The 56,903-nt window shown below is 61.2% G+C and carries 54 protein-coding genes, 1 tRNA gene, 1 other RNA gene and 1 pseudogene (1 of these 57 running past the window's edge); 34 read left to right on the top strand and 23 right to left on the bottom strand.

Translation table 11 applies throughout. The features are described from left to right. The 4 genes from polC to ACMGFM_RS09445 all read left to right on the top strand — a co-directional run. Positions 1-4,403: the 3' portion of a DNA polymerase II large subunit gene (gene polC / locus ACMGFM_RS09460; protein WP_436902288.1), read on the top strand. 1,246 nt of this gene lie to the left of the window's left edge; 4,403 of the gene's 5,649 nt are visible here — the last part of the coding sequence; the start codon falls outside the window, past its left edge; it ends in the stop codon at positions 4,401-4,403. 49 nt (positions 4,404-4,452) lie between these two features. Then, complete coding sequence (locus tag ACMGFM_RS09455) at positions 4,453-4,728, top strand: amphi-Trp domain-containing protein (RefSeq protein ID WP_436902287.1); 276 nt, start codon at positions 4,453-4,455, stop codon at positions 4,726-4,728. 62 nt (positions 4,729-4,790) lie between these two features. Next, complete coding sequence (locus ACMGFM_RS09450; RefSeq protein WP_436902285.1) at positions 4,791-5,477, top strand: hypothetical protein; 687 nt, start codon at positions 4,791-4,793, stop codon at positions 5,475-5,477. Between the two features lie 244 nt (positions 5,478-5,721). Next, the gene (locus ACMGFM_RS09445) at positions 5,722-6,552 is read left to right on the top strand and encodes a hypothetical protein (RefSeq protein ID WP_436902284.1); all 831 of its coding nucleotides are present in this window, start codon (positions 5,722-5,724) and stop codon (positions 6,550-6,552) included. Here the strand turns inward: ACMGFM_RS09445 and ACMGFM_RS09440 are convergent, their stop codons facing one another. Beyond that, positions 6,553-7,116, bottom strand: coding sequence for an NUDIX hydrolase (locus ACMGFM_RS09440; RefSeq protein ID WP_436902283.1), 564 nt, complete (start codon positions 7,114-7,116; stop codon positions 6,553-6,555). It lies immediately after the preceding gene. Between the two features lie 152 nt (positions 7,117-7,268). On the opposite strand from ACMGFM_RS09440, the gene ACMGFM_RS09435 reads away from it, so the two are divergent. Together ACMGFM_RS09435 and ACMGFM_RS09430 are read left to right on the top strand one after the other, a co-directional pair. Beyond that, positions 7,269-7,490 (top strand): hypothetical protein, encoded by a 222-nt coding sequence (locus ACMGFM_RS09435; RefSeq protein WP_436902282.1) that lies wholly within the window; start codon positions 7,269-7,271, stop codon positions 7,488-7,490. Positions 7,491-7,547: 57 nt separating this feature from the next. After that, positions 7,548-7,805, top strand: coding sequence for a DUF7577 domain-containing protein (locus tag ACMGFM_RS09430; RefSeq protein WP_436902281.1), 258 nt, complete (start codon positions 7,548-7,550; stop codon positions 7,803-7,805). A gap of 39 nt (positions 7,806-7,844) precedes the next feature. Here the strand turns inward: ACMGFM_RS09430 and ACMGFM_RS09425 are convergent, their stop codons facing one another. Together ACMGFM_RS09425 and ACMGFM_RS09420 are read right to left on the bottom strand one after the other, a co-directional pair. Continuing rightward, positions 7,845-8,018 (bottom strand): DUF5786 family protein, encoded by a 174-nt coding sequence (locus ACMGFM_RS09425; protein WP_436902280.1) that lies wholly within the window; start codon positions 8,016-8,018, stop codon positions 7,845-7,847. A gap of 83 nt (positions 8,019-8,101) precedes the next feature. Beyond that, complete coding sequence (locus ACMGFM_RS09420) at positions 8,102-8,224, bottom strand: hypothetical protein (RefSeq protein WP_436902279.1); 123 nt, start codon at positions 8,222-8,224, stop codon at positions 8,102-8,104. Between ACMGFM_RS09420 and ACMGFM_RS09415 the strand changes: the two genes are divergently transcribed. Together ACMGFM_RS09415 and ACMGFM_RS09410 are read left to right on the top strand one after the other, a co-directional pair. Then, positions 8,217-10,883 carry an AAA domain-containing protein gene (locus ACMGFM_RS09415; protein ID WP_436902278.1) on the top strand — a complete coding sequence of 889 codons (2,667 nt, stop codon included), beginning with the start codon at positions 8,217-8,219 and terminating at the stop codon, positions 10,881-10,883. The two genes, ACMGFM_RS09420 and ACMGFM_RS09415, sit on opposite strands and share 8 nt — an antisense overlap. Positions 10,884-10,935: 52 nt before the next feature. Next, positions 10,936-11,334 (top strand): universal stress protein, encoded by a 399-nt coding sequence (locus ACMGFM_RS09410; protein ID WP_436902277.1) that lies wholly within the window; start codon positions 10,936-10,938, stop codon positions 11,332-11,334. A gap of 1 nt (position 11,335) precedes the next feature. On the opposite strand, the gene ACMGFM_RS09405 is transcribed toward ACMGFM_RS09410, so the two are convergent. Next, positions 11,336-11,545, bottom strand: a complete 210-nt coding sequence (locus ACMGFM_RS09405) for a hypothetical protein (RefSeq protein ID WP_436902276.1) — start codon at positions 11,543-11,545, stop codon at positions 11,336-11,338. 81 nt (positions 11,546-11,626) lie between these two features. Between ACMGFM_RS09405 and ACMGFM_RS09400 the strand changes: the two genes are divergently transcribed. Further along, positions 11,627-11,893: a DUF7577 domain-containing protein gene (locus ACMGFM_RS09400; protein ID WP_436902275.1), complete on the top strand. Its 267-nt coding sequence runs from the start codon at positions 11,627-11,629 to the stop codon at positions 11,891-11,893. Position 11,894: 1 nt separating this feature from the next. Here ACMGFM_RS09400 and ACMGFM_RS09395 read toward each other — a convergent pair whose 3' ends face one another. Further along, positions 11,895-16,355, bottom strand: coding sequence for an ATP-dependent helicase (locus tag ACMGFM_RS09395; protein WP_436902274.1), 4,461 nt, complete (start codon positions 16,353-16,355; stop codon positions 11,895-11,897). Positions 16,356-16,867: 512 nt separating this feature from the next. Here ACMGFM_RS09395 and hisA point away from each other — a divergent pair. Further along, positions 16,868-17,587, top strand: a complete 720-nt coding sequence (hisA, locus tag ACMGFM_RS09390; protein WP_436902272.1) for a 1-(5-phosphoribosyl)-5-[(5-phosphoribosylamino)methylideneamino]imidazole-4-carboxamide isomerase — start codon at positions 16,868-16,870, stop codon at positions 17,585-17,587. On the opposite strand, the gene ACMGFM_RS09385 is transcribed toward hisA, so the two are convergent. The 4 genes from ACMGFM_RS09385 to glnA (ACMGFM_RS09370) all read right to left on the bottom strand — a co-directional run bounded on the left by ACMGFM_RS09385 (position 17,588) and on the right by glnA (ACMGFM_RS09370) (position 21,242). Next, complete coding sequence (locus ACMGFM_RS09385; RefSeq protein WP_436902271.1) at positions 17,588-18,097, bottom strand: 2'-5' RNA ligase family protein; 510 nt, start codon at positions 18,095-18,097, stop codon at positions 17,588-17,590. It lies immediately after the preceding gene. Between the two features lie 108 nt (positions 18,098-18,205). After that, complete coding sequence (locus ACMGFM_RS09380; RefSeq protein ID WP_436902270.1) at positions 18,206-18,382, bottom strand: DUF7554 family protein; 177 nt, start codon at positions 18,380-18,382, stop codon at positions 18,206-18,208. A gap of 65 nt (positions 18,383-18,447) precedes the next feature. After that, a complete protein-coding gene (glnA, locus tag ACMGFM_RS09375) occupies positions 18,448-19,797 on the bottom strand; it encodes a type I glutamate--ammonia ligase (protein WP_436902269.1) in 1,350 nt (449 codons plus the stop codon). An 89-nt stretch (positions 19,798-19,886) separates the two neighbouring features. Next, positions 19,887-21,242, bottom strand: coding sequence for a type I glutamate--ammonia ligase (gene glnA / locus ACMGFM_RS09370; RefSeq protein ID WP_436902268.1), 1,356 nt, complete (start codon positions 21,240-21,242; stop codon positions 19,887-19,889). Positions 21,243-21,367: 125 nt separating this feature from the next. Here glnA (ACMGFM_RS09370) and lrp point away from each other — a divergent pair, with 125 nt between their 5' ends. Together lrp and ACMGFM_RS09360 are read left to right on the top strand one after the other, a co-directional pair. Further along, positions 21,368-21,823 (top strand): HTH-type transcriptional regulator Lrp, encoded by a 456-nt coding sequence (gene lrp, locus ACMGFM_RS09365; protein ID WP_436902267.1) that lies wholly within the window; start codon positions 21,368-21,370, stop codon positions 21,821-21,823. Between the two features lie 31 nt (positions 21,824-21,854). Then, positions 21,855-23,318, top strand: coding sequence for a protein kinase domain-containing protein (locus ACMGFM_RS09360; RefSeq protein ID WP_436902266.1), 1,464 nt, complete (start codon positions 21,855-21,857; stop codon positions 23,316-23,318). A gap of 263 nt (positions 23,319-23,581) precedes the next feature. On the opposite strand, the gene thsA is transcribed toward ACMGFM_RS09360, so the two are convergent. The 4 genes from thsA to pheA all read right to left on the bottom strand — a co-directional run bounded on the left by thsA (position 23,582) and on the right by pheA (position 28,914). After that, positions 23,582-25,252, bottom strand: coding sequence for a thermosome subunit alpha (gene thsA, locus ACMGFM_RS09355; protein WP_436902265.1), 1,671 nt, complete (start codon positions 25,250-25,252; stop codon positions 23,582-23,584). Between the two features lie 149 nt (positions 25,253-25,401). Then, complete coding sequence (locus ACMGFM_RS09350) at positions 25,402-26,385, bottom strand: hypothetical protein (protein ID WP_436902263.1); 984 nt, start codon at positions 26,383-26,385, stop codon at positions 25,402-25,404. Positions 26,386-26,462: 77 nt separating this feature from the next. Then, complete coding sequence (locus ACMGFM_RS09345) at positions 26,463-28,055, bottom strand: acyl-CoA carboxylase subunit beta (protein WP_436902262.1); 1,593 nt, start codon at positions 28,053-28,055, stop codon at positions 26,463-26,465. A 40-nt stretch (positions 28,056-28,095) separates the two neighbouring features. Beyond that, a complete protein-coding gene (pheA, locus tag ACMGFM_RS09340) occupies positions 28,096-28,914 on the bottom strand; it encodes a prephenate dehydratase (protein WP_436902260.1) in 819 nt (272 codons plus the stop codon). 96 nt (positions 28,915-29,010) lie between these two features. Between pheA and ACMGFM_RS09335 the strand changes: the two genes are divergently transcribed. From ACMGFM_RS09335 to ACMGFM_RS09320, 4 genes are read left to right on the top strand one after another with little or no spacing between them, the layout of a single operon-like run. After that, positions 29,011-30,078, top strand: a complete 1,068-nt coding sequence (locus tag ACMGFM_RS09335; RefSeq protein ID WP_436902259.1) for an SPFH domain-containing protein — start codon at positions 29,011-29,013, stop codon at positions 30,076-30,078. Positions 30,079-30,120: 42 nt separating this feature from the next. Further along, positions 30,121-32,361, top strand: coding sequence for an ATP-dependent DNA helicase (locus tag ACMGFM_RS09330; RefSeq protein WP_436902258.1), 2,241 nt, complete (start codon positions 30,121-30,123; stop codon positions 32,359-32,361). After that, complete coding sequence (cgi121, locus tag ACMGFM_RS09325; RefSeq protein ID WP_436902257.1) at positions 32,361-32,906, top strand: KEOPS complex subunit Cgi121; 546 nt, start codon at positions 32,361-32,363, stop codon at positions 32,904-32,906. Before ACMGFM_RS09330 ends, cgi121 begins: the two co-directional genes overlap by 1 nt. 5 nt (positions 32,907-32,911) lie before the next feature. Beyond that, entirely contained in the window at positions 32,912-34,216 is a 1,305-nt protein-coding gene (locus tag ACMGFM_RS09320) for an oxidoreductase (protein WP_436902256.1), read from the top strand. Between the two features lie 40 nt (positions 34,217-34,256). On the opposite strand, the gene ACMGFM_RS09315 is transcribed toward ACMGFM_RS09320, so the two are convergent. Next, positions 34,257-35,666, bottom strand: a complete 1,410-nt coding sequence (locus tag ACMGFM_RS09315) for a zinc ribbon domain-containing protein (RefSeq protein WP_436902254.1) — start codon at positions 35,664-35,666, stop codon at positions 34,257-34,259. Further along, the gene (locus ACMGFM_RS09310; protein ID WP_436902253.1) at positions 35,663-36,835 is read right to left on the bottom strand and encodes a thiolase domain-containing protein; all 1,173 of its coding nucleotides are present in this window, start codon (positions 36,833-36,835) and stop codon (positions 35,663-35,665) included. The genes ACMGFM_RS09315 and ACMGFM_RS09310 overlap by 4 nt, the downstream gene beginning before the upstream one ends. Before the next feature lie 267 nt (positions 36,836-37,102). On the opposite strand from ACMGFM_RS09310, the gene ACMGFM_RS09305 reads away from it, so the two are divergent. Beyond that, the gene (locus tag ACMGFM_RS09305) at positions 37,103-37,384 is read left to right on the top strand and encodes a hypothetical protein (RefSeq protein ID WP_436902252.1); all 282 of its coding nucleotides are present in this window, start codon (positions 37,103-37,105) and stop codon (positions 37,382-37,384) included. Positions 37,385-37,434: 50 nt separating this feature from the next. Here the strand turns inward: ACMGFM_RS09305 and ACMGFM_RS09300 are convergent, their stop codons facing one another. The 3 genes from ACMGFM_RS09300 to ACMGFM_RS09290 form a co-directional block, all read right to left on the bottom strand. Further along, positions 37,435-38,433, bottom strand: a complete 999-nt coding sequence (locus ACMGFM_RS09300) for a DUF5784 family protein (RefSeq protein WP_436902251.1) — start codon at positions 38,431-38,433, stop codon at positions 37,435-37,437. A gap of 487 nt (positions 38,434-38,920) precedes the next feature. Then, a complete protein-coding gene (locus ACMGFM_RS09295) occupies positions 38,921-39,307 on the bottom strand; it encodes a helix-turn-helix domain-containing protein (RefSeq protein WP_436902250.1) in 387 nt (128 codons plus the stop codon). Positions 39,308-39,356: 49 nt separating this feature from the next. Continuing rightward, positions 39,357-39,599, bottom strand: coding sequence for a DUF8001 family protein (locus tag ACMGFM_RS09290; RefSeq protein ID WP_436902249.1), 243 nt, complete (start codon positions 39,597-39,599; stop codon positions 39,357-39,359). 82 nt (positions 39,600-39,681) lie between these two features. On the opposite strand from ACMGFM_RS09290, the gene ACMGFM_RS09285 reads away from it, so the two are divergent. Further along, a complete protein-coding gene (locus ACMGFM_RS09285) occupies positions 39,682-40,308 on the top strand; it encodes a histidine phosphatase family protein (RefSeq protein ID WP_436902248.1) in 627 nt (208 codons plus the stop codon). Here ACMGFM_RS09285 and larE read toward each other — a convergent pair. Continuing rightward, positions 40,305-41,144, bottom strand: a complete 840-nt coding sequence (gene larE, locus ACMGFM_RS09280) for an ATP-dependent sacrificial sulfur transferase LarE (RefSeq protein ID WP_436902247.1) — start codon at positions 41,142-41,144, stop codon at positions 40,305-40,307. The two genes, ACMGFM_RS09285 and larE, sit on opposite strands and share 4 nt — an antisense overlap. 42 nt (positions 41,145-41,186) lie before the next feature. Further along, positions 41,187-41,786: an IMP cyclohydrolase gene (locus tag ACMGFM_RS09275; RefSeq protein WP_436902245.1), complete on the bottom strand. Its 600-nt coding sequence runs from the start codon at positions 41,784-41,786 to the stop codon at positions 41,187-41,189. A 150-nt stretch (positions 41,787-41,936) separates the two neighbouring features. Here ACMGFM_RS09275 and ACMGFM_RS09270 point away from each other — a divergent pair, with 150 nt between their 5' ends. Continuing rightward, positions 41,937-42,740 (top strand): homing endonuclease associated repeat-containing protein, encoded by an 804-nt coding sequence (locus ACMGFM_RS09270; RefSeq protein ID WP_436902244.1) that lies wholly within the window; start codon positions 41,937-41,939, stop codon positions 42,738-42,740. A 29-nt stretch (positions 42,741-42,769) separates the two neighbouring features. Continuing rightward, positions 42,770-42,842 (top strand) — tRNA-Gln (locus ACMGFM_RS09265). Between the two features lie 141 nt (positions 42,843-42,983). Here the strand turns inward: ACMGFM_RS09265 and ACMGFM_RS09260 are convergent. Further along, positions 42,984-43,394, bottom strand: a pseudogene (locus tag ACMGFM_RS09260) (zinc-binding dehydrogenase); the annotation flags it as partial. 359 nt (positions 43,395-43,753) lie between these two features. Between ACMGFM_RS09260 and ACMGFM_RS09255 the strand changes: the two are divergent. The 12 genes from ACMGFM_RS09255 to ACMGFM_RS09200 all read left to right on the top strand — a co-directional run bounded on the left by ACMGFM_RS09255 (position 43,754) and on the right by ACMGFM_RS09200 (position 52,070). Continuing rightward, positions 43,754-44,350, top strand: a complete 597-nt coding sequence (locus ACMGFM_RS09255; RefSeq protein WP_436902243.1) for a class I SAM-dependent methyltransferase — start codon at positions 43,754-43,756, stop codon at positions 44,348-44,350. Between the two features lie 41 nt (positions 44,351-44,391). Continuing rightward, an RNA gene (gene ffs / locus ACMGFM_RS09250) (signal recognition particle sRNA) lies at positions 44,392-44,701 on the top strand. Between the two features lie 600 nt (positions 44,702-45,301). Beyond that, a complete protein-coding gene (locus ACMGFM_RS09245) occupies positions 45,302-45,778 on the top strand; it encodes a ferritin-like domain-containing protein (RefSeq protein WP_436902242.1) in 477 nt (158 codons plus the stop codon). Between the two features lie 46 nt (positions 45,779-45,824). Then, positions 45,825-46,250, top strand: coding sequence for a metal-dependent transcriptional regulator (locus ACMGFM_RS09240; RefSeq protein WP_436902241.1), 426 nt, complete (start codon positions 45,825-45,827; stop codon positions 46,248-46,250). Further along, positions 46,250-46,372: a hypothetical protein gene (locus ACMGFM_RS09235; RefSeq protein WP_436902239.1), complete on the top strand. Its 123-nt coding sequence runs from the start codon at positions 46,250-46,252 to the stop codon at positions 46,370-46,372. Before ACMGFM_RS09240 ends, ACMGFM_RS09235 begins: the two co-directional genes overlap by 1 nt. A gap of 88 nt (positions 46,373-46,460) precedes the next feature. Beyond that, complete coding sequence (locus ACMGFM_RS09230) at positions 46,461-46,625, top strand: hypothetical protein (protein ID WP_436902238.1); 165 nt, start codon at positions 46,461-46,463, stop codon at positions 46,623-46,625. A 68-nt stretch (positions 46,626-46,693) separates the two neighbouring features. Further along, entirely contained in the window at positions 46,694-47,923 is a 1,230-nt protein-coding gene (gene lysA, locus ACMGFM_RS09225) for a diaminopimelate decarboxylase (protein WP_436902237.1), read from the top strand. Between the two features lie 44 nt (positions 47,924-47,967). Continuing rightward, entirely contained in the window at positions 47,968-48,105 is a 138-nt protein-coding gene (locus ACMGFM_RS09220; protein ID WP_436902234.1) for a hypothetical protein, read from the top strand. Between the two features lie 7 nt (positions 48,106-48,112). After that, complete coding sequence (locus tag ACMGFM_RS09215) at positions 48,113-49,177, top strand: M20 family metallopeptidase (protein ID WP_436902233.1); 1,065 nt, start codon at positions 48,113-48,115, stop codon at positions 49,175-49,177. A gap of 47 nt (positions 49,178-49,224) precedes the next feature. Beyond that, the gene (locus ACMGFM_RS09210; protein ID WP_436902232.1) at positions 49,225-49,584 is read left to right on the top strand and encodes a hypothetical protein; all 360 of its coding nucleotides are present in this window, start codon (positions 49,225-49,227) and stop codon (positions 49,582-49,584) included. Positions 49,585-49,638: 54 nt separating this feature from the next. After that, entirely contained in the window at positions 49,639-51,783 is a 2,145-nt protein-coding gene (metG, locus tag ACMGFM_RS09205) for a methionine--tRNA ligase (RefSeq protein ID WP_436902229.1), read from the top strand. A 47-nt stretch (positions 51,784-51,830) separates the two neighbouring features. Beyond that, a complete protein-coding gene (locus ACMGFM_RS09200; protein WP_436902227.1) occupies positions 51,831-52,070 on the top strand; it encodes a DUF7312 domain-containing protein in 240 nt (79 codons plus the stop codon). On the opposite strand, the gene ACMGFM_RS09195 is transcribed toward ACMGFM_RS09200, so the two are convergent. Then, positions 52,067-52,597, bottom strand: coding sequence for a type II toxin-antitoxin system RatA family toxin (locus ACMGFM_RS09195; RefSeq protein WP_436902226.1), 531 nt, complete (start codon positions 52,595-52,597; stop codon positions 52,067-52,069). The genes ACMGFM_RS09200 and ACMGFM_RS09195 overlap by 4 nt on opposite strands. Before the next feature lie 66 nt (positions 52,598-52,663). Between ACMGFM_RS09195 and ACMGFM_RS09190 the strand changes: the two genes are divergently transcribed. Then, complete coding sequence (locus ACMGFM_RS09190) at positions 52,664-53,398, top strand: NAD(P)/FAD-dependent oxidoreductase (RefSeq protein WP_436902225.1); 735 nt, start codon at positions 52,664-52,666, stop codon at positions 53,396-53,398. Positions 53,399-53,470: 72 nt separating this feature from the next. Beyond that, the gene (locus ACMGFM_RS09185) at positions 53,471-54,358 is read left to right on the top strand and encodes a hypothetical protein (protein ID WP_436902224.1); all 888 of its coding nucleotides are present in this window, start codon (positions 53,471-53,473) and stop codon (positions 54,356-54,358) included. Positions 54,359-54,604: 246 nt separating this feature from the next. Here ACMGFM_RS09185 and ACMGFM_RS09180 read toward each other — a convergent pair whose 3' ends face one another. Further along, a complete protein-coding gene (locus tag ACMGFM_RS09180) occupies positions 54,605-56,794 on the bottom strand; it encodes an elongation factor EF-2 (protein WP_436902223.1) in 2,190 nt (729 codons plus the stop codon). Positions 56,795-56,903 lie beyond the last annotated feature (109 nt).

The raw sequence follows: 56,903 nt of genomic DNA, 5'->3' as shown, positions 1-56,903 counted from the left end.
TCAGAAATGGCGTCGAGAAAATCCTCGACCTCGGCGAGTATCTTGTCAACTACGGCGAGTTCGTCGAGAACAATCACTCACTCGCGCCCGCGGGCTACGCCGTCGAGTGGTGGATTCAGGAGTTCGAGGACGCTGGCGCGCCGGTCCAGGCGATGCGTGACGACGTGGCCGTCGACCTCGACCATCCGAGCCCAGACCACGCGCTGGAGTGGACCGAGAGCTACGACGCGCCGCTACACCCGGAGTACACCTACCTCTGGCACGACCTGAGCGTCACGGCACTCGACGGACTCGCCGACGCGATTGCCGAGGGCGAGATTGCGGCAACGGACGGGGCTACTCGCCAACCAGCCCCGAACGCATCCGGCCAGAACGACACCTTGGTCGTCGAGAACACGCTCGACGTGCGCGACGCACTCGAAGCGCTGCTTGTCGAACACTCACAGCGAGGTGACACCATCGAGATTCCCGTCTGGCGACCGATGCTCCGAACGCTGGGACTCGATGACGACCTCCAGCGAACGTGGTCGCTGTCCGACCTCTCCGCCGAGGCGCGAAACTACGCTGACGGCGAGAACGCAATTCGTGCGGTCAACGAACTCGCGCCGTTCACTGTCCGCGAACGCGCACCGACCCGCATCGGCAACCGGATGGGCCGACCGGAGAAATCCGAGGAACGAGAACTCTCGCCGGCCGTCCACACGCTCTTCCCGATTGGCGAGGCTGGTGGCAACCAGCGCGATGTCGCCGCCGCTGCGACCCACGGCGATTCCGTCGAGGGCACACAGGGCGATGTCGAGGTGCAGGTCGGCCGCCGGGAGTGTGTCGACTGCGGGACCGAGACCCACCGCCCGCGCTGTCCCGACTGTGGCGGTATCGCTGCGCCAGTCTACGTCTGTCCCGACTGTGATAGCCGAATCGACCCCGACGAGTCGGGCCGCGCCGAGTGTAGCCGCTGTGAGACGCTTGCCTCTCCGACACAGACGAAGACCCTCGATATCCACGAGGAACTGCAATCAGCACTGGCGAACGTCGGCGAGCGACCCGCAGCCTACGACACGCTCAAAGCAGTCAAGGGACTTTCCTCGAAGGAAAAAACACCCGAACCGCTAGAGAAAGGCATTCTCCGGGCGAAACACGACGTGTCGGCGTTCAAAGACGGGACGGTTCGCTACGATATGACCGACCTGCCGGTGACTTCGGTCCGACCTGCCGAACTCGACGTGACCGTCGAGGACCTGCAGGAGTTGGGCTACACCGAGGACATCCGCGGCGACCCGCTGCACCACGAGGAGCAGCTGGTCGAACTCAACGTACAGGACGTGGTACTCTCTGACGGCGCGGCCGAACACATGCTCAAGACGGCTGATTTCGTCGATGACCTGCTGGAGCAGTACTACGGACTGGACCCGTACTACGAGTTCGAGGACCGCCAGGACCTGGTCGGCGAACTCGTCTTCGGGATGGCACCGCACACGAGCGCCGCAACTGTCGGACGAGTAATTGGGTTTACCTCGGCAGCCGTCGGATACGCGCATCCGTACTTTCACGCCGCGAAACGACGGAATTGCTTCCACCCGGAGACAGAACTCAGATATGTCGATGACGGTGACATCCGAGAAGTAAGTATCGAGGCGTTCGTTGAACGGCGACTCGATAACCCCGAAGAAGACGAGTTTGGAGTGCTTGTCGAAGAACTCGATGGAGACGAAGAGGTCAGAACGCTGACTGACGACGGACGCTGGACGACCAGACCAGTTGAAGCAGTCTCAAAACACCCCGCGCCGGACCACCTCGTTCGACTCGAAACCGAGGCCGGCCGGACACTCACGGTTACGCCTGACCACGAACTCTGTCGGTGGCGTGGACGGGCAGAGTCTGTCGAAGCACACCGGATTTCGGTCGGTGACCAGATACCGGAAGCCACCGGTCCAGATTCACCGCGAACGGAGACTAATCTGTCAGCATCTGCCGACGGTGGACAGCCAGAACTCGATACAGTCTCACAGGTAGAATTCGTTTCGACCGATATCGACTATACCTACTGTCTCACCGTCGCTGACACCAACCGGGTCGTCGTAAATGGTCTTGCGTCGGCTCAGTGCGACGGTGACGAAGATTGCGTCATGCTGTTGCTCGACGGCTTGCTCAACTTCAGCAAACAGTACCTCCCGGACCAGCGTGGGGGAAGCGTCGCCGAAGACTCCCGACTCGTCGCTGTCGACCCCGACGGCGACGTTCGGTTCATGACCTTCGGGGAGTTTTGGAACGAACTCGACGCCCCGACGGAAACAGATGGCAAGTTCCGCAAGCGAACCTGTGCGTCTGAAGGGTGGCAGACGTACGCCTTCGACGAGGAACACGCTGCCAGTCTCCAGCCAATCGAGAAGGCAATCCGGTACGAGGCTACGGACGACGACACGCTCCTGCGAATCGAGACGCAGTTCGGGCGGACCCTCGATATCACCGACGACCACAGTCTCTTCAGATACGACGACGGTATCGAAGAGGTCTCTGGAGCAGCTCTGACGGAAGGGGACTTGGTCGTCGCGCCTCGTGAACTTCCGGTCGACGAACGCACGACGACAATTGACGTCCCGGCGTGTCTCGACGATCCGTACGTCATCATCGACGACCATGTCGAAGACATACTCACGACGGCATGGGAGACAACCCAGACTGGTAGTCCGACACATCAGGCGTTCCGCTCCGGGCTCGCGTACAGACTCGACCGCTCGAAAATCGGACTTGGCCGGTTCGAGACGATTCTCGACCACTCCGACTTCGAGCCTCCCCGTGAGATTCGCATTGGACTCCCGGGCTCCGAAGATGGCATCGCCCGACAGATCGAAGTCGACGAGGACTTCGCTTGGTTACTCGGGCTGTTCGTCGCCGAAGGATCTCTGTCGAGCGTCTGTCCGGCGATTCACAACAGCGACGAGGAAATCGTCGACGAGGCCGTTCGGAGAGGTGAGCAGGCGCTCGGGTTTGAGCCCCGGACCCGATGGTCGAACCAGGCCTACGAGGTTCGATTCCCGGCGGTCTTTCGCGAAGTGCTCTACGAACTCGGCTTCGAGAACCGTGACACGTACAGTGCCAGTGAGAAAGTCGTCCCCGAGTGTATCCTCGACGCGCCGCGCGAGGTTGTGCTCTCGTTTCTTCGTGGATTTCTGGCGGGCGACGGGAGTACGCCAAGTGACGACAACGTGACGACATTTGCGTTCCACACGACGAGCGAAGACGTCAAGGACGGCCTCGTGTACCTCCTCCATCGCCTCGGACTCGTCGCCAATATCTCCCTGCGGGAACGCGGCGAGCGGCGGCAACCGATATACAGCGTGACCGTCTCTGGCGGTGCCGACGACAACCCGCTTCGCCGAATACTGAACGGAGAGTCACCGTACCAGCCGAAGAGTCTGGTTATCTCGGTTCCAGACGCGCTGTGGGACCTCCGTGAGATGGCTATTCCGGGTATCAAGCAGCTGATTCCAAAGTATCTGAAACGCAGAGAGAACATCTCACTCGAAAAACTCGGCGAGATTGTCGACGAACTCGACACGATGGCGCTCCCGAACGAGGCAACCGAACCGCTCGACCGGCTCCGGACGCTCGTTGACGGTGACCTCTCGTATCTCCGGATTGAAAACATCCAGCGGGTCGATTACGACGGCTATCTGTATGACCTGCAGGTCGGTGGAGAACCGATCTTCACCGCAAACTGGCTGTACGCTCACAACTCGATGGACGCGCCGCTGGTGATGTCCTCCCGAATCGACCCCACCGAAATCGACGACGAGGCGCACAACATCGACATCATGGAGTCCTATCCGCGGGAGTTCTACGAAGCCACTCGGGAGATGGCCGACCCCGAGGATGTCGAAGACATCATGAAAATTGCCGAGGAGACGCTCGGCACCGACCGGGAGTACACCGAATTCGCGCACAGTCACGACACCACAAACATCGCCGCCGGACCTGACCTGTCGGCCTACAAGACGCTGGGGTCGATGCAAGACAAGATGGACGCCCAGCTGGCGCTGTCGCGCAAACTCCGTGCAGTCGACGAATCTGACGTGGCCGAGCGAATTATCGAGTTCCACTTCCTGCCGGACCTGCTCGGCAACCTCAAGGCATTCTCCAGCCAGGAGTTCCGCTGTCTGGACTGCGGGAAAAAGTACCGCCGTGCGCCGCTCACAGGCGATTGCCGGGAGTGTGGCGGCGGAATCAACCTGACTGTCCACGAAGGCTCGGTTAACAAGTACATGGACACCGCAATTACCGTCGCCGAGGAGTTCGGTGCAGACGAGTACACCAAACAACGTCTCCAGATTCTCGAAACACGGATCGACCGTATTTTCGAGAATGACAACAACAAACAGTCTGGCATCGCGGACTTCATGTAACCGGTTGCCACAGGTAACGCTTATTTCCTCCTCGCACCAACTATCAGTCATGCCAGAAGAAGTTCTGTTCGAGACCGAGCAGTCACAGTCCCGCAGCGAGATTGCCACCTACCTCCGCAGTGTTGCAGACTCACTTGAGACGGGTGGGCCACTCGCGCTTTCCGCCGGCGACCAGTCCGTCGAACTCGACCCCACCGACCCCTCGACCTTCGAGGTGAAAGCCGAACGCGAAGGGCCAGCAGACAGCCTCGGCGAACTGAGCGTCGAGTTCGAAATCGAGTGGGACGAGGGCGACGACGGCGACGGCGAACTCCGCATCGAGTAGGCTCGTTTCCCAGCGAGAAACCGCTCGGGTGGATTTATCATTGCTTCGTATCATGACCAACTATGCACCCGGAGCTGTTGGCTGCGGTTCGCCGGCGTCTCTCACTGCGGACCGGGGTGCTGTGGCTCCTTTCGCTCGCCGTCGTCTACTATTTCACGTCCAATCTGGCGATGGTTGTCGGCATCGCGACGGCGTACTTGTTCGTCGGGACGACGGACCTGCTCGCGGACCTGCCGGGAGTCGACGAGCGGTGGGTGAAAGCCGGGTTTGCGGTCACCCTCGGCGCTGCCAGCACCGCCTGGCTCTGGTACACGCTGTTCGTGACCGGCGGACAGGCGTGGCTCCCGCTCGCCGCCGTCGTCGCGAGCGTGTGGTTCATCTTTGATGTCCGGGCGGATTTCGTCCAGAACCGACGACTCGACACGAGTGAGGGGTTCGAGGACCTGACCAGCACCGAGGCAATGCTGGTCATGCAACACGCACACCTCGTCGTCCAGACACTCCAAGACGAGCCGATGACCGTTCCGGAACTCGCGACGGCCTGTGATCTGACTGCCTCGCGGGTCGAGGATGTGATCGACATCGCCAGCGAGGATGGCACTATTTACCCGGTCGACCCAGACGCCGAGCAGTCACGGTACGCCGTCGACGACCAGCAACTGGGTGTGAGCGGGCTAGGTCGGCAGGCCGTTGGCGGTTTTTCTGGACTACTTGGTCGTGTTGTTCGCCCGTTCACCGACCAGTTCTAACCCACCGTCTCCGCTGTGAAGCAGTTGTGCCGTCGCGGGTCTGGGTTCGTCCGCGCGGCGGAAAGACTATTATCCAGTGTCGCGACAGTTTACACGATGTCTACGAAACTCAAACTCGCTATTGCACTGGTCGCTATCGCCCTGGTCTACAAGCTTGTCAGCAGCGAGTAATCTCAGGGACAGTACCGTTTGCAACCAACAGTCTTCTCGAATCCCTTAGGGGGCTTCACCCCAATTACTGGGTATGTACGGACTCGTCACGCGAAACGAAGAGGAGGTGACCTGGGAGGAGTTCGACCGGACGTTTTTCGAGATGAAAGACGTGACTGGTCGCGCCACCGAACCGGTCGCCGGAGCTGTCAATATGATTTCTGCGTTCGGGGACAACGCCGCCGTCGAGGGCGACCCGACGCTCGCCCCTATCGACGACTTCGGCACGCCAGCGACCCGCGAACGCCCGTACTTCGACTGGGACTACGTCTGTCCCTCGAAGGACACCTACCGCGAGGGCATCCTCGAAATGGTCGAAGACGCCGCCGCAGTCAACGAAGATGTTCGACTCGACGACGTTGGTTTCCCACGCGAGGAGTACTGCCACTGTGAGCACTGCAACCAGGCATTGGCCGAAAGTGACGCCGAGGACCGACAGGAATACCGCAGACAACGCATCACCGACTTTGTCGCCGACGCACGCGAGCGCGTGCCGGGTGACCTCTATCTGACGCTGTATCCCGACCCCTATCCCGGCCATCTCGACGCCCGCAGCGGACTCGACGTAGACGCGCTGTCGGAGTATGTCGACGAGTTCGTCGTTCCAATTTACGACATGGCTTACGAGACGACCTACTGGGTCGAAGTCATCGCCAAGGGATTCCAGGACCGACTCGACACGCCGTTTAGCATCGAACTCTACGCGATCAATATCGACGTGGACAATCTGATCAAAGTGATGGACGTGGCGGACGAGTATGCAAAGTCTGTGCTCTTTGGCTACGAGGCGGGCAACGCCCGCGCCGCAATCCGGCGCAAGCGCGCGGACAACCGCGAGGGCGTAGACCACGACCCCGGAGAGTAATCACTCCAGACAGTGGCGGTCACGCCAGCGTTGTAACTGCTCGCGGTCACGCGTATCTGTCGGCAACTCGGCGAACCACTCGGCCGCGGAGATTTCATCGTCTGGGTCCTGTACTGACGGTTCGCGGTGCTCGTTCACCCGGCGCTCAAAAATCGGCAACACACCCCACGTCGAGTACTCATCGCAGACGAAGGTGACACGCCCAAGTAGTGTGAGGCCGCGGAACTGCCCATCGATGCCCGCTTCTTCCTGCAGTTCGCGCCGTGCTGCCTCGTGAAACTGTTCGTCGCCGTCGGCACGGCCGCCGGGCAACACCCACAGGTTGACCCCCTCGTGGCGAACGAGCAACAGCCGCTCGCCGTGGGCAACCAGCGAGTGCGCTCCGTAGGGCGCGCCGTTGCGCTTGATCCGCTCTGCCACCGTCTCGAAGCGCTCTCTGCGAACTCGTTTTGTCGTCTCAAACTCCTGGTATCCGTCGTACTGTTCACAGAGGCGGTGATACGTCTGTTCGGCCTGCTGTTGGGCCTCGTCGGCCAGATACCACAGGTCGTCGACGACGGTCATCGCCACCTATCAGTCGGGAGATGGTCGCCAACAGCGATCCGGACGGGCCTCCTGTTCATACCCGTCCGTACTTGCGTCACTGCCATAAGTTTTTGATCCGCGCTGGCGGCCAGTGCGTACGTTTTTCATGTTGGACGAGCGATAGCACCCGTATGGACGAACTCCTCGACATTCTCGATCTGTTCGCGGACCTCGGTCTCGATGGGGTCGTCGTCTGGCTCTTTCGCCTGCTTGGATTCGTCACCATTCTCGCTGGGGCTGCCCTCTGGCTGTTCGCTGACGTCGGCATACTCATCCCGGCCGCGCTCATCATTGTCGGCCTCATCCTTCTCGTCGTGCCGGGGTTGCTGTTTGAGCTACTCGAACTGGCATAACGCTTCGTGACTGTCACGAACAAATGAAATTAAATACATTGAGAACCATCTGACGGTATGCAGACACTCGCACTGGCAGTTGGCGCATTTGTCGCTGTCGGGTTTGTCGGTGCGCCACTGCTCCGAGACGAAGCGGAACTGGAACCGCTCCGGCCACCCCTCGCCGCTGAGGAAGCCACGCACTCGGACGATGAGGATTCTGCTGTTGAATACGGCCCGCTACCCGTGGACGGCGGGGTTCGTTGCGGGAACTGTGGCAGCGTCAGCGAGGGGACATACAGCTATTGCGGGCAGTGCCTGACGGCCCTGCCCTGAGTTGGGAGGCCGTGGCCGAGTATTCTGTCGGTCGCAAAATCAACTGTCCTGCAACTGCTCGAACTGGTCAAGGAGCTCCGCTGTCGACTCGCCGCTGTCGAATTCGACTTCGCCGCGATACTCGTGGCGGTCATCATCGAAACTGGCGTCGACACTACTGTTTTTGCGTTCACGACGTTCGTGCTCGTCGTCGTCATATGCTCCCATCGACATTGTGTAACACTCACATGGTATGGTGGTATCGTATATCAATGTAACGGTGAACGTGGTAGTAACAAGCATACGTCCACAGACACTCATCCACAGCCATCTCGCCCAAAATCGTCCGCTTGTGGTTCTGGGCAGTCCGGATTCTCGGTGCCGATTCGGGTGACCGACAGCGTTTTTCGGCCCGCGGCCGTGACTCGTTGCGTGAACATTCGCGGCGTCGTCACCGAGGTCGAACAGCCCCGAACCGTCAACACGCAGTACGGCGAATCCGAACTCTGCGAGCTGACGGTCAGGCCCGACCGTGGCGCTGGTGGGCCGACGACGGTGACGCTGTGGGGCAAGTGGACTGAGACGGCCGAGTACCTCGAACCGGGGATGGAACTGGCTGTCTACGACGCCAACGAGAAGGAGTATCGCGGCGAGACGCAGTATACGACAGGTGAGGGGACGATGGTCGTCGTCGAACCCGAATTTTTGGTCAACGTGACCGACATCCGCGGCTGGGTGCAGTGTCCCCGGATGTACTACCTGAACAAACTCGGCGGCACCGAACTCGCCGAACCCGTCGTGAAGGGAACGATTATCCACGAAGTCTTCGGCGACTTGCTCCGGGGTATCGACGTCGAGACATCTGTCAACCGCCGTGTCGAGGAGGCAGGACTGGACCTCGGACTACTCGGCGCAGACCCTGCGGCGATGCGCGAGACGGCCCGCCAGCACGCCGAAGCCATCGAGGGCTGGCTCCAGCAAGGAACGCTGACCGAACGCGACGAGTGGCGCTCCGAACAACTGCTCGTCTCCGAACGCTACGGACTGAAGGGACGGGCCGACGCCGTCCGCCGGGGCGCACCGGTCGAACTCAAAACTGGCAAGAACACCAAGCGAGACCCCCGGTTTCAGGACAAAGTGCAGGCTGCCTGCTACGCCTTAGTACTCGGTGAGAAACGCGGCGGCGAGTATCCAGACACGGGAACGCTACTCTATACGAAGAATGCAGCAGTCGACCGCAACGAGGAGTCCGGGGACCTCTCCCCCGCGAAGGATTTCTCCATCAGCGAGGGATTCTTGCAGTTTGTCATCCGGGCGCGCAACGAACTCGCGGCGATGGAACACGATATCGACGTCCCGACGGGCTACGAGGCCGACGCCAAGTGTGAATACTGCTTCGAGCAGGACTCCTGTATGGCCATCGCTGGTCGGCTCGACCAGGAGGCAAAGGCTGGACAGGTCGGCACTGCTGTCCCGGAAGAAGAGCGGGCGTATTTCGAGCGATTCTACGAGGCCATCGAGACAGAGCGCCGAGCCATCCACCGCGAGTACGCGAAACTCTGGGACCAGACTCCCGAGGAACGCGCTGACGACGACCGGGCGCTGATCAATCTCACTCCAACAACACAGACCGAACTCGACGACGGCCGATGGGAACTCCGCGCCGAGGGGACCGGCGCTGTCTCGAAGATTCGCGTGGGCGGCCTCGTGCTTGCAAGCGACGGCGACCCTGTCGGCGGCAACGCCGAACTTGCCCGCGTCGAGCGCCTCGGTGCCGGAGACGACGAGATCGTCGTCACTGCTGAGGAACCTGTCGAACTCCGTCGCCTCGACATCTACCCATCCGAAATTTCGACCGACCGTCTGCTGACAGCGTTGCACGACGGAATCCTCACTCAGCCACCAGCGTGGAAAGACCCGCTGTTCGAGCGCCGCGACCCGGAGTTTCGACCCAGCGAGGAGACCATAATCGACAACAATCCCGCACAGGACGAGGCGGTCCGGCAGGCACTCGGCGCGGAGGATTTCTCGCTGATTCACGGCCCACCCGGCACCGGCAAGACCTACACGCTGGCGACGCTGGTCGAGGAACTCCTCGACCGAGGCGAGCGCGTGCTCGTCTCGGCCTTTACGAACCGAGCGGTCGACAACGCCCTCGAAGCACTCGAACAACAGGGGATAACCGACATCGTCCGGGTCGGGACCGAAAGCGGTGTTCGCGAAGATATGCAGCAGTACCGCCTCGACCAGTCCGGCGACCCGGCGGCGTGTGCCGCTCGACTCGAAGACGCCGACGTGGTCGCGGCGACCACCGCGACCTGTGGCTCGCGAGCACTGCGTACCCAATCGTTCGACGTGGCTGTCGTCGACGAGGCCGGACAACTCACCGAACCCGCCAGCCTCGCGGCTGTCGCGCTCTCGGAGCGGTTCGTACTGGTGGGGGACCACCACCAGCTCCCGCCGGTCGTCCAGTCTGACGCCGACCTCGACCGCTCGCTGTTTCAGCGTCTGGCCGAAACCTACCCCGAGGCGGGGACGATGCTCGACCAGCAGTACCGCATGTCCCAGCGAATTCAGGCCTTCCCCTCCCGGGAGTTTTACGATGGCAAACTGCGCCCAGCGACAGGTGAAGTTGCCGCCCAGCGCATCGACGACCTGCCCGACGTCTCGCTGTCTGCGCTGCCGGAACACTTGCGGGACTCGGTTACGTTTATCGACCCCGACGGCGGACAGCAGGGCAACACCAACCCTGAGGAAGCGAAAACAGTCGTCGAAACAGTCGGGTCGTTCCGCCAGGCGGGCGTTCCTGCCGACGACATTGGTGTGATTGCGCCGTTCCGGGCACAGGTCGCTGAAATCGGCCAGCGACTTCCGCCGGGGGTGACTGTCGACACGGTAGACCGCTTCCAGGGGTCGAGTAAACAAGTGATTATCGTCTCCTTCGTTGCTACTGGCTCGCTCGACGGCCCGATTTTCGAGGACTACCGGCGGATCAACGTTGCGCTCACCCGCGCGAAGAAGTCACTCGTGCTCATTGGAGACGCTGGGGCGCTGTCGACCGACGAGAGGTACGGTCGGATGGTCGAGTGGGCGCACTAACAGACCGAAAATAGCGCGACGTTTTTTATCCCTGCGGGTAGAGATTCAAGGTATGACACACGTCTTGTTGTCCATCGATGAAGACGAGTCCCGCGCACGTGCACAGGCAAACACCGTCCTCGACCTGCTCGACACCGAGGACCTGTCCGTGGATCTGCTGCACGTCTTCGAGAACAACCCCGAAGGAGCAACGGCTCAACAGATGGGGTCGGTTCGGCGAGCACGAGAAATACTCGAGGAAGCCGGTGTCGACGTGACCACTCTGGGCGAGGGGGGCGACCCGGGACACGAAATCGTCGAGTACGCCGAGAAAATCGAGGCCGACGCAATCTGTATCGCCGGCCGAAAGCGCTCACCTGCTGGCAAAGTTGTCTTCGGCAGCGTCACGCAGGACGTGATTCTCAACACCGAGCGGTCAGTGTTAGTCTGCAGTCCGGACGGCGCGACGTAAGCTACTCCGCCCCGTCGTCGACCGCTCCGCAGGCAGTGCATTTCGGCGCGCCGACATCGGGGTCGTACTCCAGATTTCCTTCGCCACACTCCGGACAGGGCAGATAGTTGACCGACTCGCCGTACTGCGCGACCTCTGTTGGGTTCATCTCGGCGTTGCTCTTTCGACTGCGGAGTCGGCCGCGGAGATAGTTGAGCAGTTTCGACAGCATCTACCCGTTCTTTGACTGCACCGAAGAAAAGCTGTCGCGGACTGAGACAGACATACCTGTCTACACGTGTTCGTCTCTGGTATGTTGTGGGTGCTCCTCGCGCTCGCCGCCGCGATTGCAGCCGCGGCGTTTGTACTTGCGCCGCTCGTCCGCGCTGAGGAGGATATCGACCGCATTCACCGGTCACGCCCCGGCGTTCGCAACATCCGCGGTCCGACGCCCGAGGAACTCCAAGCGGACCAACAGCCCTCCACCGACGCTACTGGCAAGACAGGCTGTCCACACTGTGGCGCACCTGTCACCGAGGGGTACCGCTACTGCGGGCAGTGCAGCAAGCGACTCCAGTGACTCAGTCCGACGGCGACGTTTCGGTCGTGCCTTCGATCTCGTCGAGCACGCGCTGGTGGAATTCCTGCAGCACCTCAGACTCGTCTTCGGCCAGTACCACATCCGAGGCCATCAGCGTCGCCAGTCCGAACGCTTTCGGTGACGGTGATTCGACGCGCGTTTTCTCGATGGTAACCTCGCCGTCTTGCAGTGCTCGGAGCACCGATTCGATGCCCGCGATGTTGAGTTTGTCTTCGAGAATTTCGCGGTAGGTTTCGTCGATGACCGCGAAATCGTGCAGTCCCTCGGCGAAACTCAACAGCATCTCACTGGAGACCTGCTGTTCGCTTGCCGACTTCTCGTAGCCCTTGTATCGCTTGAGGATCATCAGCGCCCGCGTGGCGTTGATCCGGAAATACCGCTGCAGCAGGTCGGTCCCGTCGAGGCTGGCCCGGAGGTCAGCCCGCGCCGCCGCTGGGTCGAGACGCTCCACGACGCCGGCGATGTCGACTTTCCGGTTCAGCGGCATCGATAAGGTAAACCCGTGGTCTGCAACGGCCACCTGCACGTTGGCGTTGGCCTCCTGTGCGCAGTGATACGCAAGGAGTCGTGAAAAGCCATCGTTGAACCGCCGCCCGTAGTTCGAGTGGACGTAGTAGTGCCGTTCGTACTCGTTGTGGTCGAGTTCTTCCTCGATAACTAAGCGCTCGCTCGTGCTCACACTCTCTGTCCCGGTGTAGCGAATCTGCTCGTCGAACATCCGCGTGATTGCCTGCACGCTGTGTTCGTCCAGTGGAAACTCGCGAAGCCAGACCCGAACGCCGGATTTCCCGTCGGCAGCGAGTCGCTCACACAAATCGCCCTGGAAGGCAAGAATCTCTCGGCCGAGGTCATACGAGAGGGGCAGTCGCTCAGAGAACCACGACGGCACCGTTGGGCGGGCGCTGGTTCGGTCAACGTAGACTTTCGAGCCACGCCGATAGCTGTACTCGAAGTTCTCGCCGCCGAGGACGAATACGTCGCCTGCTTCGAGCGTATCCAGATACTCCTCGTCGAGCTGGCCGACCCACTCGTCGCTCGACCGAGTGAACACGTCGCAGGTGAACGAATCGGGAATGGTGCCGATGTTCGTCATGTAGATAACTCGGGCAAGGCGGCCGCGCTTGCCGATTAGCGGTTCGCCTACGTCGTACTCGTCGTAGTGGAACTCACCGTCAGGCGCGTCGTTCGTGTCGCGCCAGATTTTCGCGTAGACGTTTTTCTCTTCCATGCCGTCGTAGGACGCGGTCAGATACCGACAGAGCTGTTCCCACTGCTCGTCGCCGTACTCGCGGTAGGGGTAGGCAGATTCCAGAATTTCCCGAATCTCTGCTTCGGGACGCGGCCCGTTTATCGCCATCCCGTAGACGTGCTGTGTCGCCACGTCCTGTGCGTTCTCCGGCACGAACACCCGGTCGACAAAGCCTTCTTCGGCCTTCTTGAGCATGACCGCACACTCGATGAGTTCGTCTCGGTCGAGTGCGAACACCCGCCCGGTGACTGTCTGGCCGAGTTGGTGGCCGGCCCGCCCGACCCGCTGGAGCAGCGAGGCGACGGATTTCGGTGACCCGACCTGCACAACCAGGTCCAGTTCGGGCATATCGATTCCCAGCTCTAGTGAGGTTGATGTCGTCACCACGTCGAGTTCGCCAGCCTTGAGCTGTGATTCGATCTCTTGTCTCCGTTCTTTCGAGAGACTGCCGTGGTGACAGCCGGAGTTGCCCTCGTCGTAGCCGTCGAAGCGTTCCCGGAGGTTCTGCAGCACGCGTTCAGCCCCGGACCGCGTGTTTGTGAACACAAGCGTGTTCGTGTGGTCCTGAATCAGGTCGTTGAGTTCTGTGTAAAACCGCTCGTTGACCACGCCGGACGGCGTGTTGATCAGGTCGTCGGTCGGACAGCGCAACTCCATATCGAACTCCCGGACGAACCGTGTATCGACAATCTCGTAGTCCCGAGGCTGGCGGTCCTCCGCTGTCGTCCCATCCTCGCTGGTTCGGTTGGAGTTGTAGCCGACCAGAAACTCCCCAATCGTATCCAGCGGTTCGACTGTTGCCGAACAGCCGATTCGTGTCGGCGAGCTTTCGGCCATCGCCTCGAGTCGTTCCAGCGAAACCGAGAGGTGTGTCCCGCGTTTGTTCTCTGCGAGGCTGTGAATCTCGTCGACGATGACGTACTCGACGGTGCGGAGCTTCTCGCGAAACTTCGGAGAGTTGAGCAGGATTGCGAGTGTCTCTGGTGTCGTATTGAGAATGTGGGGCGTTGTCTCCAGCATCGCCTGCCGTTCGCTATCGCTGGTGTCGCCGTGGCGAATTGCGTGCCGAATTTCGACATCTTCGCCGCGCTCGTCGAGTTTTTCGGTGATGCCGTCGAGTGGGACTTCGAGATTCCGGTGGATATCGTTGGCCAGCGATTTGAGCGGGGAGATATACAGGCAGTAGACGCTATTGTCCAGTCCCTCCGCTTGGTCGCGGCGAAAGAGTTCGTTGATGATGCTGGTGAACGAGGAGAGGGTATTGTGCATGAACAGCCCGCCACGGCCACCGATGTAATTCTGCGTGCCCGGGACGCTGAGATCAATTATTTCACCACTATATTGCACAGGTGTTACTTCATTCACTGTGAGCCAGACGATATCCTGTGACTGTATCCGTTGTATTTTTTCTTGGAGCTCTGTCACGGCTCCTTCTGCTGGCAACTGGCTCAATTCTGCGGAGAGTTTCGACAAGGCACGGTCAGTAATGTATCCAGAACGGCGAACGACCTCGTAGATATTTCCAATTCTGTCATTAAACTCAGCATCGCTCCCATAGTACTCAGATAGCGCGCGGATATCCTTGTAATCGAATGCATGCTTGCCCACGTAATTCCCGCCGCCCTCCCCCCTCCGGACGTGAGATTCTACCCGACCGATATTCGGGTGACGAATATCGAACTCCGAGAGCAGCGTCTCGAGATTCGTCTTTTGCCGAACTGTAAGTTCGTAGTACTGTCGTGTCTTCTGGGATTCGGTATTTGTTGGGGCCTTTTCTTTCGTATTTCGGGCCGCGACGATACCAAACGAGAGCAGCAAATAATTCAGCTGCTCGATTTTCATTTCGTTCGCCTGGAGTATTCGTACTTCTTTCTCTCTCAGTTCGGCCTCTAAGGAGAGAAATGTTGCAACGAATACGCGCTTTATTCGTTTTTCAGCATTCAGAACCCAGTCAGGAAACGGTACAGTCCGACCTTTGCCTGACTCGATTCCAAGTAACTCGCTCAAGAACTGCACGAACGCCGTGTCGTTGATTACGTAATCAATGTCGTTTCTCTGGTCGAACGAAACAGCGAAGATTCTCTCGAAGTCTGCCAACACTGTCTCGAGCAAATCGGTACGCAGAGACTGCGAGATACTAACTCTCGTGTTAGAACCGTACTCCCCAATGAACCCTTCTGCAAGAATGAATGCCGCTATTCGGGCGACATCTGGCGTCACTGTCTCTACGTAGCTGAACCGGGACAGATTCCCTCCGTCTGTCTTCACTACGACTTCGTTCGCGTCTGGGACCTCCAGTTCTGATTCGAGAAATTTCAACAATTCCTGCTGACGGTGTGTAGATTCCCCTGTGCAAAGTTTGTACACCGTTGCTATCCCGACGCCAACCTCTGCTGCGATCTCTTCGAACGTCGCACCAGTGAGGGCAATACTCTCTCGCCGTTGTGATTCAGTCAAATCAGAGAGTGCTGATGCAGCGGTGAGCTCTCTCTGGAGTTGTTCCGCTTCCTCTTTCGTAATAACGATTGGGTGTTGCTCGCGAAGTGTACTCAGCGCTGACTCGACGTCCAACGTGATTCCTTTTTCGGGTAGGTCGACCTGATTTGGTATCCCAACTTTGTCACCCGGTTCAATATCGTCACTTCGTCGCCACTCCGTTCCGTTCTCCGTTTCGACGAGCAGTGGGTGGTCTGGCGTCACTTCTGCCATCCGTCCGTACTCTGTGTTGATCTGATTCAATCGACCGTCGTATGGCTCCGCATACACCATCGAGTCCTGTTTCGTGACAGATCCTGTGCGCTCGTCCAACGAGTACGCAGTAAAATCACTGCTGTACAGGACGCCGTCGTCGATTTCAGATATCTTCTGTCCACTCTGTTCGCGAAGGCTGTGCGCGCGTTTGACCGACGCTGTGCCATCTTGGTCGACAAGTATCGGTGTGTCTGGTCGAACACACTTCCCCGACCCGGTCGGCGAGCAGACGAGTGTATTCGTCCCTTCGTGAATCAGCGGAATCGCTTCCTTCTGTGGCGGCGTGAAGAAGCCACCATTTTCGGGGACGTACTCTCCGAACTGTTCGACCCACCACTCCTGAACCACTGGCTCCAGCGTGTCGAGCACGTCCGCGTCGTCAATCGAGACTGTCTCGGGGTCAAAGGGGGCGGTCTCGGCAAGACGCTCCATCGCTCCCATCTTGTCTTGAGGTAGGACCGCAGGCTCTTGTCGGTTGCGCGGTTCTGAGAATGGAGGTGTGTTTTTGCGAGTGTTAATCTTGTCTGGACTGCGACCAGCCAGAAAGCCCCGAGGCTCTCGGATCGGGGGGCTCGCTGCGCTCCAGTGGGTGCTTGCGTCGCCCGCCTTCCCCGAGAGCCTCGCCCCTTTCAGTCCCACCCTGTTGCTTGTGCCACAGGCCACCGTGGGTGGGGCTGAAAGGGGCCGTCCGCCTTGCTCCATCCCGGGCGAAGCAAGCACCGGAACAGCGTGAGGAGCGCAGCGAGTAGCGAGGGACCGAAGGTCCCTCGGACACTGCGAACGGCGGCGTTGCCGCCGTGAGCAGGCCCCGGATGGGCAAGCGGACGGGGGCTTTCTGGTTGTTCAACACCGAACCGGCCGAACCAGCTCCGACCAGTACTGATTCAAATCTACCTACTAATACACATCCTCGTAATCGACACGCTTTCGACGGTCACTCCCTCAATCAGCGTATGAACTTCGAGGTCATTCCGGCAGTCGATATGCAGGACGGGGAAGTCGTGCAACTCGTCGGCGGCGAGCGCGGGACCGAAACCACCTACGGCGACCCGGTCGACGCCGCGACGGAGTGGGTCGAGGCCGGCGCAGAAACCCTGCATCTTGTCGATCTCGATGGTGCCTTCGAAGGTAAGCGCGCCAACGCCGACGCCATCGACGCCATTGTCGACGCTTGTGATGTCGACCTCCAACTCGGCGGTGGTATCCGGACCGCGGCGGACGCACGGCGACTGCTCGACCGCGGTATCGACCGCGTCATCCTCGGCACCGCAGCCGTCGAGACACCCGAAATTGTCGGTGAAATCGACGACACCCACTCCGGAACGGTCGTGGTGAGTCTCGACGCCAAAGAGGGGGAAGTGGTCGTCTCGGGCTGGCAGGAAGGGACGGGACTGGACCCCGTTGAAGCCGCACAGCGCTACGAAGACCTCGGTGCTGGCGCAATCCTGTTCACGAACGTCGACGTGGAGGGACAACTCGACGGCGTCCGGACAGAGCCAGTCGAGCGCCTCGCCGCTGCGGTCGATATTCCCGTTATCGCAAGCGGTGGCGTCGCAACAATCGAGGATATCCTCGCGTTGCGCGAGGCCGGCGCGAGCGCAGTCGTCGTCGGCAGTGCACTCTACGAAGGCAACTTCACGCTGGCGGCAGCACGCGACGCCGTCAGCGAGTAACTACGCTGGCAGCGAGACGGTACTGACTGGCTGGTTGTGCGTGGCGTCCCAGAAAATCAGCTCCGTAACCGACCAGTTGATTGGTTCGATGTCGCCGGCCACGCGCTCGGCCATCTCTCTCGACCCACCGCGGGCAATGGTGACATGTGGGCTGTAGTTGTTGCCCTCGATTTCTTCGTCGACGATGCCAAACCGTTCGACCAGTCGGTCGTGCAGCGCCAGCAGTTCTGGTGACTCGACGACGAAGTGGACGACGGGTGCGGTCCCGACCGGTGGATTCTCGAAGACACCAATCTCACTGATCCGTGCCTCGAAGGGAGGCTGACCTCGGAGTAGTTCCCGGGTTTGGGCCTCGATGCGGCTGTACTGCGCGTTCTGGTCGCTGGCGAGTCGTTTGACCCCCAGCGTGTGCTCGCCGCGGTTGCGAATCCGGGCCTGGGGCAGTTCCCGAGCAACCTCGCTGGCGGCGCTCGCGACACGGGTCGGTACGGGAACGTTCAGACTGTACACGCTTTAGTACACGGCAAAAGTGACAAAAAGCCCGTCGATTAGCTGAATGCAGGCGCTAAGCCCCCGTCCTCAAGGAGCGACCGGAGGGAATGAGTAGGGCGGGGTAGTTCACACGTAGTCGAACCACCAGAGGATGATGAGAATGATAATTACGAGTCCGAACAAACTCGACAGTGGCCCAAGTATGAAGCCGACCACTTCTCCGATAATCTCCAGCGCAATCCAGATCACAACCAGCAAGAGAACGATCTTCAGGAGGGTTTCTACCTCAATACTTGCACGCATAGGCTACTGTTCAGCGGCCTCCGGCAAATCACTTCTGGCCCGAAAAGCCAGCAACGACTGACCAGTTAGAACTTCTCGAGGTAGCGGTCGATTTCCCACTCGGAGACTTCGACGAGATACTCCTCGAACTCCTGGCGCTTGGCTTCGACAAACTTCTCGGAGACGTGCTCTCCCAGCGCGTCCATCACAACCTCGTCTTCCTCGAGTGCGTCGACGGCTTCGCCGAGGTTCGACGGCAGCGTCTCGATGCCGTACTCTTCGCGTTTCTCTTCGTCGAACTCGTAGATGTTCTCTCGAACCGGGTCCGGGCAGTCGAGGTCGTTCTCGATACCGTCCAGCCCTGCGTGAATGAGCACGGCGAAGGCGAGATACGGATTACAGGATGGGTCTGGGAACCGGGCCTCGATCCGGGAGGCTGTTGGCGAACGGGCGGCCGGTTTGCGGATGAGCGCCGAGCGGTTGACGTCAGACCAGGCGACGTAGACTGGTGCTTCGTAGCCCGGGACGAGTCGCTTGTAGCTGTTGACCGTCGGGTCGGTGACAGCCGATAGTGCGGGGGCGTGTTCGAGAATGCCTGCGAGGAACTGCTTTGCAGTCCCGCTCAGGTTGAACTCTCCGTCGTCGTCGTGGAAGGCGTTCTCGCCGTCCTCGGTGAACAGCGAGAGGTGTGTGTGCATGCCGGAGCCGTTGATGCGTGGAATCGGCTTTGGCATGAACGTCGCGTGCAGGTCGTGGTCGGCCGCGATGGCGCGCACAACAGAGCGGAAGGTGACGACGTTGTCCGCCGTCGTCAGCGCGTCGTCGTAGGTGAAGTTGATCTCGTGTTGACCTTCGGCGACTTCGTGGTGACTGGCCTCGACGTCGAAGCCCATCTCCTGCAGCCCGTAGACGATGTCGCCACGCACGTCCTGTGCGAGGTCTTTCGGGGCGAGGTCAAAGTAGCCACCCGAGTCGTGGGTCGTCGTCGTGGCGTTGCCGTTCTCGTCTTCCTCGAAGAGGAAGAATTCTGGCTCGGGGGCGACGTTGACGGTGTAGCCCATCTCGTTGGCTCGGTCGATGGCGTCTTGGAGGACCAGTCGGGGGTCACCGCTGAAGGGTTCACCAGTCGTAGTGTTGTGCACGTCACAGATGAGTCGTGCGCTGGTGACCTTCTCGCTGTTACGCCACGGGAGTACGGCGAACGTGCTTGGGTCGGGTTCCAGACGCATGTCCGACTCCTGAATGCGGACGAAGCCGTTGATCGACGAGCCGTCGAAATAAATCCCTTCGTCGAAGGCTTTCTCGGCCTGGTCAGCCGGGATAGAGACGTTTTTCGGGGTCCCCAGAATGTCCGTAAACTGGAGACGGAGGAAATCGACACCTTTGTTCTCGATCTCGTCGAGAACATCTTCTGCTGTACGGGATGTGCCTGTCATTCGTAGACATTCTGATTCTCCCGTCAGTCACAATAAATCCGATGGGATTGGTCTGCGCGACAAAAAACGGTAATCTGGGACGATCCAGCCTAGAACTTCTCGAGGTAGCGGTCGATTTCCCACTCGGAGACCTCGACGAGGTACTCCTCGAACTCTTGGCTTTTGGCTTCGACGAACTTCTCGGAGACGTGCTCGCCCAGCGCGTCCATGATGACTTCGTCCGCTTCGAGTGCGTCGACAGCTTCGCCGAGATTCGACGGCAGCGTCTCGATGCCGTACTCTTCGCGTTTGGCCTCGTCGAACTCGTAGATGTTCTCTCGAACTGGGTCCGGACAGTCGAGGTCGCTCTCGATACCGTCCAGTCCCGCGTGGATGAGTGCGGCCAGCGCGAGGTATGGGTTACAGGACGGGTCGGGGAACCGGGCCTCGATTCGGGAGGCCGCTGGCACTCGGGCGGCCGGTTTGCGGATGAGTGCCGAGCGGTTGACGTCGGACCAGGCGACGTAGACTGGCGCTTCGTAGCCCGGGACGAGCCGCTTGTAGCTGTTGACCGTCGGGTTCGTGACCGCGGCCAGCGCCGGAGCGTGTTCGAGAATGCCCGCGAGGAACTGCTTTGCAGTCGGGCTCAGGCCGAGTTCGTCGTCGTCGTCGTGGAAGGCGTTCTCGCCGTCCTCGGTGAACAGCGAGAGGTGTGTGTGCATACCGGAGCCGTTGATGCGCGGAATCGGTTTTGGCATGAACGTCGCGTGCAGGTCGTGCTGTGCCGCGATGGCACGAACGACCGAGCGGAAGGTGACGATGTTGTCTGCCGTCGTCAGCGCGTCGTCGTACTTGAAGTCGATTTCGTGCTGACCCTCGGCGACTTCGTGGTGACTGGCCTCGACCTCGAAGTCCATCTCCTGCAGACCATAGATAATGTCACCACGCACGTCCTGTGCGAGGTCTTTCGGGGCGAGGTCGAAGTAGCCACCCGAGTCGTGGGTGGTCGTCGTCGCATTCCCGTCTTCGTCCTCCTCGAAGAGGAAGAACTCAGGCTCTGGGCCAGCGTTGACGGTGTAGCCCATCTCGTTGGCTCGGTCGACAGCGTTCTGGAGCACACGTCGTGGGTCGCCTGGGAACGGCTCGCCAGTCGACGTGTCGATCACGTCACAGATGAGTCGGGCACTGGTGACCTTCTCGCTGTTGCGCCATGGGAGCACGGCGAACGTGCTTGGATCCGGTTCCAGGCGCATATCTGATTCCTGAATGCGGACGAAGCCATTAATCGACGAGCCGTCGAAATAGATACCCTCGTCGAAGGCTTTCTCGGCCTGCTCGGCCGGGATAGAGACGTTTTTCGGTGTCCCCAGGATATCCGAGAACTGGAGACGTAGGAAGTCGACACCCTGTTCCTCGATTTCGTCGAGGACATCCTCCGCTTCTGAAGATAGGTTTTCGCTTGTCATTTTTCGGCATCTGATAGGGAGAGCCGCATACACTAAAGTTCTCACAGAGTGTGCAATCCTTGCCATCTCCGAGGAGAATTGTATATTCGTAAAATTATAATGGGTGGCCTGCGTTTACTGAGTTGATGACGTATGAAAATCTGGACCGAAAGTTGGTGAATGCACTTTTGGGTGATGGTCGGGCGAGTTTGCGAAGTCTTGCCGAAGATCTGGACGTTTCGGTAACAACGGTCTCGAACCATCTCTCCGACCTCGAAGAGGATGGCATAATCCAGGGGTACACACCCAAAATTGACTACGACGCGCTCGGATACGACGTGACAGCGATTCTCCAGCTCAAAGTTGAGGGGAGTTCGCTTGTCGATGTGACCGAGACGCTCGCTGCCCACCACCAGATGGTCAGTGTCTACGAGACGACCGGTGACCACGACATCATCGCGATTGGCAAGTTCCACGATACCGACGACATGAACAACACGATCAAGGAACTGCTGACCGACCCCGAGATCAAGGAATCGAACACCAGTGTCGTGCTCAACCCGGTGAAGGAACACGAGCAGTTCGACCTCGAAGTCAAGTGAAGGTTTTGAGGGTGGCTCCCAAACGTTCAGTATGACGACTGACGGGGAGGGTTCACCTGACTCCTCAGGAGATGGGGACTCTTCGGAGCTTCCACCCCCTCGCGAGCGGACACATCCACTGGTCAGTTCTCTCTGTGCCGGGCTTGTCAGCGAACAGGAGATGGCCGAACAGTGTGCCATTTCGCTCTGTCTCGTCGCCGAGAACCAGCCGAGCAAAGTGTCCCGCATTATCGGGCAGCTTGTCGAACAGGTCGTTGCAGACCCTGAATCTGAAGTCACGGTTCGAACACTTGGGACGCTCTCTGACGAGCACGGCCGAGAGATTCGCGGCGCGCTCATGACCGAAACCGGCTACACCGACGCTCGCCGCCTCTACGGCCGGGTCGAACACGCCGAGCCGTGGGACCTCTCTGCTGTTGAGACCGACGTTCCGGAGGGTGAAGACGCCGACTTCTCGTTCGTGAGCGCAGTGATGCGACTGGTCGAACTCGAAGCGGAAAACCGCGACCCACTCGATAGCGATGTCTGGACACGGTTCATTCAGGAGATGCCCGGCGAGGGGGGCGAGTCGGCCTCAGAAGAAGAGATCGAACTCGCCGCTGCTCGCGAACAGTCCCGGCCGCGCTCGGTCAGACGGCGACACCGCCGCATCGAGCGCATTGCGAATTCGCGGCTGTTCCGGGTTATCGAGTCCAGCAGTCGCTTCGACGAACTCGAAGTGCTGTCGGGATTGCGGAGCCACCGCTTTGGCAAAACGATACGAACTCGCGGCCAGACCGAGACCAACGAATACGCGCTGACGCTGTTGCTCGTGCATCAGGTCGATAGTGCTGCATTTCGGCGATTGCTCACCGACCGAATCCGTGCCTGGGACCGCCTCGCTGGCGACGGTGTCGTGACCGTTGCCGACTGGGGAGATTCCCCGCGCCTGTGGGTTGCCACAACTGTCGTTGGCGGCTCACTTGCTGACCGCGACCGACTCCCCCGCCGCGAGGCGCTCGCCCACGCCCAGACACTTTCACGCGCACTCGTCACCATCCACCAGCACGGCATCGTTCACGGTGGTATCGACCCGCTGACGGTGAGCTATCCACCGACCGGACTCGACAGCGCCGTCGAACCGATGCTCGATATGGTCGGGTTCCTCTCCGTCTACCGACGCTTTGCCGACACAGACACGCTGCTCGATATCCGCTACGCCGCTCCCGAACAGTTCGACGAGCAAAGCGTCGACGGCGCGACTGATATCTACCAGCTCGGCGCGGTGCTCTATCGGGCACTGACCGGTCGACCGCCGTACGACGGGGACGCCGAGACGGTCCGCGAGCAGATTCTGGCCGGTGACCGCACGCCGCCAACCGACCACAATCCAAAGCTCCCGGACGCTGTCGACGACATCATCGCCAAGGCAATGGCGACACAGAAACTACTCCGGTACGACAACGCGACGCGGTTCCATCAGGAAATCAGACAGCTCTGTGATGATTTCAGCTGACTGTGGTGATGTACCGAATCGGAAAATAGCGCTCGTTTCGGGGTTCGGGAAGAGCGGTAATTACTACACAGCGAGCACAGTCTCAAACGAGGCTGGTCTCGCCGGCGGTGTCTGTGCGGGTACTGAGGTGTTGTGGAGTTTGTCCTGTCTCGCGGCAGAGGCCTCCGGCCTCGTGCCGCTCGACTTTTCGAGGCAACTCCGTCGCCTCGCTGCTCACGGCAGAGCCGTTCGCGATAACGTGGCCTCTCTTCGTTCGGCCACGCTTACATTGCGCCGCCCATGCCACCCATACCGCCCATGCCGCCCATGCCGCCGCCCATTCCACCTGGGCCGCCTGGGCCGCCTTCTTCGTCATCGTCGTCGCCCTGGCCACCTTTCAGGTCACCAGCAGCGATGACGTCGTCGATGCGCAGGAGCATCACGGCAGCTTCGGTTGCGCTTTCGACAGCCTGCGTTTTGACTCGGAGCGGCTCGACAGCCTCTCCTTCGACATCTGCGACTTCACCGGCTCGGGCGTCGAGACCAATCGTGCTGTTACCGCTGTCGTGCTGACTGCGGAGTTCGACCAGCGAGTCGATTGGGTCCATCCCGGCGTTCTCGGCGAGCGTGCGTGGGATGACTTCGATTGCGTCTGCGAAGGCTTCGATGGCGAGCTGTTCGCGGCCACCGACGGAGTCCGCAAAGTCACGGAGTTCGAGTGAGAGTGCGGTCTCAGGTGCACCGCCACCGACGAGGACTTTGCCGTCCTCGATGGTTGCGGAGACAACGCCCAGCGCGTCCTCGATGGCGCGCTCGACCTCGTCGACGACGTGCTCGGTGCCGCCGCGGAGGATGAGCGTTACTGCTTTTGCGTCCTCGACTTCCTCGACGAAAATCTTCTCGTCGCCAGCCAGCTGCTGCTCGGTAACGGAGCCAGCTTCGCCGAGGTCGTCGGCGGTGATGTCCTCGATGTTCGAGACCGTCGAGGCACCCGTCGAACGGGAGAGTGCGGCGATGTCGGACTTCTTGGCTCGGCGCACGGCCAGAATACCCTCTTCGGCGAGGTAGTGCTGGGCCATGTCGTCGATGCCTTTCTGTGCGAAGACGACGTCTGCGCCGGCGTCGGCGATGGCGTCGACGTACTCCTTGAGCTGTTCCTCTTCCTGGTCGAGGAACTCCTGCAGTTGGTCGGGGTCGGAGACGTTGACCTCTGCGTCAAGCTCCGTTTCTGGCACTTCGATGGCAGTGTCGAGGAGGGCAATGTCTGCGTCCTCCTTGATCTGTGGCATGTTGTCGTGGACACGAGACTTGTTGACGATGACACCCTCGACGAGTTCGGACTCGTCGATGGAGCCGCCGACAACGGTCTCGACTTTGACGTTGTCAGTGTCGACGCCTTCCTCGTCGGCAACCGACTGGACGGCGTGGACGATAAGTTCGGCGAGGTGGTCTTTGGCGCTCTCTGCGCCCTTGCCGGTCATCGCCGTTCGGGCGACGCTTTCGAGAGACTCGGTGTCGTCCTCGTCGACGTCAGTTGCGGCCTCTGTGAGCGCTTCTTTCGCACGCTCGGCGGCCTGACGGTATCCCTGTGCGAGAATTGTCGCGTGAATGTCCTGGTCGAGAAGTTCCTCGGCCTTCGAGAGGAGTTCACCGGCGATGACGACTGCTGTCGTCGTTCCGTCGCCGACTTCCTCTTCCTGTGTCTGAGCGACCTCGACGACCATGTTGGCCGCCGGGTGCTCGATATCCATCTCGTCGAGGATGGTGACGCCGTCGTTGGTGACGACGACGCTTCCCCCGTCGTCGACGAGCATCTTGTCCATCCCCTTCGGACCGAGTGTCGTCCGGACGGACTCCGCGACGGCCTTCCCGGCCGTAATATTCATCGATTGGGCGTCCTTCCCGGACGTTCGCTGGCTTTCCTCCGAAAGTACAATAAGCGGCTGGTTACCCATCTGCTGAGACATAATCGTACGTTGATTGAATGTGATTCTATATAAGGGTTTTGGTGTGGTGAGCCAACAACGGCTGTACCGGTAGTCCTTGGCCGTGTGGATAGTTCACAAGAGCTGGCAAACCTATGTTTAAAAACGGATAACGCCGGCTATTCGATTATTTCGGAGAGTCGCTTGCTTCCGACGGCGATTCCTGCGCCGCCGAGTGCCGTCACGACGCCGAACAACAGCGCGTTGATGAAGATGGTGCCGTAGTTGATGTTCATCCCTCTGATAGTCCGAATCGAGGAGACGCTCGCCGCCGAGGTGAGTCCCCGGGTCGGCTGTTTACCGTACTGGTTCTGGTAGTTGTCGAGGTAGGTCTGCTGTGCATTGCCGCTGAAGTCACTGGCCGGATACGGGTTCCAGTCCGCCGGGTCCGTGTTGTGCTGGTTTCGCCAGTCGTCCTGTGACATGCTGTTGTACTGGAAGCCTGCAACAGCGGAACTCAACACGATGAACAGGGTGAGTCCAACTACGATTGCCACTGCCATTCCGGCCGCGAGACTCGCTTCGTCGGCCGAACTCCGCAAACCAATCAACAGCGCCGCGATTCCCGCGAACACGAGGCCGAGATACGGACTGAACACGAGAATCTCCTGAATAATCGTGTTCTGGGACTGCATCTGGTCGTAGGCGGCCGCTGCGCTGGCGTTGTTACTCGCTAGGTTATTGTTCACCACGTTGTTCGCGACCTGTTGTTCGTTTGCTCGCTCCTGTGCCAGTGTCGAGTTTGCGCTGACGCTCTGGGTCTCTCCGTTGGCGTTCCCGGCGAAGCCGTACAGGAACGGCACCAGTCCGAGCACGAGGCCGAGGATGACAAAGGCGCTGATGCCCCAGATGGCGATGTTTTTGACAACATCAGCGTCGATGTCAATATCTCGTCCGCCGCCACCGCCGCCGGCCTGCTGTGGTGGCCGGCCGCCGCCCTGGGGTGACTGTCCACGCTGGCCCTGTTGCTGGCCTTGCGGTGGCTGGCCCTGTTGCTGACCGCGCTGTTGTTGACCCTGTTGGGGCTGTTGGCCGCCCTGTCCACGCTGGCCTCGCTGGTCGCCTTGACCGCCCTGATTGCCCTGTCGATTATTCCCTGACATGTGTCTGCCGTTAGGCTATCCATTAGCATATCAAATAAAGTTTATTAATTTTTGTTGTAATGTTCTCGCAGGTCTGCTCAGATCGGATTTATCGAGTGTTTTTTCGGCGGCCAATCGCGCTCGCCGGTGTGTTCCGCACGGTCAAGCGTCCGACAGATAGTCGCCCGAGTTTCGGCCGGTTCGACGACGCCGTCGATACCGATGTGTTCGGCGGCACGGATAGCATTCGTGCGCTCGGTGAACTCGGCAATCATCGCCGTCCGTGCCGCTTCGGAGTCGTTTGCAGCCTCGATCTGGTCGCCGTAGGCGATATCGACGGCGCCTTCGATACCCATCGCAGCAATCTCGGCGGCAGGCCAGACCACCGTGAGGTCGGTGTCTGTCGACCGCCCAGCACCCATCGCCACGTAGCCAAAGCCGTAGCCACGCCGCAGGACGACGCTCACCTTCGGGACTGTCGCGCGGTTCAACTCGAACGGAATCTTCGCGGAGTGACGGGCGATCCCCTCCCGTTCGGAGTCGGGGCCGGGCAGGATTCCAGGCACGTCGGCCAGACTCACGATGGGAATCCCGAATGCGTCACAGAGGCTCACGAAGTGACTTCCCTTGTCAGAGGCTCCCGTGTCGATTGTCCCGGCTTTCATCCGCGGGTTGTTGGCGATAATACCGACCGGGCGACCCTGGAGGCGGGCGAGCCCTGTCACGATATTCCGGGCGTACTTCGGCTTCTTCTCGAAGAATGAACCCTGGTCGACGAGCCCATTAATAATCGCGTAGATGTCGTATCCCTTGGTCGGGTTTGCGGGCATCACCGACTGCATTTCCGCGACCTGCTCTTCGGACGGGGCCGTCCAGTCGTCGGTGCGCGGGGGTTCGTGCTCGGCGTTGCGCGGCAAGTAGGCGAGATACTGCTTGATTGCGTCGAGACAGGCCTCGTCGTCGGGGCAGATGAGGTCGGCCATCCCCGTCTCGGCGGCCTGGAACTGCGCACCGCCGAGTTCCTGTTTGGTCATGTCGACACCCAGTGCAGCTTTGACGAGTTTCGGCCCAGCGACGCCCATCGTCGACGTGCTCTCAACCATCGGGACGAAATCACAGAGTGCCGCGAAGTTCGTCGCCGCCGCGAACCCGGGGCCCATCATCGCCGACACCATCGGCACCCACCCCGACAGCGTCTCCTGCTTGTTCGCGAAGCCGTCGTCCCCGCGGGCGAACGGCCGCGCGTCGAGTCCCTCCTGAATGCGGTGGCCGCCGCCGTCGTGCAGCATGACGAGCGGAATCCCTCGCTCCAGCGCCAGGTCGGAGACGCGGTCCATCTTCCGGCCCCCGGTGTGGCCAATCGACCCGCCCTTGACGGTGAAGTCGGTGGCGATGATTGCGACTGGCCGGCCCTCCACTTCCCCGATACCCGTGATGACGCCGTCCGCCGGGGCGTCTTCCCGTTCCCAGTTCTGTGTCTCTGGTGTGGTCGGCGCTGGCGAGGCAAGTTGGCCAATCTCGTCGAAGGTTCCCTCGTCGTAGAGATACTCGACGCGCTCGCGTGCGGTCAGTTTGTCGTGACTGTGCTGGCTGTCGACGGCCTCGGGGCGGCCCTCGTCTTCGACGGCCTGTTTCGCTTCTTGGACCTGCTCGATGAGTTCCTCTAAATCGCGGTCCTCGCGGTGTGTCATACCACCGCCAAGGACTGACGGTCGCAAGAAAGTACGGGGTTTAGACGACGGTTTCGCTGTCGTACGACCCAAGCCGGCGCACCCAGCCGTCCTCGGCAATCTCTTCGATAACAGTGAGTGCGTCCTGCGTGCGCTGTTCGTAGAGGCCGGCGGCGATATCGATGTGGAAGACGTAATCACCGAGGCGCTCGCCGCTGGGGCGGGACTCGACTCTAGTCAGGTTGATATCGCGGTCTGCAAACGGTTCGAGCAGTTCGAGCAGGAGTCCAGGGTAGTCGACGTTCGGGTAGACGATGAAGGAAGTCTTCCCGCCGGCCTCGGTTCGCTGGTCGGCCGGGGCGACGACGAGAAACCGCGTTGCGTTCGAACTGCGGTCCTGAATGTCCTCGCCGAGGACGAGCAAACTGTCGCTTTCGGCGTTGGCCGGGTGGCCGATAGCTGCGACTGAGTCGTCTTCGCGTGCGCGCTGGACGCCGCGGGCGGTGCTGGCAACGGCTTCCAGTTCCACGTCCGGATAGTTCTCTTCGAGATACGAGCGACACTGCGCGAGTGCCTGCGCGTGGCTGGCCACCGTGTCGAACGGTTCATCCTGTGCGATGAGGGCGTGTCTGATTGGTGTAATAATCTCACGAACCACCGCCACGTCGTGTTCGGCCAGTGCGTCCAGTGATTCGGTGACCGACCCCTCGATACTGTTCTCTACGGGGACGATGCCGTGGGTGTACTCTCCGTTGGCGATGGATTCGATAATCGACGTCACCGACTCGGTGAATGTGATATCCTCGTCGTCGGCAACGGCGCGCGCCGCCCGGTGTGAGTATGTGCCCGACGGCCCTAGCGTGAGCGCCTGTGTAGTCATAGCTCCCGCTACTCGACAGACAAATAAAAACACGGTGGTCACCCCTCCGTGTGTGTAACCTCGACAGTACTTACGTCTACGGAACAAACATTGTATATGGAAATTCTCCTCCAGAGCGGCCCGCCAGCATTTCTGTTGCTCGGCGCGCTCGTGCTCGTGTTCGCCGTTGTGGTGGCGTACAAGGCCGTCGTGATTGTCGACGCGTACGAGAAGAAGGCACTGACAGTCTTCGGGAAGTACCAGCGCCTGCTCGACCCCGGTATCAACATCGTCGTGCCGTTCATCTCCTCGACGTACACCTTCGACATGCGAACGGAGACGATGGATGTCCCCCAACAGGAAGCGATTACGCGGGACAACTCACCGGTGACTGCCGACGCTGTCGTCTACATTCGCGTGATGGACGCCGAGCGCGCCTTCCTCGAAGTTGACGACTACCGGCGTGCCGTCTCGAATCTCGCCCAGACCACGCTCCGTGCAGTGCTGGGTGATATGGAACTGGACGACACGCTCTCGAAACGCCAAGAGATCAACAGCCGCATCCGGCGAGAACTGGACGCACCGACCGACGAGTGGGGTGTCCGCGTCGAGTCTGTCGAGGTCCGAGAAGTCAAGCCGTCGGCCGATGTCCAGCAGGCGATGGAGAAGCAGACCTCCGCCGAGCGTCGCCGTCGTGCGATGATTCTCGAAGCACAGGGTGAACGACGGAGTTCCATCGAGGAAGCCCAGGGTGACAAACAGTCCAACATCATCCGCGCACAGGGTGAGAAACAGAGCCAGATTCTCGAAGCCCAGGGTGACGCGATTTCGACCGTGCTGCGCGCGAAATCCGCCGAATCGATGGGCGAGCGTGCCGTTATCGAGCGTGGAATGGAGACTCTCGAAGAGATTGGCAAGGGCGAATCGACGAAGTTCGTCCTGCCGCAGGAACTCACCTCGCTGGTGGGTCGCTACGGCAAACACCTCCAGGGTAGTGACGCCAAGGAGAACGGTCACGTCCTCGAAAGCGGCGACTTCGACGACGAAACTCGTGAGATTCTCGGCCTCGATGACATCGAGGAGATTCTCGGCGAAATCGACGAGGAAGCAGATGTCGACTTCGAGGAGATGGAGAAGGCTGCCAAGGAAATCAAAGAAGGCAAATTTGACGACGGGATGAACTAACGACACGAAACTTAAAAACCGAGCACGCCCCAGGTATCGGTAATGGATATCTCGGAGATTCCGGCGATTCCGTCGTGGCTCAGCGAGCACCTCCAAGCCGACGGAATCGAATCGCTCTACCCACCACAAGCGGAGGCTGTCGAGGCCGGCGTCACTGAGGGCGAGAATCTGGTCGCCGCTGTTCCGACCGCGAGCGGAAAGACTCTCATTGCAACGCTTGCGATGGCCGCCGCTGTCGACCGGGGTGGGACGGCACTGTATATCGTTCCCTTGCGCGCACTCGCCAGCGAGAAACATGAGGAATTCGCAGCGTTCGAGCAGTACGGTCTCGATGTCGGCGTGACGACGGGCAACTACGAGTCCGACGGCGGGTGGCTCGCCGGCAAAGACATCATCGTCGCCACCAGTGAGAAAGTTGATTCGCTGGTGCGAAACGACGCAAAGTGGCTCGATGACCTCTCTTGTGTCGTCACCGACGAGGTCCATCTGGTCGATGACGCCGAGCGCGGCCCGACACTGGAGGTCACGCTGGCCAAACTCCGCTCGCTCAATCCCGACCTGCAGACGGTTGCACTCTCTGCGACGATTGGCAACGCGGGGGAACTGGCCGACTGGCTCGACGCCGAACTGGTCGACTCCGACTGGCGACCAATCGAACTCAAGAAGGGTGTCCACTACGGTGAAGCCCTCCATCTCGAAGACGGGAGCCAGCAACGCCTGCCCGTCCGAAACAGTGAGGAGCAAAGCGCGGCTATCGTTCGGGACACACTGGAAGACGACGGTTCGACACTGGTCTTCGTCAACTCCCGGCGCAACGCCGAGGCCGCCGCGCGGCGACTCGCAACAACAACCGACGACGCGCTGACAGACGAGGAGAGCGAGGAACTCGCAGAGATTGCCGAACAGATACGCGACGTGAGCGACACAGATACGAGCGAAGACCTCGCCGAAGCCGTCGAGAAAGGGTCGGCGTTCCATCATGCTGGTCTCTCCCGGGACCACCGCACGCTCGTCGAGGACGCCTTCCGGGACCGCCTCGTCAAGGTGGTGTCCGCAACGCCGACGCTCGCGGCAGGCGTGAACACACCCTCCCGCCGAGTGGTCGTCCGAGACTGGCGACGGTACGACGGCACCGCTGGCGGGATGCAACCGCTCTCCGTGCTCGAAGTCCACCAGATGATGGGGCGGGCCGGTCGGCCAGGTCGAGACCCCTACGGCGAGGCGGTTCTGCTTGCCTCCGGTCACGACGAACTGGACGAACTGTTCGAGCGCTACGTCTGGGCCGACCCCGAACCAGTCCGGTCGAAACTCGCTGCCGAACCCGCGCTCCGAACGCACATCCTCGCCACTGTCGCCTCCGGATTCGCTCGCTCCCGGGAGGGGCTGCTCGACTTCCTCGACGGAACGCTGTACGCCGCTCAAGCCACAGACCGCGCGCAACTCGAACGCGTTGTCGACGACGTGACCGACTACCTCGCCGTCAACGACTTCCTCGAACGCGACGGTGACGGCCTCTCGGCGACGACGCTTGGCCACACAGTCTCGCGGCTCTATCTCGACCCGATGAGCGCCGCCGAGATTATCAATGGGCTAGAAGACGGCGACCCGACGCCGCTGGGCCTCTATCACCTCGTCTGCCGGACGCCGGACATGTACGAACTCTACCTGCGCTCGGGCGACGAGGAGGAGTACACGATGCTCGCACACGAGCGCGAGGGCGAACTGCTCGGCCGTGCGCCCTCGGAGTTCGACGATGACTTCGACGACTGGCTGTCGGCGCTGAAGACCGCCCGACTGCTCGAAGACTGGGCGAGCGAACTCGACGAGTCAGATATCACCGAAGAGTACGGAATCGGCCCTGGTGATATTCGCGGGAAAGTCGACACTGCGCAGTGGCTGCTCGGCGCAGCGGAGTCGCTGTCGAGTGAACTCGGCCTCGGTGTCAGTTCCGACATTCGCGAGGCACGGCTTCGGGTCGAACACGGTGTTCGCGCCGAACTGGTCGACCTCGCGGGCGTCCGCGGCGTCGGTCGCAAGCGTGCACGGCGACTCTACGACGCTGGCATCGAGGACCGGGCAGCGCTGCGCGAGGCCGACAAATCGGTCGTTCTCGCCGCGCTCCGGGGCCGTGAGAAGACGGCCGAAAACATCCTCGAAAATGCGGGCCACCGCGAGCCGTCGATGGACGATATCGAACCCGACCCCGACACAGAGACTGCCGAGCCGACCCCGGACGGCGGTGCGGAGTCGGGCGACGACCAGTCGAACTTGGGTGATTTCTGATGGAGATTGTCGAAGGTACCGCAAACATTGACGACCTCGATGGCTTTCTCGACCGACTCACAGCGATTGGCGAACGCCACGGCGTGACCCTGCAGGCATTCGACGCTCGCTACGTCGCCGACGCCGCACATTTGCGCCGCGCGGTCGACCACGCCGTCCGGGCACTCGACCGCAACACGACTATCGCTGACGACCCCGGTGTGGAGATTCTGCTGTACGCTGCGGGCCGACGCCAGATCAATCAGGCACTGGAGATGGGCGTCTCTCCTGGCGAGTGTCCGGTCGCGGCTGTCGTCGTCGACACCGACGCCCACGACGACTGCGACGACCCCGTGGGAACGAGCGAGCGCCCCGCGACGCCGGCAGAGACCGAGGCTGCAGCGGCGCTGGCAGACGACCTCGACGCCCACTCGACGCTGGACTCGACCAACGATGACCAACTCCAGTCGTTTTTCGACATCACTGACCGGGAACTCGACGCGACTGACGGCACAATCAGCGACGTGGTTCGCGAACGGGTCACCCTGCTCGTTGTCGAACGGTGATTGCTATGCAGGGAGACTCGACTACCACACTCACAGATTCGCTCGAAATTGGTGGCCTAACGGTCCCAAACCGCCTGTACCGCGCGCCACTGCTCGAATGTGCGGGCAATGGACCGGGCGCTGTCGAGACCTATATCGACGAACTCGAACCGGCCGCCGAGGCAGGTGCGGGACTCATCTTTCAGGGCGCGAGTATCGTCACCGAAGACGGAGGCTGTGCCGCGCCAAACATGACGCGGGTCCACAACCCGGAGTTTGTCGACCAACTCTCTGCACTGACTGACCGGATTCACGAGCACGACTCACGAATTTTCATCCAACTTGCCCACGGCGGCCTTCGGAGTCTGAGTCTGTGGCACAGTGAGTACCGCGAGCAGCATCCCGGGGAGGGACAACTGGCCGTCTCCAAGCCACCGTGGCAACTGCGCGCCGCGGACCGAGCAGGGCTGATCAACGTCGACGCTGACGTACTCTCGACGAGCGAAGTCAGAGAACTCGCCGAGTCCTTTGGCCGGGCAGCGGGCTACGCCGCCGACGCTGGCTACGATGGCATCCACCTCTCCGGTGCGAATATGGGCATCATCCAGCAGTTTCTCTCGCCGTACTACAACGACCGCGACGACGAGTTCGCCGACGGCGTCCGCTTCCTGCTCGCAATCCGCGACGCCGTCCGCGAGCACGCCGGCGACATCCCGCTCGTCACCAAGGTTCCTGCCGAGACTGCTGCGCCGCCGTTTGTTCGCCGCCACCTCACCCGCGAGGACGGCGTCCACATCGCCGCACGGCTCGCCGAGGCGGGCTACGACGCCCTCGTCCCCGTCGAGTGCTCTGTCTACTGGGACGCGAGCCTGATCCGTGGCGCTTACCCCGACCGGGCGTGGTCGGCGGACGACCTCAGTTCGGCTTACGAGGCGGTCTTTGGCGGCCGTTTCCGGGCGCGAGCGGTGTCACTCCTCAACCGCCTGCAAGCCCGGCAGTTCCCAGCGGAACCGGGCTGGAACGCCGACTTTTGCCGGGCAGTCCGCGAGGCTGTCGACGTGCCGGTGCTCTGTGAGGGTGGCCTCCGTGAGCGCGAGCACTGTGAGGAGCTACTCGACGGCGGGGCTACTGATATGGTTGGCATCGGCCGGCCGTTCTACGCTGAGCCGCGACTGCCCGCGCGCCTGCTCCGCGGCGAGCGGGCGCTCTGTGGGAGCTGTAACAACTGCACGGTACCACAGGCGACCGGCGAACCCGGGCGCTGTCGCACGCCCGAGGTTGTCCGCCAGCGTGCACAGTACGAGAAACAGGGTGCCTACGACGGCACGTGATTAGTCCCAACAGGGAATTGTCGCACAATGTTGACCGCACTCACTCCGCCAGCGAGCGCATCTTGAAGCCGTAGCGAATCACGTCTTCCTGCGTGTAGACACGCCGAATCGTGGCCGTGACTCGGTCACCGATGCCAACTTCGTCGTCGCCGAGCACCTGCACCGGAACCGATACCGTCTCGCCGTGGGGGCCGTCCAGCGCGACGACGGCGCTCGTGTACGCGCCGCTTTTGGCCTGCTGTTCGACGAATTCTGGTGGTGCGCCGCCAGCACCGATTCCCGTGGCTGCCTCGACAGTTCCCGTCCCCGGCAACTCGACGTGGTCGAAGGACTCGAAGGTACCACACTCGGTACAGACGCCTTCCGGCGGGAAGGTAAGCGCGTCACACTCGGTGCAGACCCCGGCGACCAACCGGTGGCGCTGGGGCATGGTGCGCTTCCAACTGGGAACGCTGACGTACGCACCGCCACCTTCAGGTTCGCCGGTCGTAATCTCGCCGCGCATCCGCAGGTATTCACCGTAGCTGAGTGACCGACGCTCGCCGGGGACGATTCCCTCGACGGCACTCGCAACTGGAATCGACCCCTCAATTGCGAGTGCAGTGGCGTCACCAGAGCCGTAGCCGATTAGCAGCGCCGACGCTGCCCCACTGTTGGCGGCCGTCGCTAGTCCAAACAACGGGCTGGCTGCACCAGTATCACCAATTTCGGAGACGTTCGTTCCGGCGGCGATAGTTTCAGTGTCGACACCGAGCGCTCCGGCCGCGCGGTAGGGGAGTTTCCCGTTCGGCGCCTGGAGCGCAACTGCGTCTACGTCCTCGACGCTCAGTTTGGGGCCCACAGCACCGACTGCCGAGGTGTAGGCATTTCTGTCGTAGGTGGCGATGCCGAGACCATCTGTCTCGTCCGAGCCAGCGGGGCGAAAGCGCGTGCCCGGAACGGCGTCGACTCGTGCTGCGTGGTCGGTGATTTCGCCACCGTCTTCGTCGCCAACGATGGCCGCGACAGCACCGGCACCGCCGGCCTGTTCGTACTCGCTATCGGGCGCACCGCGTGGACTGTCGCTGGCGACGACCAGTGCCGTCCCGGGCGCTTCTGCCGCGGTCAACACCGCCTCGACGCCGGCCCGCGTGCTCCCCGTGAGCTGTCGGGACCGGATGTCTGTTTCGAGTCCGAGCATACTCTGCAGGCGCGAGCCCATTGCCTCCTCCTCCAGCGGGGGTGTCGTCGTCGCGACAACCAGACGGTCGATTTCACTTTGTGTTCGCTCGCTCGCTTCGAGTGCAACTGCCGCGGCCTCGTAGGACATCGTCAGCGTGTCCTCGTCGCCGCCCGGCACTGCTGTCTGCTCGATGCCGGCGCCGTGGAACTGGCCCCACGCTTCCTCGACTGCCTCCGCTGAGAGGGCGAACCGCGGAACGTAGGTCCCCAACTGCTCGATTGCGGTCATTGTCCCACCTCCTGCTCGAAGATGTGGATAGCTGTTGCCCCGCCGGAGCCACCGACGTTGTGTGCGAGCCCGCGAGTTGGCTCGTCAAGCTGGCGCTCGCCCGCGTTGCCGGTGAGTTGGTCGAAGATTTCGACCACCTGCCCGGTTCCCGTCGCGCCGATTGGGTGACCCTTCGATTTCAGCCCGCCGGAGGTGTTCACCGGGAGTTCTCCGTCCGGGTCGGTTTTGCCGTCCCGCAGCAGGGTGTGGGCTTGGCCCTCCTCGCAAAAGCCAAGGTCCTCGTAGGCGAGCAGTTCGGCGATAGCGAAACAGTCGTGGACTTCAGCGAAATCCAGTTCATCTGGGCCGACGCCAGCCTCGTCGTAGGCAGATTCAGCGGCGGTTTTCGTCGCCGACAGTGAGGTGTAGCTGTCTCGCTCTGCGAGGCCGACGTGGTCGCTGGCGCCCCCCGAGCCAGCAACGCGAATCCGCTCGTCGCTGTACTGGTCGACGACGTCCTCGCTGACAAACAGCGCCACCGCCGCGCCGTCGGAGGTTGGACAGCAGTGATAGAGGTTCAGCGGCGCGGCCACATCCGGCGCGTTCACGGCGTCATCGAGTGAGCACGAAAAACCAAGATGTGCTTTCGGGTTCTTCGCGCCGTTGCCGTGGTTCTTCACCGCCACCCGCGACAGGTCCTCCGTCGTTGCCTCGTATTCGTCGAGGTATGCACTTGCCATCTGGGCGTAGACGCCGGCGAAGGTCGTCCCAGTCAAGCGCTCCCACTCCGTCTCGCCGCTGACCCCAAGCCAGTACTTTGTGGCGTCGCTGGACATGTCGGTCATCACCTCGTACCCACCGGCGACGACGACATCGGCCATTCCACTCTTGACTGCCTGCACTGCCTGCCGAACGGCGAAACCGCCAGCAGCACACGCGTTCTCGATGCGCGAGCAGGTCACGTTGTGCAGTCCGACATGCTCGGTCACTGCCGGTCCGGAGAGTCCGAGTTGCCGACCGCCGACGCCGAGTGACCCGACGACGGCCTCGTCGATATCGTCGGGGTCTGGTGCTCGGTCGACGCTATCGATTGCGCTGTGATACGCCTCTGCGAAGAGGTCACGGTAACTCCGGTCAGGGAAGGACCCAAACGGTGTCTGTCCCGCCCCGACAAGATATACGTCTCGCATGTGGTCGTGTTGTTCGACACGGCACATAACTTCGCGGGCCAACCTCCTACAGTGGTTCGCTCGTCGTCCAATTCACGGTGAATAATAAATTGCCTGAACTTTCATGCTCAACATTCATTATGTTAGCTCAGAAACCAATCGGTGCCGACGGGGATCGACGACACGCACGTGCCTGTCGCCTGGGAGCGGTCGCACCGATACTCTGGGGGGACGGTGCGCACCGCATCCGCCACGCGCGTCACAACCCGTTGGTGAGAGGGATTACCGATGGTGGACCAGACCGTTCCACGACAACGTGGACAGACGACACAGAATCAGACCCAACCAACCACGGATGGCGGCCAGCCAGCCGACCACGGAAGCCGCCAGTACGTTTGTCTCGATTGCGGCGCTGTTTCGCAGACGTTTCGCACTGAGTGTGGGGACTGTGGGGGCGAGCAGTTCCAGACGCGAACGTCTGCAACCCGGACGGACCGGCGACTCATCGACCACTTCTTCGGGTGGGCCGCTCGCCTCACCGCGGTGCTGAATCCGTACATTCCGCGGTGAGTTACAGTCTTGGGCCAGCGTACTTCTTTTCGGTCTCGTTTACCCGTTAGTCACACAAATCCCATCGCTGCGTCGAGGTCAAGCGGGACGCGTCCCTCACTGTAGCCCTCGATATGGCCCGACGGACGTGCCCGATAGACGACTGCTGGCCGATGGCCGACCGAGGGTTGCTCGGCGAGCACCTCTTCCCACTGCTGGCGTCGGAAATTCGAGCAGTCGACGACCAGCACTGCGCCGCCGCCGTGTTCGGCCAGTTGGCCGCTGGTTTTCGTCGCTGCTGTCTCCCGAACGGCTTCGACGGCCGCCGCCCGCCGGTCGTCGGGGTTGACCGGCCGCGTGACCTCCACGAGCACGTTCGTCTCTCCATCCGTAGCGCGGAAATCCAGTGAGTGTCCGGTCGTTACCTCGATTTCGGGGACGATGCCGTAGCCCGCCTCGGTCAACAGTTTCGCGGCGATGAACTCTGCCATCGCCGCGGCCATTCTGGTATGGTCGACGTCGACGCTCGTTCCGAGTTTCCCCGCCATCGTGTAGCGGTACTCGTCGAGGACGCCAGTCTCGAGGAACCGCTCGAAGAAGGTGACTCCCTCTCGCCAGCCAGATTCCGGAAAGCCCGCGGCGTGTTTGCGGAAAAACGCCTGCGTCGACCCGCGGCCGTCTTTGGACATGAACACCGGCAGGAAAAACCACGAGAGATACGGATAGGACTCCAGCCACGGGTCGCGCTCGTACAGCGTGTCGAGCAGTTCGCGCTGTGCCCATCGTGCAACCGGATAGGGTGCCTCCTCCCAGTCGATTTTGTCGGTGCGCCACAACGGTTGTGGGGTCTCGGTGTTGCCCATCCAGTATGCGTTGTCATCAGTTGCAAACAGCGCAAGGTCCCCGTTGTCCATCTCGAAGCGATAAGTCCGCCACGAGCCGTTGATATCGAACCGCGGCCCGACCGACTCGGCACCGATATTCGACTGCAGGCGCTGGAGAATCTGTGACTGGACCTGCCCGTCGCTCCAGCCATGGGGCGAAAATCGGAATCGAAGCGGCTGTGCCACTATTTCACTTACGACCAGTGCAGGTAAAACGTCTTGGCATCTCTGAGTGGTCCCAGTCTGTTCGGTGGTACGTGGTGGCTCGACGAGGAACAACCAGAAAGCCCCGAGGTTCTCGACTCGGGGGACTTGCTGTCTCAGAAAATCGGAGATTTTCAGGATGACGAGAGAGCTTCGCTCTCTCGAACCACGCGCGCTCCCCTCGGTCGCGTGCTTACTTCGTCCGCCTTCGTCGAGAACCTCGCCCCTTTCAGTCCCACCCTGTGGCTCGTGACACAGGCCACCGCGGGCGGGATCGAAAGGGGCCGAGGGCTCGGTCCGGTGAGACGACGCAAGCACCTACGGCGCGTGGTTCGAGAGAGCTTTGCTCTCTCGTCATCACGAAAGAGCCGACGGCTCTTTCGAACGACAGCGAGTCGCAACCGGGCGAGCGCGAGGGGGCTTTCTGGTTCTATACGACATTCAACCCTCCATACTCTCCCCCAACTCCTCACTCCGTGTTGCCGAACTCGTCGATCCGACCGTGGACATACTCGGCCCAGGCGTCGAGCGTCTCGTGCATCAACTCTCGGGCCTCTGGCAGCGGCGTCGGGGCGTACTGGTAGACGTGGCCGCCGCCGTCGAGCAGTCGTCGCTCGCGGGTCGCGAGTCCTTTCTCCCGTAGCGTCGACAGCGAGCGGTTGACGTTACTCCGGTCGCGGTCGAGTTCGGCCGCCAGTTCCTCGACGGTGCTGCCCGGTGTCGACAGCAACGTCTCGTAGGTCTTTGCTTCGTGGTGCTGGATATTGAACACACAGGCGAGTACCTCGCGCAGCTCCGGCTCTTCATCGAGCATCAGTTCGCGAAACTTCGCGGGCGAGGGGTCGGCATTGGCCATACCAGTCGTTGTATCTCGTGGCGAATAAAAGCCCGCAGTTGCCCTGTTGTTACTGCTCGGTCGTCCCGTACCCCTGGTTGCGGAGACAGGCCTGCATCTCGTCCGGAGACTCGTGTTTGTGCAACCGCGCCGGCGTATCACAGTAGTAGATCCCGCCGTTGTACCGCAGTGTTACCTCGTGTTCGGAGCCGAGGAACTCGGTGCGAACGACGACTCGCTGGCCCTCCTCCAGTGTCGTCATAATCTCCTCGACGCTCAGTTCACCGGCGTCGATCACGAGCGGCTCGGTCATACCTCTTGTTCGGACAGCGACCATTTGAGTGGTCCGCTTCGAACCCAGAGGAGTCAAATTGCTCCCGCCCCTCGCTTGGAGTGTGACAGCGGAGACGCTCCTCGTGCGCCACGGCGAAACGGACTGGAACCGAGAAGGACGGCTACAGGGCTGGGCCCCGACGCCACTGAACGAACGCGGCCGCGAACAGGCCCGTCGACTCGGCGTCGAACTCGCCGAGCAGTACGATATCGACAGGATTGTCGCCTCCGACACGACTCGGACACGTGAGACGACCGCTGGAATTCGCGACGCTGGTATCGACCCCGACCCGGAGTTCACCGAGGCGTGGCGTGAGCGCGGCCTCGGCGTCTATCAGGGGTTCACGTGGGGCGACCTCGAGGGGCGATTCCCGGCCTTCGAGTACAGCAACGGCTTGCTCGCTCTCGAAGACGAACCCGAAGGTGGCGAGTCGCTCATCGACCTCTACGAACGAGTCTACGCGGCGTGGGCAGACGTGACCGCAGACGCTGACGGCACGACGCTCGTCGTCACTCACGGCGGCCCGATTACAGTCGTTCTCGCGATGCTCCAGGACCTCGATATTCCGGCTGCTATCGAGCAATACAGCATCAACAACTGCGCAGTTACGGAAATCGGACTCCCCGAGGAGAGAATTGTCCGCGAGAACGAACTGTTGTACGAGACAGTTCCGCCGAGCGAAATCTAATCAGTGGGATACTCTGCGTCCAGTGGGTCCGGTTCGGCGGCTGGACTGACACTTCCTGTCTGGTAGCCGTGCAAATCCAGTGTGACGTGCTCGAATCCCAGATCAGCAATATGCTCGCGGGCTGCCCGGATGAAATCCGGGTCCAGCGCCACGTCCAGTTCTTCTTCGGAGACTTCGATACGGGCGAGGCCGTCGTGGTCTCGGACACGGAACTGGTCGAATCCCCACGTCCGAAGTAGCTGTTCGGCCTTCTCGATACGACTGAGTCGGTCCTCGGTCACTTCCAGTCCTGTCGGGATTCGCGAGGAGAGACAGGCCATCGAGGGTTTGTCTGCGACTGACAATCCGTAGTGGTCCGCAATTTCCCGAACGTCTGGCTTCTCGATGTCGTGAGCGAGCAGCGGCGAGTACGCGTCCAGTTCCTCGACGGCTTGCAGGCCGGGCCGGTGGCCCTCGCCGGGGTCTGAGGCGTTGGTGCCGTCACAGACAGTCTCGATGCCCAGTTCTGCGGCGTGGTCGAACATCGCGCCCAGCCGCATCGTCCGGCAGTGATAGCAGCGACTCTCGTCGTTGGCGACGAAGTCCTCACTGTCGAGTTCGCTGAACTCGACGATTTCGTGGCGAATGCCAATCTCTTCGGCGACTCGTTTCGCGTCGTCCAGTTCCGCCTCAGGGAGCGTCTCGCTGCGGGCCGTGCAGGCAACGGCGTCCGAACCCAGCGCCTCGGCGGCAATCGCGGCGACGACGCTCGAATCGACCCCGCCCGAAAACGCGATGAGGACAGAATCACGCTCTGCGAGGTCTGCCCGGGCGGCGTCAAGTTTCGCTTCGACCATGCCCGCCTGTTTGCTCTCACCGCGCAAAAACGCGTCGCACCGCTACTCGTTGACGATTGCTGTCTCGAAGTTTCCGTCATCGTATTCGACGCCGGCCGCACAGACGCGGTGCTCGAACTTGTGGTCGTACAGTTCCCGTGCCACACCGGCGGCATCGAAGGCGTCGAGCTCGAAGTCGGTCGGGCTGTCCTCCTCGTAGGTGGCGACCAGCGTCGGTTCCGTGACCTCCTCGACCAGCAGCGCGTCCCGTCGGACCGTGCCGATGTAGCCTGCCGGCTCCGCATTCGCAGACGGATCGTCGGTCAACCCGACGATACCGGCAATCCGGGGCGTGTCGTAGTCGTCCTTCTCGAAGTCCAGCGCCAGCAGCGGTTCGGCCAGCGCGTCCTTGGCGGGATAGCCCAGTTCGAGTTTCTCGGCGATGGGGTCGACGTGTGAGCCGTTGCCGATGACTGCGCCGCGGTCGGTGAGTTGGACGCAGTTGTAGGAGATGTAAGGGTTGTCTGTTTCCTCGGCGTCCTCGGTGGGGCCGACGGTGATTGTGCCATCGCGGTCGAGTGCCTGTCTGTTCGGGAACGAGCGCGAAGAGACGCGGTATGCGCCAACCTCCGGCCCGACGACGACGAACCGTCCAACGTACATACTTCGGTCTGTCGGGCCCGCGACAATGTAGGTGTCGGAAGTAAGCCGGGGGTCCTGACTCAGGCCGACCTTCATTTTTGCCATCCTATTTGAACGTTTAGTTTCACTCTATGGCCGCGTTTTACTGTCGTTGCACTGTCACTCGTGAGCGTGACTACGACCGAACAGGACTGTCTCGATGCACTGCGCGAGGCTGCCGAGCGGTTGGGCGAGTCGCCGACGAAAGCGGCGTACGAAGACCTTGGTCTGACACCCGCTTCGGCGACGATTATCCGTGTCGTCGGCGGTTGGAACGAGGCGAAGCGTCGGGCTGGACTGGCAACATATCGGTCCACCGGCTCGCGGGTGCAGCCGAAACCCGACGATGTAACGTTGCCCGCGGGAACTGACTGGGCGGAACTCTCTGTCGACCAGCGCTGGCACTACCGAAACACTGAACGAAACACCAACAGAACACTCGACCGGCGGGCGAGACACCGTCGCTGGGTGAACGAATACAAGGAGTCACGCGGTTGTAACCAGTGTGGTGTCGACGACCCTGCAGTGCTCGATTTTCATCACCCAGACCCACAGACAAAACAGATGGCAATCAACGAGATGGTCACCCACGGCTACGGCAAAGACGAGTTACGGTCGGAGATCTCGAAGTGTGAAGTGCTCTGTACGAACTGCCACCGGAAAGAACACTTCGATGTGCCAGATGCGGGCCGGCAACGGTGGCTTTACGAGCACAAGCAGGCCGCAGATGGCTGCAACCGGTGTGGCGAAACCGCTCCTGGTTGTCTCGTCTTTCATCACACTGGTGAAAAGAGCGCAACCGTCGCCAGCCTCGTGGTCGATGGACGCCCAGAACGAGAGATTCGTGCCGAAATACAGCGGTGTGAGCTACTCTGTGGAAACTGCCACAGGAGAGAGCACTTCGAGCCACCGGAGAAGCGATTACGACACACATAAGTGCAATCGCCGAATAGATTTGATTGCAAAGTTCCGTGGTGTAGTGGCCAATCATGTAGCCTTCTGGGGGCTACGACGGAGGTTCGAATCCTCCCGGAACTACTACTTCTGTGGCGAACCCGCCGGTGAGCCACGAATTCGTAACTGCAGGAGATTCGAAGCATGGAGCGAAGCGTTCCGGAGCGACGGAGGTTCGAATCCTCCCGGAACTACTTCTCTCGACTCAAAAAGGAAGCGACGCGTCTAGCTACTGAAGTCGTTGCAGACCGGGATGCCGATAGTGTTGAATTCTGTCATCGCCGCGAGTTCGTCGGGGACCTGATGGATGTCGATAGTTTCCTCGACCAGCGCAGTCGGGTCGAGTTTCTCGCTGTCGATCATGTTGAGCATCTCCAAGTACCGCGAGGGCTGCAGGCCGAGTGAGCCATAGAAGTCGATTTCTTTGGCAACGAATTCGTCGGTCGGCAGCGAAATCTGGCCCTGCTCCTCGGATGTCGTCAGTCCCATCTTGACGTGGCGACCGCCCTTGCCCAAGGAGTTGACCGCGTTCTTGCAGGTGGTGGCGATACCCAGCGCGTCCGCAGAGACATCAGCACCGCCGTTGGTGATATCCCGAACTTCTTTCGCGGGGTCGTCAACTTCGCGGGAGTCAACAATAAATGTATTCTAGAATGGAAGATAGATAAATACATCTGCTGTTGGAGATTGCAGCGCTGTGTCGTGCTCAGTGAGTGTCGCGGTGGCTCAGACTGTCGAAAAATGGCCGCAATGTGTTTCACAACGGTACCGGAGCTACAGCGGCGAGAATCGGTGTACGTCCCGGGCGTGATTGAGGAGTTCCTCGGTGCTCTCGAACGTTTCGCCACATTCACACCGATGCGCCGCGAGTTGGGTCGACCGTTGTGTCGACATACTACTAGCAACGGGCGCACGGTTTATAATAGTTGTTCATGGTGTGTGAAAAACACACATGGCTGGTGGCGGGTTTATTCTCCTGCAGTCCAATAATTCGTATGGACCGGACAGAACTTCGCCGCTCGTGGGACGAGGTTGCGGCAGCCTATGCCCGCAACCGCGACCCGTCGGGGTCGGACGCGGACCTGATTGCTGACCTGCTGGCCTCGTTGCCGGACAACCCTGACGTACTCGACATTGGCCCGTGTGACGGCGCGCGCACCCTCGCCAACCTCCCGGTCGGGAGCCTGGGTGTCGATATCTCTCGGGAGGCGCTGGAGATGGCCCGCGAGCGCGTGCCTGAGTCGGTACTTCTGGAGGGCGATATGGCTGCGCTCCCAATCGCCAACGAGTCGATAGATGGTATCACTGCATACCACGCCGTGTTTCACGTTCCCCGGGAGGAACATCCAACGGTCTACACGGAGTTCGCCCGTGTGCTGCGGCCTGGTGGTCGACTGCTGATGACGCTGCCGGGGGGTCGCTTCGAGACGACGCGGCGTGGCTGGATGGGTGGGTTGATGTTCTTCTCGGCACCGGGCCGCGAGCAGACACTCACACAACTGCGCGAGGCGGGCTTTAGCGACGTACAGACGACGATGGCTGACGATCCCCTCGGAAGCAGCACCGAATTCGTCTTCGCGACACGAGAGTGAGCCCTCATCGAAAGGTCCTTATGACAACCCGTGGTAGGTTCAGATGGACTAGGTCGGGCGGTTAGGCCCCGCTCCTCGCCACGTGTGGCCTCAAGTGGGACCAAACACCGAGGGCGTGTGGTCAGACGGCCACGGGCCCCGCAAGCCAACGTCGAAGCCTCGTCCTGCGGGGACGGAGGTCCGGATGGCTGTGTCTGCAGGGACGCAGACGTCCGGTTAACCGGCGCCAGTCCGCCAGGCGCGGAAGCGAGCAGCGGAGCACTGGACATCTGTCGCTCGTAGGGTCGCGGGGTGGAGGAGGCACGCGGGACTACCCGCGGTCGAACGCCACGCAATCTCGGCTGTCCGTTCCTATACTCTTGAGCTGTTGCTACGAGATGTTCCAGTACCAACGGAGGCGTGTGGCAGTATCTTTCAGCACCACCCACTGGAGCGTTGAGAACACTGAAGCCCTCGGCACGACCTGAGATGAGACCACCTCGGCAGACGGAGTACCCACCAGCCAGAAGCCCTCGGCACGCTCGGCGGATCTGTGCGGGATATCCTCCCTCCGGTCGGATAGTGGCCCGCGCACATCCGCCGACCGCACCTCGCCCTTCATCCGCCAAGGAACCGGCAGGTGTCGCAAGCGGCAGCCTGGCGGATGAAGGGCGAGGCTCGTTTCGCGGTCGCTGAGCGGGCACTATTCGAGCACAGCGAGAATATCCCGTTCAGCGTGACCCGCGAACGTGCCGAGGGCTTCTGGGTCGTAATCATTCCGTCTGCTGGGTCAGTATTGACGAGCGGTATTCCATCCGAGCGCGCCGAGGGCTTCTGGATAGTCATTCTTCTCCCAGTCCCATCACCAACAACCACCACACCAACACGTCATCGAGGGGAACCGCTTAAGTCCTCGTGTACCCCACCTACGGATATGCAACGGCGACGACCTTGGCCACGGGGAGGTGACCGATGAGCCTCCAGTCGCCGGTCGGGTCGGACCACCAACTGGCGCGGCTGCTCCAGATCGGTGTTGTCCTCGAAGAGGTTGTCGAGGCACGCGCGACCAAACACACCGAGTCCGACGCTATCGACGACGATGTCCGCGAACTGCTCGAATCGGCGGCTGCCGAATCCGAGCGCCATCGCGAACAGCTCGACGGAATCATCGACGAACTCGACGCCGATACGATTCCGTTCGACGAAATCCAGCCGCTGGTTGAACAGCAGTACGAGGCCGACCAGGACTTCGACGGCGTCCTCTACGACCAGCTCTGTAACGAGGAAACCGCCTACAAGTTCTACGACGACCTGATCGACGCCATCGAACAGTCTGACGGGACGTTCAGTATCGACCGCGACCGCCTGCTCGACACCCTCAAGACCATCCGGGCCGAGGAGGAGGCGGGCGTCGAAGCAGTCACCGAACTGATGGAGCACGGCACATGACGGCGACTGACGACAGCGCAGTCGACCGGTTACGTAGGAACAACCAATGAATACGGCAAACCAGTACCTCAAGGCGATTTACCTGGTTCAGGAGATCGAAAACGGTCCGGCATCGACCGGCTCGATTGCGGAGATGCTCGACGTTAGCCCGGCCAGTGCGAACGAGATGGTCGGGAAACTCGAAGCCGACGGACTCTGTGCACACGAGAAATACAAGGGCGTCGAACTGACCGACGACGGCATCATGCGCGCACGAGAGGCTCTCCAGAACTACTGTATCATCGAGCGATTCCTGCTCGAAGTGCTCGAAGTCGAAGATTTCCGGGCGGAGGCGCGCCAGCTCGAACCGGTTATCGACGAGACAGTCGCCGAGCGACTGGATACGATTATAGACCGTCGGCCGGAGTGTCCGGACTGTTTCGACGCCGAAACAGACGTCTGCGGCCTGCTCGAATGTGACCCCGCCGACTGATGGCTGGCGCGCTCGTCGACGCCGCCGGCCCCTTTCTCATCCCGGTTGTGCTGTTTGGACTCGGATTAGTTGGCTATCTCTTCCTGTTTCTCCTGACGCGGTGGGGTATCCTCGGAGACTGATAGATACCTCTTGTTTTCAGAACTGAAAATAAAACTGCGAGTAACCACTATACTCGCTCAATTATAACGTTCGCGTGGGTGAACCAACATGAATATCATCGTCATCGCGGCAGGGCTGGTCGCGCTGTTCGTCTTCCCGATGGTCGCCTACGGTGTCATGTGGTTCACGAGTCGTGACAGCACTGACCGGCCCGAACCGCCAGAAACCAACAATCCACAGCGAAATATCCCTGGTCAGAACTCCGGGGACTGAGGCTCCATCGTTTTGCCGGCTTGTACGCAACCGACAGATTCAATCGCCCGAGTACCGACCACTGTACAATGACAGCCTCGACGCCGCCGGTTCGTCGGCTGGCCGATTGGGACCACAGTCGGCTCGACGCCCTCGCCGAGGAACACGGTACGCCGCTGTACGTTCTCGATACTGACCGCGTCCAAGCGAACTACCGCCGCTTTGCCTCGGCCTTTCCCGACGCACACGTCATGTACGCTGCAAAGTCTCACACTGGCCGTGCGGTGCTGTCGGCGGTGATGGACGCCGGCGCGGACATCGAGTGTGCCGCCCGCGGCGAACTACAGCGAGCGATTGCAGCAGGCGCAGACCCGAACACGCTGCAGTACACGGCCGTCAATCCCCCGCAGGCTGACGTGGAGTACGCTGCCGAACTGGGCGCTGCCAATCCGGGCCTGACCGTGACCGCCGGCGCACGCGATACCTTCGACCGCCTCGAAGCGGCGGGCTACGACGGCCGCGTCGCCATCAGAATCAACCCTGGAATCGGCACTGGTCACCACGAGAAAGTTGCCACCGGCAAGGACGCAAAGTTCGGCATTCCCGCCAAAGACGTCCCAGAACTCGCCGCAGAATTGCGCGAACGGTTCGACCTCGTCGGCCTGCATGCCCACGTCGGCAGCGGCGTCCTGCAGGATGACTTGGACGACCACTGCCGAGCCATCGAGACGATTGCCGACGTCGCTCGCGAGGTGGGCAACATCGAGTTCCTCGACATCGGCGGCGGCTTCGGCGTCCCCTACCACGAGGACGAACAACCACTGGACATGTCCGTCGTTGGCGACCGCGTCCGAGCAGCAGTCGGAGACCTCGACGCACAACTCGCGCTGGAACCCGGCCGATACGTCGTCGCCGACGCCGAACTCATCCTCACGCGCGTCAACACTATCAAAGAGACTGGCACGGCGAACGTCGTCGGTGTCGACGCCTCGCTGGCGACGCTCATCCGGCCCGCGATGTTCGACTCCTATCACCCGATCAGAAACATTAGCGCACCCGACCGAGAGCCAGAACCAGTCTCGGTCGGCGGACCGTGCTGTACGAGCGCGGACGTGTTCTGTACTGACCGCCCAATCGCCCGCCCGCGTCGCGAGGACTTGCTCGCAATCGGCAACGCTGGCGCGTATGGCTACGAACTCGCAAACCAGTTCCACTCCCAGCCACGGCCGGCCGAGGTGGCGCTCTCCGATGGCGACGCCAGAGTCGTCCGCGAGCGCGAGACGCTGGCGGATGTCACCCGGGTCGAGACAGGTAACTGAGTGGTTTGTTCGGATTTTTATACCCGGGCAATCAAAGTCCGGCTATGAGCCGTCTCTCCGACCTCGTCATCATGCCCGTCGACGAAGACAGTGAGTACGTCAAACACGTCTACATCGTGCTGGTTCTCTGGACGTCGTTCGTGATTCTCGCTGGCGTTATGCTCGCAATCGCCACGTTGTGAGGGCCAGATGAGCTTTCGCATCGACGGATTTCACGAAGCCGCCGTCTCGACGCCATCGCACGAGACGGTCGAGCCGATGCGGGAGCTATTGGTCGAGACACTCGAGTCGGCTGGTCAGGACCCTGACATCGACGAGGCCGGAAACATTCTCGCGAGTCGTGGCTCGGGCGAGCATCTCGTCCTGAACACGCATATCGACACCGTCCCGCCACATATTCCGTACGAGCGCGACGGCGATATCGTCCGCGGCCGAGGCGCGTGTGACGCGAAAGGACCCCTCGCTGCGTTGCTCGATACGTTTCTGCACGCGGATATCGACGGCCAACTTACGCTCGCTATCACGACTGACGAGGAGACAGCACAGACTGGCGGCGCACATCTCGGTGAGACACTCGACGCTGACGGCTACATCGTCGGCGAACCGACTGACCTCGACGTGTGCATCGCTGCCCGCGGCCAGTTCGAGGGTGAAGTGGTAATACACGGCGAAAGCGGCCACGCGAGTGACCCGCACAACGGTGAGAACGCTATCCGCGCGGCGGCGCCCATTCTGCAGGCGCTGGAATCGTTCGACGAGACCAACGGCCCCGGCGCACACGAGTTGCTCGGTCCGCCAACGCTCACCCCATCCGTCATCGAGGGCGGCGAAGCAATCAACCAGATTCCGGCCGAGTGTGCGATACGCTTCGACCGCCGGACTGTCCCGCCAGAGACTGTCGAGGCTTTCTTTACGGACCTGCGTGCACACCTTCAGGAGTGGCTGCCGGACCTCTACGACCTCGATGTAGGACTGGTTCGTCCGGAGATGCCCGCGCCGGAAGCGTTCGCGACCGACGCCGACGCTCCGCTGGTCGAAGCGCTGTCGGCCGCCAGCGGCACCCGGACCCGGCCGTTCGGGGCAGCGACCGAGGCGTCGTACTTCGCGGCTGACGCCCCAGTCGTCGTCTTCGGGCCGGGCGTACTTGCGGACCAGCAGGGGCCGGTGGCCCACGCCGACCGCGAGTACGTCCACCGCTCCGACGTCGAGAAGGCGGCCGGCATCGTCCGAGAGGCTGTGGAGACGCTACTGTGAGAACCTGAAGAGGAGAGGTTGATACGGCCGGGCGTCTTCGTACTGGTATGAACCGGACCGACGCTCGGCCGTTTTTCGTTCGCGTTGTGGCGCTGTTCGTCCTCGCCGCCGTCTTTGGTGCGGCCCTGACGGCGTCGGCTTCGACCAATCCGGGAGCGTACACCACCGGCTCGGTGCCAGTCGTCTTGCTGACCGCGTACATTCTGGTTTCCCAGACCGACGACTACGATGAATTCCCGAAATTTCTGGGGGTAAGCACCGCAATTGTTGCCTTTCTGTACGTCGTCGGGACGGTTATCGCACCGCCGAGTATCGGACTCGGTCCTGGGTGGACCTCCCTTGCTGTGGCCTTCGTCGCCGCGTACGCGATAATCTACGGGCCAAAGAAGGCGACACTCTCCGAGTGACGTAGCCGCTCGCAAACCGGCCGGCTTTTTATCACGCACCTCCGATGATTGTCCATGAGCCACGAGCAACTGCCAACCGAGCAACCAGCAGTGGTCACCTGCGGGTTGCCCTACGCCAACGGGAATCTCCACGTGGGGCACCTGCGGAGCTACGTTGCTGGGGACCTATTTAGTCGGGCGCTCCGCCGTGTCGGCCAGCAGACAGCCTTCGTCTGTGGGTCGGACATGCACGGTACGCCTGTCGCAGTCAACGCCGCCGAGGAGGGTGTCGAACCGCGGGAGTTCGCCTTGGAGTATCACGAGCAGTACAAAGAGCGATTCCCACAGTTCAACGTCGAGTTCGACAACTACGGCCACACCGACGACGAGACGAACACCGAAATCACCCGCGAGTTCGTCCGGTCGTGGATCGACAACGACCACGTCCACGAGAAAGAGATTCAGGTTGCCTACGACCCCGAGGCCGACCAATGGCTGCCTGACCGCTACGTCGAGGGCACCTGCCCATATTGTGGGGAAAAAGCGCGAGGTGACGAGTGTGACGAGGGTTGTCAGCGCCATCTCGAACCCGGCGAAGTCGAGGACCCGACGAGTACACTCACCGGCAACCCCGCCGAGTACCGTACCCGCGAACACAAGTTCCTCCGTCTCTCGGACTTCCAGGAGTATCTCCAGGGCTTTCTCGACCGCCTCGAAGGCACGGAACGCGCCCAGAGCCAGCCCCGCGAGTGGATTGAGGGCGAACTCGAAGACCTCTGTATCACCCGGGATATGGACTGGGGGATCGACTATCCAGGTGGCGTTGCTCCGGAGGAGCAACGAGGCGAAGGCGGCACCGCCGCCGGAGCGGAGGACGATTTGGTCCTCTACGTCTGGGTCGACGCGCCAATCGAATACGTCTCGTCCACGAAGCAGTACACCGACCGCGTCGGCACCGACACCTTCGACTGGGAACAGGCCTGGAAAGTCGACGGCGAGGAGGCCCACGGCACCCACTGGGACGACGAGTGGAGCGAGGCCTCCGGCGAAATCATCCACCTGATTGGCCCCGATATTATCCAGCATCACTGTGTCTTCTGGCCAGCAATGTTGCGCGGCACGGGCTACAACGAGCCACGAGCAGTGCTCGCGACCGGATTCGTCGGTATCGACGGCAAATCGCTGTCGACCTCTCGCGGGCGAGCAGTCTGGGCCAGCGAGTATCTCGACGAGGGCTTCCACCCCGACCTGTTCCGGTACTACACTGCAACCGGCAGCGGGCTGGAAAACGACGTGGACTTCTCGTGGGACCGGTTCCAGCAGCGCGTCAACGGCGAACTCGTCGGCAACCTCGGCAACTTCTGTTACCGGGGACTGCTCTTCGCCCAGCGCAACTACGACGGCACGCCGGACGCGAACCCGAGTGAGGAAGTCACCGAGCGGATCGAAGCGGCAATCGAGACGTTCGAGACTGCGATTGCCGAGTACGACATCCGCACCCTCGGACAGGTTGCGGTCGACCTCGCGGACTTCGGCAACGAGTACATCCAGCAGAACGAACCGTGGAATCTCGTCGACGACGAACCCGAGACGGCTGCCCAGGTCATCCGCGATTGCGTCCAACTCGCCAAGGCCTGTGCCCTGTTGATGCAGCCAGTCATGCCCGAGAAGGCCGAGGCGCTCTGGGCACAACTCGGCGAGGACGGCTCCGTTCACGACCCAGAGCTGTCGGCAGCACTCGAAACGCCACCGGCGGAGTTCGACGAACCCGACGAACTGTTCACGCGGGTCGAAGACGAGACCATCGAAGCGCTCAACGAGAAACTCCGCGAGCGCGTCTCCGAATCTGACGACGAAGACGATGGTGACGAAGAAAGCGTGGACCTACCAGCACTCGCAGACGACCGCATCAGTTTCGAGCAGTTCCAGGATATCGACATGCGCGTCGGTGAGATTACCGCGGCGGAGCCGATCGACGGCGCGGACGAACTCGTCAGGCTGGAGGTCGATATCGGCCTCGAACACCGGCAGGTTGTCGCTGGGCTGAAACAACTGCACGACACGGACGACCTGCCGGGAACGCGCGTCGTGCTGCTGGCGAATATGGAGCAGGCAGAACTGTTCGGCCACGAGTCCAATGGGATGGTGCTGGCAGCGGGCGAGGAGGCCGACCTGTTGACCACCCACGAGGACGCCGCGCTGGGGACGAAAATTCGCTGAGAATCCAAGCGGAGCAGACTTTTCATCCTCGATATCCTAGTACCGATATGGCTGCACCGAGCGACGACGACGAGGAGTGGAAAATTTCCGTCGATGATGTTGGTCCGCCAGCGCACGAGGACCACGAGGAAGCAACTGACGAGCAAACGGGTGGGAACATCGCCGGCACACTCGCGCACAATCAGCCGCTCGAACCGGGTGATGTCGACCTCGAAAACGCAGTCTTTGTGGTCCTTGGCGTCCTGCTCGTTGTCCTCTTAATCGCCGGCGCGATTCTCGGAATCTAAACTGACTCCGGCGTCTCGTGAATCGTCAGCGGCACCTCTCGGTGGGTGCCTTCGAGGTCACGGACGATTCGCCGGACGATCCCCTCTGCTTCCGCGCGGATTTTCGGCTTCACTTTGTCGACGACCCACTCGAAGGAGGTCAGCGCGGGCAGGTCGATCGCTCCAGCGCTCGCTGAGGTTGGGTCGAATTCGACGTAGAACCTGACCCGTGACGCTGTCTGTTCGCCCTTGGGGGCAGAGTCCGGTTCGGGGGTAATTTCCCAGTAGCCGCTGGCGTCGAGGTCCTTGACGAGCGTCCAGTCGATGCGCTCGGGTGGGTCCACGGCTGTGACCTTCGAGCGGGCAGTGTAGCTGAGTTTCCACCACGCGAAGGTGAGGTCGTACTCTGTCTCTGGCTGGCCGTCGCCGTAGCGACGGATTCTGTCGAGATACTCCGAGTATTTCGCATACCGTGGGAAGTCGACCAGAAACTCGTAGATCTCTTCGGGCGGCAAATGCACCAGCGTGCTGACGTCGAGGCGGTCCACACCCACATTGGGTGACGCGACAACTAAAATAACCGGGCACAAATAGGCTCGCTCCATACGGCGGGTATGAGCGAGCACTCACCGACCGTCACGGTTGTCGGTGCCGGGCCGGCCGGCCTCACTGCCGGCATCTACACCGCACGCGCCGGCCTCGACACCCACATCTGTCAGGACGAATCCTCGATTTTGAACCGTAACGCTCACCTCGAGAACGTGCCGGGCTTTCCGGCCGGGGTAAACGCGCGTCGGTTTCTGGACCTCACCCGCCAGCAGGCCCGTCGCAACGACTGCACAGTTCAAGCGGGTGCTGTCACCGCAGTCCGAACGACCGGCGACGGATTCGTTGTCGAGACGGAGGAAGACACACGAGAGAGTGAGTACGTAATCTGTGCGTCCTGGGCAGATACGGACTATCTTGCGGAAATCGATGGTTTAGACACGATAACTCGTGGTTCGAAGGAGTATCTTGCTGTCGACGATGAGGGGTTCACGGGTGTCAAGGGGCTCTACGCTGCTGGTCGGGTTGCCGGCGAACCACACCAGGCAGTCGTCGCGGCGGGCCACGGCGCGAAGGTTGGTCTGGCAGTAATCGAACACTCCGAGATACCCTTCTATCACGACTGGGTCGCGCCGGAGGGGTATTTCACCGACCGTGGCCGCCCGGTTCCACCGGGTTGTGAGGAAATCGACGAAGACGAACGAAATCGCCGGGAGGCAACGACACTCGAACAGATGCAGGCGACCTTTGAGGCCCGCTATCCCGACCCCCCGACACAGCATCCGGCCGTCCGTGAGGACTAGGCAATTATCAGGTCTGATAATTGAAACGGAACATTTGCCCGTGTGGACATGTAACAGTGGGATAACCGAGCCATGAGCAGCCAGTCGAATCCGGGGCGGGTGTACAACCGCCGGGTCACGAGACACCTCGACTCGCTGCTCCCCGAGCACACCCTGTCGGACAACGACTTCACGTTCGGCGGCACAACAATCGTGGATAGGGAAAACAACCCCGGCAAGCCAGCCGGGGGGACGTGCACAATCAAAGCGTACGTCGGTGATGATGGCCAACTGGCTGTGCTGGAAAAGTCTGAACTCACCTCCCGTGGGGAGACTGTCTGGGCGTGTTGGAATCGAATCCGGCGGACACACACCGTCGAAGCCACCGAAATCCCGCCGTTCGAGTATCACGTGCAGTCTCAGATTTGCGACCGCGGGACTCGCAAGCGCGACGAGAGCCTCGTCAGTCTCGCAGGCCTCGAAGAGATGCCAGTCTACGGCGGCCGCGAGGCACAGGCGGCGCTGATACTTGCGGAGAGTCTGGCCGTCGAGAAGGCTATCGCGCCCGACGAGCGCTCCGACATTTGCTGTTCCCTGCACCGACTGCCCTCGCTCCCTCGTTTGATTGACAGAGGCGAACTCGTCCGGTTGAGTTGGCGCGAAGTCGACGCACTCGTCGGCCCCGACGCCGAAATGATTGCTGCACACGTCGATGTAGACACTGTTCCGGACGAAGAGCGTCAAGAAGCAGCAGCGAAGGGCGTCAAGCTGTTCACCGACGACGACAGCGGTGTTGCCGACGAGGAGTTCACCGACCGGCGAGCAAAGCGTCGGTCCGAGCGGGCGGCCGAAGAAGACCAACGCCGTGAGCGCGACGCTCGCTCGCTTCCCGACGACATGAGTCAGGAAGAGGCTGAGGAGAAACTGGTCGAGATGGCCGAGAAAATCTACGAGATGCGCGAGGGCGACGATGAAGAGTAATTCTTAGCATCCGCGCGAGCGACGCGAGCGCGGTTCACTCGACCGAGGCCGTCGGCCTCGGTCGAGGTGTTTTTCGCCCACGTTCGCAAGAGCGTAGCTCTTGCGCAGCCTCTTGGAGAGCTGTGCTCTCCAATGGTCGGCGAATCTTCGATTCGCCTTGACGGCAGAAATCAAAGATTTCTGCGGACGTTTTTGCGCCGAGCGGTTCGCTCGAAGAGCGAACCTGAGGCGGAAAAAGGTGGTGGCTTAGAAGTAGTTGATCGCTTCAGGCAGTTCGGTCTTCATGCCCTTTCGCTCTCGGATCATCTGGATAGTCTCTGGCTGGAGGTTGTCGGCCATGACCTGGAAGCCAGCGTTTTCGGTGTTCCAGCTTGCGCGGCCCTCGGTCGCGCTCCGGATGTCGCTGGAGAAGCCAATCATCTCCTCAACCGGCGCAACGCCCTCGACGACCATCAGGTCGCCTTCCTGGTACATGTCGTCGACACGGCCACGTCGACCCTGAATCTCGCCGCTCGCTGCGCCCATGTGGTCGTTGGGCACGTCGATACGGACTTCCTGAATCGGTTCGAGCAGCTTGATCTTCGCGTCGATCAGCGCGTTGTGTAGCGCTTCACGAACTGCGGGGATGACCTGTGCCGGACCGCGGTGGATGGCGTCCTCGTGCAGACGGGCGTCGTGCAGGCGGATGAGCGAGCCCTGCACTGGTTCGGCGGCCAGCGGCCCGTCGTTGAGTGCCTCCTCGAACCCTTCGATGACCAGCTCCATCGTCTCGTTGAGGTGCTGGATACCTTTCGTGTCGTCGATGATGATGTTCGTGCCGTGGATGTGCTCGACTTCCTGTGAGGTCTCCTTGTCGAGGCCGGCGTCTTGCAGTGCCTCACGCCGTTCGAGCTCTGGCATGTCCATCGACGCCTTGCCTGCCTTGATGGCTTCGACCACGTCGGGGTCCATCGGCGTCACCGTGATGTAGAAGCGGTTGTGGCGGTTCGGGGAGATACCCTCAACCTCGCGGCTGGACTCCTGTGGCGCTTCGCGGAAGACGACAATCGGTTCACCGGTCGTCACCGGAATGCCCTGGTTGCGCTCGATACGCTGGGTGACGACTTCGAGGTGGAGTTCACCCTGCCCGGAGATCAGGTGTTCACCGGTGTCCTCGTTGATCTCGATGTCGATGGTCGGGTCTTCCTTGGCGACCTGCTGCAGCGTTTCGATGAGTTTCGGCAGGTCGTCCATGTTCTTCGCCTCGACGGACTTCGTGATGACCGGCTCCGAGATGTGCTCGATGGACTCGAAGGGAGTCATCTCGACACTGGACACAGTCGAGCCTGCAATTGCGTCGGCCAGTCCGGTCACTGCGGCGACGTTCCCGGCAGGGACTTGGTCGACTTCCTCACGCTCGCCGCCCATGAAGATACCGACGCTCTGGAGTCGATTCTTGCCGATAGTTCCGGAGACGTAGAGTTCCTGGCCCTTCTCGAGCGTTCCGGAGAAGACACGACCCGTGGCGATTTCGCCTGCGTGCGGGTCCATCGAGATATCGGTAACCATGAGGACGACTTCGCCGTCCTCGTCGACGAGTCGCATGCCCTCTGCGAGTTCGGATTCGGGGTCACCACGCCAGACTCGCGGAATACGGTGAGGCTGTGCGTCGACCGGGTTCGGGAAGTGCTCACAGACCATATCGAGCACGACATCCGAAAGCGGCGTTCGCTCGTGGAGTTCCGCCCGTTTGTCGGCCTGTTCCAGGTCGATGATCTCGCCGAAGTCCATGCCGGTGCGCTGCATCGACGGCAGGGAAACCCCCCACTTGTAGAGCGCAGAACCGAAGCCGACAGTGCCGTCTTCGACGGAGACGGTCCAGTCTTCGGTGATATCGTCCATCTCCTCGGTCATCCCGCGGATGAGGTCGTTGACGTCCCGGATGACGTCGGTCATCCGCTGCTGCATCTCCTCGGGTCCTTCCTGCAGTTCCGAAATAAGGCGGTCGACCTTGTTGATGAACAGCGTTGGCTTGACACCCTCTCGGAGTGCCTGTCGGAGCACAGTTTCGGTCTGTGGCATCGCGCCCTCGACAGCGTCGACAACCACGAGTGCGCCGTCGACGGCACGCATTGCGCGTGTCACGTCGCCACCGAAGTCCACGTGGCCTGGTGTGTCGATGAGGTTGATGAGGTGGTTGGTGTCCTCGTACTCGTGGGTCATCGAAACGTTTGCTGCGTCGATGGTGATCCCACGTTCCTGCTCGTCTTCTTCCGTGTCCATCGCAAGCTGTTCGCCCGCGGTGTCGTCGGAAATCATCCCTGCGCCAGCCAGCAGGTTGTCCGTCAGCGTCGTCTTCCCGTGGTCGACGTGTGCCGCAATCGCAATGTTCCGAATGTTCTTCGGAGTATTCATCAGTGACTCACATTCCTGCACGATCTTTTTTCGTCGGCCCATTATTACAGATGCTTACCGGAAGCAGGGTCAAAAGGATAGTGTTTCGTACTCGGGTGGTTGCGAGTACGAAGCACGTCATGAACGAAGCGAAATGACGGTGTTTCGGAGT

Source organism: Halovenus halobia, assembly GCF_051414135.1.
Taxonomy (GTDB): domain Archaea; phylum Halobacteriota; class Halobacteria; order Halobacteriales; family Haloarculaceae; genus Halovenus; species Halovenus halobia.
Note: the sequence above shows the minus strand (reverse complement) of the source record. Positions and strands in the feature narration are given on the sequence as shown.

Coding starts and splice junctions, on each gene's coding strand:
- ACMGFM_RS09310 (WP_436902253.1), bottom strand. CDS start 36,835: ATGCGAGACGTATATCTTGTCGGGGCGGGACAGACACCGTTTGGGTCC.
- lrp (WP_436902267.1), top strand. CDS start 21,368: ATGACGTATGAAAATCTGGACCGAAAGTTGGTGAATGCACTTTTGGGT.
- ACMGFM_RS09190 (WP_436902225.1), top strand. CDS start 52,664: ATGAGCGAGCACTCACCGACCGTCACGGTTGTCGGTGCCGGGCCGGCC.
- glnA (WP_436902269.1), bottom strand. CDS start 19,797: ATGACAGGCACATCCCGTACAGCAGAAGATGTTCTCGACGAGATCGAG.
- ACMGFM_RS09180 (WP_436902223.1), bottom strand. CDS start 56,794: ATGGGCCGACGAAAAAAGATCGTGCAGGAATGTGAGTCACTGATGAAT.
- ACMGFM_RS09330 (WP_436902258.1), top strand. CDS start 30,121: ATGGATATCTCGGAGATTCCGGCGATTCCGTCGTGGCTCAGCGAGCAC.
- ACMGFM_RS09420 (WP_436902279.1), bottom strand. CDS start 8,224: ATGTTCACGCAACGAGTCACGGCCGCGGGCCGAAAAACGCTGTCGGTC.
- ACMGFM_RS09245 (WP_436902242.1), top strand. CDS start 45,302: ATGAGCCTCCAGTCGCCGGTCGGGTCGGACCACCAACTGGCGCGGCTG.
- ACMGFM_RS09235 (WP_436902239.1), top strand. CDS start 46,250: ATGGCTGGCGCGCTCGTCGACGCCGCCGGCCCCTTTCTCATCCCGGTT.
- ACMGFM_RS09295 (WP_436902250.1), bottom strand. CDS start 39,307: ATGGCCAATGCCGACCCCTCGCCCGCGAAGTTTCGCGAACTGATGCTC.
- ACMGFM_RS09430 (WP_436902281.1), top strand. CDS start 7,548: ATGCAGACACTCGCACTGGCAGTTGGCGCATTTGTCGCTGTCGGGTTT.
- ACMGFM_RS09450 (WP_436902285.1), top strand. CDS start 4,791: ATGCACCCGGAGCTGTTGGCTGCGGTTCGCCGGCGTCTCTCACTGCGG.
- metG (WP_436902229.1), top strand. CDS start 49,639: ATGAGCCACGAGCAACTGCCAACCGAGCAACCAGCAGTGGTCACCTGC.
- ACMGFM_RS09400 (WP_436902275.1), top strand. CDS start 11,627: ATGTTGTGGGTGCTCCTCGCGCTCGCCGCCGCGATTGCAGCCGCGGCG.
- hisA (WP_436902272.1), top strand. CDS start 16,868: ATGAACTTCGAGGTCATTCCGGCAGTCGATATGCAGGACGGGGAAGTC.
- ACMGFM_RS09315 (WP_436902254.1), bottom strand. CDS start 35,666: ATGACCGCAATCGAGCAGTTGGGGACCTACGTTCCGCGGTTCGCCCTC.
- ACMGFM_RS09220 (WP_436902234.1), top strand. CDS start 47,968: ATGAGCCGTCTCTCCGACCTCGTCATCATGCCCGTCGACGAAGACAGT.
- ACMGFM_RS09275 (WP_436902245.1), bottom strand. CDS start 41,786: ATGTACGTTGGACGGTTCGTCGTCGTCGGGCCGGAGGTTGGCGCATAC.
- ACMGFM_RS09200 (WP_436902227.1), top strand. CDS start 51,831: ATGGCTGCACCGAGCGACGACGACGAGGAGTGGAAAATTTCCGTCGAT.
- cgi121 (WP_436902257.1), top strand. CDS start 32,361: ATGGAGATTGTCGAAGGTACCGCAAACATTGACGACCTCGATGGCTTT.
- ACMGFM_RS09455 (WP_436902287.1), top strand. CDS start 4,453: ATGCCAGAAGAAGTTCTGTTCGAGACCGAGCAGTCACAGTCCCGCAGC.
- ACMGFM_RS09305 (WP_436902252.1), top strand. CDS start 37,103: ATGGTGGACCAGACCGTTCCACGACAACGTGGACAGACGACACAGAAT.
- ACMGFM_RS09380 (WP_436902270.1), bottom strand. CDS start 18,382: ATGCGTGCAAGTATTGAGGTAGAAACCCTCCTGAAGATCGTTCTCTTG.
- ACMGFM_RS09290 (WP_436902249.1), bottom strand. CDS start 39,599: ATGACCGAGCCGCTCGTGATCGACGCCGGTGAACTGAGCGTCGAGGAG.
- ACMGFM_RS09445 (WP_436902284.1), top strand. CDS start 5,722: ATGTACGGACTCGTCACGCGAAACGAAGAGGAGGTGACCTGGGAGGAG.
- thsA (WP_436902265.1), bottom strand. CDS start 25,252: ATGGGTAACCAGCCGCTTATTGTACTTTCGGAGGAAAGCCAGCGAACG.
- ACMGFM_RS09440 (WP_436902283.1), bottom strand. CDS start 7,116: ATGACCGTCGTCGACGACCTGTGGTATCTGGCCGACGAGGCCCAACAG.
- ACMGFM_RS09345 (WP_436902262.1), bottom strand. CDS start 28,055: ATGACACACCGCGAGGACCGCGATTTAGAGGAACTCATCGAGCAGGTC.
- ACMGFM_RS09350 (WP_436902263.1), bottom strand. CDS start 26,385: ATGTCAGGGAATAATCGACAGGGCAATCAGGGCGGTCAAGGCGACCAG.
- pheA (WP_436902260.1), bottom strand. CDS start 28,914: ATGACTACACAGGCGCTCACGCTAGGGCCGTCGGGCACATACTCACAC.
- ACMGFM_RS09410 (WP_436902277.1), top strand. CDS start 10,936: ATGACACACGTCTTGTTGTCCATCGATGAAGACGAGTCCCGCGCACGT.
- lysA (WP_436902237.1), top strand. CDS start 46,694: ATGACAGCCTCGACGCCGCCGGTTCGTCGGCTGGCCGATTGGGACCAC.
- ACMGFM_RS09255 (WP_436902243.1), top strand. CDS start 43,754: ATGGACCGGACAGAACTTCGCCGCTCGTGGGACGAGGTTGCGGCAGCC.
- ACMGFM_RS09185 (WP_436902224.1), top strand. CDS start 53,471: ATGAGCAGCCAGTCGAATCCGGGGCGGGTGTACAACCGCCGGGTCACG.
- ACMGFM_RS09395 (WP_436902274.1), bottom strand. CDS start 16,355: ATGGGAGCGATGGAGCGTCTTGCCGAGACCGCCCCCTTTGACCCCGAG.
- larE (WP_436902247.1), bottom strand. CDS start 41,144: ATGGTCGAAGCGAAACTTGACGCCGCCCGGGCAGACCTCGCAGAGCGT.
- ACMGFM_RS09360 (WP_436902266.1), top strand. CDS start 21,855: ATGACGACTGACGGGGAGGGTTCACCTGACTCCTCAGGAGATGGGGAC.
- glnA (WP_436902268.1), bottom strand. CDS start 21,242: ATGACAAGCGAAAACCTATCTTCAGAAGCGGAGGATGTCCTCGACGAA.
- ACMGFM_RS09405 (WP_436902276.1), bottom strand. CDS start 11,545: ATGCTGTCGAAACTGCTCAACTATCTCCGCGGCCGACTCCGCAGTCGA.
- ACMGFM_RS09320 (WP_436902256.1), top strand. CDS start 32,912: ATGCAGGGAGACTCGACTACCACACTCACAGATTCGCTCGAAATTGGT.
- ACMGFM_RS09215 (WP_436902233.1), top strand. CDS start 48,113: ATGAGCTTTCGCATCGACGGATTTCACGAAGCCGCCGTCTCGACGCCA.
- ACMGFM_RS09210 (WP_436902232.1), top strand. CDS start 49,225: ATGAACCGGACCGACGCTCGGCCGTTTTTCGTTCGCGTTGTGGCGCTG.
- ACMGFM_RS09230 (WP_436902238.1), top strand. CDS start 46,461: ATGAATATCATCGTCATCGCGGCAGGGCTGGTCGCGCTGTTCGTCTTC.
- ACMGFM_RS09240 (WP_436902241.1), top strand. CDS start 45,825: ATGAATACGGCAAACCAGTACCTCAAGGCGATTTACCTGGTTCAGGAG.
- ACMGFM_RS09435 (WP_436902282.1), top strand. CDS start 7,269: ATGGACGAACTCCTCGACATTCTCGATCTGTTCGCGGACCTCGGTCTC.
- ACMGFM_RS09335 (WP_436902259.1), top strand. CDS start 29,011: ATGGAAATTCTCCTCCAGAGCGGCCCGCCAGCATTTCTGTTGCTCGGC.
- ACMGFM_RS09425 (WP_436902280.1), bottom strand. CDS start 8,018: ATGTCGATGGGAGCATATGACGACGACGAGCACGAACGTCGTGAACGC.